Here is a 57,671-nt window from a genome sequence, read left to right as displayed (position 1 = left end):
GCTGCTCTACCAACTGAGCTAACGGCCCAAACAAAGTACTTTCATATGTTAGCACTGAGAAAATAAAAAAGCAAGAATAAACTTAAAAAAATTCACCAAAAGCGCTTCAATTATCTAGTTTTTGAAACTATGTTGTATAATTACCATAATTTTGATAAACTACCCTTAAAGGGAGTGTGTTCAATGGAAGATACAAAGCTCAGAACCTGGGCAGAAGGCTTAAAAGATTTACGACTGCCTCGCTGGGAAGAGTTACCCGAACTAGAGCTATACATGGATCAAGTAATCACCCTTGTTGACCGTTATTTATCCCCTTTGATAGAAGATGACAAGCATCAGCTTCTATCCAGTGCTATGGTCAATAATTATGTTAAACATAAATTAGTTCCACCACCTGTGAAGAAGAGATATAACCGTAATCATTTGGCCTATTTGATTGCTATTACGCTGCTGAAGCAAGTTTTTGCGATTCCTGATATCAATGAATTGATTCGGATGCAGTTGGCGATCAATGAACCAAAGGACGCGTACAATAGTTTTTGTACCGTGCAAGAAGAAGCACTGCTGCAACTGGCAAAAATAGTTTTAGGTGAAGAAATCGAATTTAACAGCTACAAAAAAGATTTCTACTATTTAGCAATGGAAAGTGCGATAGCTTCTTTTACACAAAAAATGTTAACTGAGAAAATCATTCAATTGGAGAAAGAGAAAGAAGGCGAAACGGATGAGTGAAAAAATAGCAATCCTAGTTGATTCTGGGACAGACGTCCCAAAGGAAGTAGTGGACAGCGGCCCTTTTTTTATGGTGCCATTGCGTATTATTTTTAGTGATAAAGAATATAGAGATGGGATCGATATTAGCTCCGATACTATTTTTCCTTTAATCAAGAAAGAGTTGCCAAGCACTTCTTTACCAGATGGCGAATTGATCCATCAGGTTTTTGATGAGATCAAAGAACAAGGCTATACACATGTGATTATTGTGACGATTTCAAGCGGGTTAAGCGGAACTTACAATGCGCTGCGCGTACTCGGCGAGCATTACGAAGGGTTAACTTTCCAATCGATTGATACGAAAAATGTGGGGATCGGAGCTGGGATTCTAGCTATTTACGCTGGCGATTTGGTGAAACAAGGCAAATCCTTCTCAGAAGTGATTGAAGAAGTAGAAAGCAAAATCCCCTACACAAAAATCTTTTTTAATGTAGACACGTTGGAGTATTTACAAAAGGGCGGACGTATTGGTTTGGTCTCTTCTTTATTGGGGAGTGCCTTGAAGTTAAAACCGATCATCTCTTGTAATTCTGAAGGCATCTACTATACAGTTGCCAAGGTTCGTGGACTAAACAAGAGTATCGATAAGACTTTACAGCTAGTAAAGGACCATGTTGGCAACCACAAGCGTTTTAATTTGGCTGTAACACACGCCGACGCATTGGAAACTGCGGAAAAAATCCGATTACGGCTACAAGAGATGTTTCCGACTGCTGAAAATATCTATTTTGGAAAAGTTTCTCCTGCATTATCCGTTCATACTGGACCAGGTTCCTTAGGCGTGGTTTGTCAAGTATTGGATTAGTGACAAAGTCGCTTTACTGCTTTCGTTTATTTCATTAAAAGCAATAAAAAAATATTTAAAACAGAAGAAATCAAATTACCGAGAAGGAGATGAGCAAATGCTTGTCTCTTTTTTATTATTGAATTAAATTCTTCTATTTTTTCTTAAGTAATCGTTGTAAAAAATCGTCATCTGTTTGAAAAGATGAAACAGTATTGAAATTATTGTATAATGGTAGGGCGTACATACAATCTTATAAAGGTATGAGGTGACTCTTAGTGAAAAAAATTCTAGTAGTTGACGATGAAAAGCCGATTTCGGACATCGTAAAATTCAATTTAACCAAAGAGGGCTATGAAGTCTTCACTGCATATGATGGTGAAGAAGCCTTAGAAAAAGTCGAAGAGGTCAATCCAGATTTGATTTTATTAGATTTAATGTTGCCAAAAAAAGACGGTTTAGAAGTGGCTCGTGAAGTACGCAAGACCCATGAAATGCCGATCATTATGGTTACGGCGAAGGATTCTGAGATCGATAAAGTATTGGGCTTAGAATTAGGAGCGGACGATTATGTGACTAAACCATTTTCTAATCGTGAATTAGTTGCCCGCGTAAAGGCAAATTTACGTCGAGGTGGACAAGCGCCCAAAGAAGAAGAAAATACGACACAAAGTGATTTAACGATCGGAGATTTGACGATTCATCCAGATGCTTACATGGTAACCAAGCACGGAGATACGATCGAACTAACGCATCGTGAGTTTGAATTGCTGCACTATCTGGCAAAACATATCGGACAAGTGATGACACGGGAGCATTTACTGCAAACCGTTTGGGGATACGATTATTTTGGCGATGTGCGAACAGTGGATGTGACTGTCCGTCGTTTACGTGAAAAAATCGAGGATAACCCCAGTCATCCTACCTATTTAGTAACAAGACGTGGCGTAGGGTATTACCTACGTAACCCTGAACAGGAGTAAGTATGGAAAAGAGAATCCGTTTTTACCGATCGGTCAATTTCAAGATTGCGTTTTCGTTTATCTTGATTTTACTGATTTCGATCGAGATCATCGGTGCTTACTTTATTCGGGGACTTGAAAAATCAACAATCGATAGTTTTACCAAGGATATGAATCAGCGGGTCTCTTTGTTAAGTACGACCCTCGGAGCCACCATGTCAGAAGATGCCGGCAATGAGGCAGATCAGCTTCAGCGAATCCTTGAAAATAATGGAACGGCTGACAATATCACTGAGATGTGGGTGGTAGACGATAAAGGGATCGTCATCGCTACAAATGACGTGGGTCAGAAAGATTCGATCATCGGAAAGAAAAATGAATACAGCGACATCGATGATTTTTCAATGAAGCAATATGTAACACTAGATGATAATAATAGACGGGTATATATCAATGTCCAACCCATTCAGTCCCCGACCGGCGATTCGGCTGTGATCGGGGCTCTTTATGTTAAAAGTGACATTGAGCAAAAATATACCGAAATCAGCAACACAGCTTTGATTTTCTTTACTGCCTCCTTGATCGCGGGATTGATCTCGATCATTGTCGCGTTATTGGTGGCACGATCGATCACAAAGCCTATTAAAGAAATGCAAAAGCAAGCAGTTCGTATTGCGCAAGGAGACTATTCTGAGAAGGTCGATGTTCAAGGGCATGACGAGTTGAGTCAACTTGCAGAAACATTCAATAAATTATCTGACCGTATTGAAGATGCTCAGGATACGATGGAAGCTGAAAGAAATCGTTTGGACAGCGTGTTGACGCACATGACTGACGGGGTTATAGCAACAGACCGCCGAGGAAAAGTCATCACGATCAATGAAATGGCCTTGTCTTTGCTTAATACAACGAATGAACAGGCGATTGGTCAGTCGATTTTGACTCTGCTTGATTTAGAGGAAGAGTACACGCTGCGTAAATTGCTGGAAACGCCAGAAGAGATTTTAATCAATCGTTCAAAATCTGATTCAGAAGAAGATCGTATGACGCTACGATCAGATTTTGCTATGATTCGTCGTGAATCTGGCTTTATCAGTGGATTAGTAGTTGTTATCCATGACGTAACAGAACAAGAAAAGACGGCTGAAGAGCGTCGTCAGTTTGTTTCCAATGTGTCACACGAGTTGCGTACGCCGTTGACAAGTGTCCGCAGCTATTTAGAAGCGTTAGAAGAAGGTGCTTGGGAAGACAAAGCAGTAGCTCCAGACTTTATTCACGTGACTTTGGGCGAGACCGATCGAATGATTCGAATGATCAATGATTTATTGAATCTTTCTCGAATGGATTCAGGTGCGCAGCAAATGGACCTTGAACTTGTCAATTTCAATGAACTAGTGGACTATATTTTGGATCGCTTTGACATGATGGTGAACAGCCAAGAAAAAACGTATCGGATCATTCGTGAGTTTACCGAACGTGATTTATGGGTAGAAATCGATACGGATAAAATCATGCAGGTGATTGATAATATCATGAACAATGCCATCAAGTATTCACCTGACGGCGGAAAGATCGAAGTTCACTTGATGGAGACTCATAACAATGTTGTCTTAAGTATCTCTGATGAAGGACTAGGAATTCCTAAGAAGGATCTGGAAAAAGTCTTCGAACGCTTTTATCGCGTCGATAAGGCTCGTGCCCGTCAACAAGGCGGAACAGGACTTGGGCTAGCCATTTCTAAAGAAGTCATGAAGGCGCATCAAGGACAAATCTGGGTTGAGAGTGTCGAAGGAAAAGGCTCGACCTTCTATATTTCTTTACCATATGAACCCTATGAGGAGGATATTTGGGAATGAAATTATCAGAAAAAATCATTCGTGTCGCACTTATGGCTCTGATTTTTCTGAGCCTCATCTTAACCTATGCCATTTGGCTTAGTCCTACCTCAAAGATATCCGATGTCACTACAAGCAAGCAGGCAGTGAAGAGCGATCAGAACTACACAAAGGCAACAGACGCTTTTCTGCCGATTCGCGGGACATGGAATTTGTCGAATGGGAAGTTTCAAACAAGCAGCGAAAATCTGCTGGCTACCACACAGGCGCGCTTAACAGAAAGTACCTATGGTCAGTTGCAAGAAATAGCCCATGGAGAAGACATTGAAAGTTACTACAATTTATCCAACGGGATTGAAATGAATTATGAAGGCGAGTTTTCTTTGGCTGAATATATCAAGGTTTTTGATATGCCGGTCAATTTGAATTCAATGAAAGATTCGGATAAAATCATGTTTTCAAAGATTCAGATTGATTTTTCCAAAAAGAAGATTCGCTTTCTGAACTATAATAAGGACATCGTGTATGAAGCGACGATTTCCGCGGATTTTTCTGGTTTGGAGACCATTTACGAAAAAAATCAAGGACGCTATTTGCCAATGGCTGAGGGAAATCCTTTGGTTCCTCGTCTGTCACGCACAAAAGATCGTGTTCGGCTTAAAAAATACAGTTATATTTTAACGACCCAATCGTATTCACTTTTTCGAAATGCATTTTTCCAAAACCCCGATCAAGCAAAAGGGGAGGAAGAAGAAAGCGGCTCTCGTTCATTTGTCAGCGGCCATGAAGAGCTTATAATGGATGAACAGAAGCGTTTGGTGACCTTTAATGGTGAGCTGCCATCCGATTTAGCGAAGGAAAGTATGTACAGCCAAAGTTTTAATTACGTAAGCCGGTTGGGAACTTCTGTTGGAAATCTACGGTATTTTGATCATCATGACGGACAAATCAATTATCGAATATTTGTCGAAGGGTACCCGATCTTCAGTCAATCTTCTAAAGGAAAGATGACTGTCAAAATTCAGCACGCGCCTAATACACCCACACCGCAAGTCAAAATCGAGACGAGTATGGACACGGTCCAAGTACCGATACCTTCTGATGAAGAAGTTGAGCTGCCAAGCACGCTGGAGGTAGAAAACAGTCTAGCTGCGGCAGGAATCGAACTTGATAAGATCCAAAGTTTTATCATTGGCTATACTTGGCAGGATATTGATGGTGTAAATAAATTAGTTGCCTTAACGCCAGAATGGTTTGTTAAATATGAGGACGCTTGGTACTCCGCTAACCAGCTGATGCAAGGAAATCTAGAAACGGAGGCGAGCTAATTGGATTTTAGAAAAATCGAATGGATCTTTTTTCTCGTCTTCATCGGTCTGAATATATTTCTCTTCAGTATTTATTGGAATAATCAGCACGAACAAAGTTTAGTGACTAATTCAAATCAGCGGGAAGATATTGTGCAGCGCCTAGAAAATGATGATATAAAAATCAAAGATGAAGTTACTGACGACCACCAAGAGGGGTATTATTTGAGTGCTGAGCAGGATACGTTCGATTCACTAGTAAACGAAGGAACGAACGCACCAATCAATGGGAATTGGACCATTTCTACCCGAGTACTGACAAGTATCCCAAATGGAGAAATAAAATTTGATCTAAAAAAGGCGACGAGTAGTTTTAATCGTTTGATGAAGGAGTCCACTTTTATCACGAATGGCACAGAATATACGTACCTTCCTGATGTTTCTAAGAAAGATGAGGATTTAGGAAAAGTCGTCGGAGCGCAAACCTATGAAGGGATTCCTTTTATTGATGAAACGTCCCGCGTGACGTTAGACATCATGAAGGAGGATGACCAGGAGCGGGTCTCTAAATATACTCAAACCCGGTTGAAGGACATTGAGCCTTTGCGAGAAAAAATGTCGCTTTATTCCGAAAAAGAAATCTTGAACACGCTATATATCAACAATAATATTCCGAGCAAATCGACGATTACCAACATTTATTTAGGCTATTTCCGCACACTTGAAGTACGTGAGAAAAATGTGTATGTGCCTGTTTGGTTCGTCAAGATACGGACGTCAGATAAGACGACACAGATTGAAAAAGTCAACGCCCTGAATAATCAGGTGATCACGAATAATTTAGTTCCAAAGGTGGAAAATCCATAAAAAGGGTTGTATACTGAGGACAGTTTTAAAAGAGAGGACCAATTGCTCATGTTAGAAATGAATAACGCCTTCAATATCAGCATTTTAGCTAGCGGAAGTACAGGAAATTCTTTGTACTTAGAAAGTCCGCAAAAAAGAATTTTGGTCGATGCTGGGTTGAGCGGGAAAAAAATCACTTCGTTATTAGCAGAGGTCGATCGAAAACCTGAAGATTTAGATGCGATCTTAGTGACTCATGAACACCGAGATCATATCCATGGTGTCGGAGTTCTTGCAAGAAAATATAAATTACCTGTTTATGCAAATGAGAAAACGTGGGAAGCGATGTCTCCGCTGATCGGCAAGGTCGATGTTGAACAACAGCATATCTTCGAGATGGGGAAGGTGCTGACTTTCGGTGATTTGGATATCGAAAGTTTCGGTGTTTCTCACGATGCGGCAGCACCACAATTTTATCGCTTCTATAAAGATGGTCATTCATTTGTCATGTTGACAGATACAGGTTATGCCAGTGAACATGTCCGAGGGACGATTCGCGATGCAGACGCATACTTGGTCGAAAGCAATCATGATTTAGAGATGTTGCGTATGGGTGCCTATCCATGGAGTTTAAAACAACGAATCCTTGGCGATCGCGGCCACCTATCTAATGATGATGGCGCGCTAGTGATGACCGATATTCTTGGTGATCGTACAAAACGCATCTATTTAGGACATTTAAGTAGAGAGAACAATATGAAGGAACTCGCTCATATGACGATGGAAGAAACCTTGACGCGGTATGATCTAGGTGTAAACCATCAGTTCCAAATCTTTGATACTGATCCAGATAGCGCGACAGAATTGTTCGCAATCTAAAAAATGGCAAGCTTGCTTTTTGCAGGCTTGCCATTTTTTTATTAGCTATATACGCTAAAATGTTGGTTCAAGTGTCTTGGTTCGATCACTTCATCGATCAGAGCAATTGCATAATCTGCCATGCTGATCTCACTCTTACCTTGTGAGTTATTTTTTAGATGATCATCACTGATCTGATACTTTCCAGTCCGTAAACCATCAGGTACAAAATTTGCAGCCGGGCTTATATAGGTCCAGCTTAGCTGTTGGGTTGCTTTTAATTCTAGAAATGCTTGGTACATATTATAAGCAGTGGGATAATACACTGCCTTTGGATCAGAGACATCGATCATGCGTTGTATTTCATCAATAAATAAGGAAGAGGTTCCCCCTACAACGATCAAGCGTGTATCCGTTCCACGTAAAAGATCACTGAGATGTTTTAAAGATGTTTGATGCATCTCCTCTTGTCCGATCGGCGGGCGAAATGCGTCAATGACTACATCAAAAAAATCGACATCCTTTTTTGTAAGCTCGAAAAGGTCCTTGACCAAAATGGGCACATGTACCTTCAGATTTTCAGGATGACGGACAATGGCTGTAACAGCGAGCCCACGATCAAGCGCTTCTTCTAAAATCATAGAGCCGGCGTGTCCTGTTGCACCAATAATCGCTACCTTCATTAAAAAACCTCCTTAGAGTGATTGTACATTCAGTCTAAGGAGGTTTTTATAAAAAGGCAAAAGATTCGTTTCAGATTTAATTAGCATGTAGGGCAAGCTGGGTCAAAATAACGAGCAGATTCATCCCAACATGGGTAATCATAGAAGTCCAAATGCGTCCGCTATAGCGATACATTCCACAGAAAAGGAACCCTAAACCTGCATATAGCAGATAATGCCCATCGTTGTGAGCAAAGGCAAAAAGGACAGAGCTGAGAAGTGCCGGCAGGAAAAAGCCGAATCTCTTTTCTAGCGAACCAAAAATTGCACGACGGAAAACAAATTCTTCCATGATTGGGCCGGCGATAGTTGTCGCCAAGATAAAAATCATATTGTTCATGATCAGTTGAACGATATTTTGTGTATTCTGTGAAGCAATCGATTGTCCCAAGAAGCGCTGCTCAATTTTTAAAATGACCATTTGCAAGAGCAGGGAAGCAGGGACACCCAAAATACCAATTAAAATGGAGATCAGTACACTTTTTCGCGTACCTTCTAATCCGAAGATGTTTGATTTAAAACGATAAACAACCATTAAAGCTGCGCCAAGAAAATAAGCGAGCGTTGTTAACTGAATGAGTTGTGAAGAATTTGCTTGGAGTACGCGCTGGAAAATCAAAGGTGAAAACAGCACCAATCCATAAGTAAAAATCGTAATGAAACTATATTTTTTTTCGTTCATTGAACTTCCTTTCTAACCATTTATTGTTCCCAAGTATACCATAGTTCTCAAAAAACTTAGTGCAGGAAAAATCAAAAAAAGAAACGAAGGACTTGCAAAAAGAAACAAAAATGGTATGATAAGAATTGTGAGTTAGCACTCTTATCTATCGAGTGCTAACGACTTGAAAATTCATTACTAGTTGGAGGGATTTATCGTGTTAAAACCATTAGGTGATCGTGTCATTCTTGAAGTTACTCAAGAAGAAGAAAAAACAGTTGGAGGCCTAGTCTTAGCTTCTGCAGCAAAAGAAAAACCACAAACTGCTAAAGTCGTAGCTGTCGGTGAAGGCAATGTGCTGGAAAACGGTCAAAAGAGTCCAATGCCAGTAGCTGTTGGTGATATGGTAATGTTTGAAAAATATGCAGGTACAGAAGTAAAATATGACGGCAGTGAATTCTTGATTATCGCTGCAAAAGATATTATGGCAATCGTTGAATAAAAAATAATGAGGTGAAAGAATCATGGCAAAAGATATTAAATTTTCTGAAGATGCACGTGCAGCAATGCTTCGCGGAGTAGACAAATTAGCAGATACAGTAAAAGTAACATTAGGACCAAAAGGACGTAATGTCGTTTTAGAGAAATCTTACGGTTCTCCTTTGATTACAAATGATGGTGTGACTATCGCAAAAGACATCGAATTAGAAGATCATTTTGAAAACATGGGCGCAAAGCTTGTTTCTGAAGTCGCATCTAAAACGAACGACATCGCTGGTGACGGAACTACAACAGCAACAGTCCTTACACAAGCAATCGTTCGTGAAGGATTGAAGAACGTTACTGCAGGCGCAAATCCAATGGGCATTCGTCGCGGAATCGAATTAGCAACAAAAACAGCAGTTGAAGAATTGCACAGTATTTCTAAAGTCGTTGATTCAAAAGATGCAATTGCACAAGTTGCAGCTGTTTCTTCTGGCAGCGAAGAAGTCGGTAAACTAATTGCTGAGGCAATGGAAAAAGTTGGTAACGACGGCGTTATTACGATCGAAGAATCTAAAGGGATCGATACTGAGTTAGATGTCGTTGAAGGAATGCAATTCGATCGCGGCTACTTATCTCAATATATGGTAACAGACAACGATAAAATGGAAGCTTCTTTAGAAAATCCATACATCTTAATTACAGACAAGAAGATCTCTAACATCCAAGACATCTTGCCATTGTTAGAACAAGTCTTGCAACAATCTCGTTCATTATTGATTATTGCTGATGATGTAGACGGAGAAGCATTACCAACATTAGTCTTGAACAAGATTCGTGGAACATTCAATGTTGTAGCAGTAAAAGCTCCTGGTTTTGGCGATCGTCGTAAGGCAATGCTTGAAGATATCGCGATCTTAACGGGCGCTACAGTGATCACAGAAGATCTTGGTCTGGACTTGAAAGAAGCAACGATCGAAAACTTAGGGACTGCTGGTAAAGTCGTTGTCGACAAAGACAATACAACGATCGTTGAAGGTTCAGGCGACAAAGCAGCGTTAACAGATCGTGTTGAAATGATTAAACGTCAAATCGGCGAAACAACGTCTGACTTCGATCGTGAAAAATTGCAAGAACGCTTGGCTAAACTTGCTGGCGGAGTGGCCGTGGTTAAAGTTGGTGCGGCGACTGAAACAGAATTAAAAGAATTGAAATTACGTATCGAAGACGCGCTGAACTCTACTCGTGCGGCTGTTGAAGAAGGAATCGTTTCTGGTGGGGGTACAGCATTAGTGAACGTCATCAAGAAAGTTTCTGATTTAGATGCTGAGGGCGATGTAGCTACAGGGATCAAGATCGTCGTTCGTGCATTGGAAGAGCCTGTTCGTCAAATCGCTGAAAATGCTGGATTCGAAGGCTCAGTCGTTATTGATAAATTAAAAAATGCGGATCAAGGTACAGGATTCAACGCAGCATCTGGTGACTATGTAAATATGATCGATGCTGGTATCGTTGACCCAACAAAAGTAACGCGTTCAGCATTACAAAATGCGGCCTCTGTTTCAGCATTGTTATTAACAACAGAAGCAGTTGTTGCTGATAAACCTGTTGAAGGTGGAGCAGGCGCTGCACCAGCAATGGACCCATCAATGATGGGCGGCATGATGTAAGAAATGCTAAGATAGAAAGCACTCTAAAAGCCATCGGGAATTTTCCTGGTGGCTTTTTTTTGCGTATTCATAAACGAGAATGGGTGTCAAAAAATCATTAATCCACAAGGAAAGAACTCTGAAATTGCTTCCGGCGGTTGGCTCCTTCTGTCATTAAAAAAGAAGGCACTAATCGTAACAGAAATACATAAACAAAATCTATTGATTGTATGTAAATAAACTATTGGAATTTATTGATTAAATTTCTTACAATGAGCGTAAGAAGGAAGTGTACTTCCTTGTTCACAAATTATCAAAAGAATGTTTCAACGTAAATGGAGCAGCAGGCTAATGTATAGAAGAAATGAAAAAAATAATTTGGCACGCGTATGACAATTCATGTGAAGTTTGTTACATATCAAAAGAATTTGATGAATAAAGCGTTTATTTTGAAAGGAGAACCATATGTTAAGAAATTTATTTGATGAGATTCCGTTAGCATCCGGGACAAGTTTTAAGAATCGTTTGTTTATGTCGCCAATGACAACACAATCCGCTTTTTATGACGGAGAAATCACACAGCAAATTATTGATTATTATGCATTTCGTTCAGGCGATGCGGCTGCAATCATCGTTGAAAGTTGTTTTATTGAAGATAAAGGCCGAGGATTTCCTGGAGCTTTGGGTGTAGATACAGATAAAAAAGTTGCTGGTTTGACTGAATTGGCACAAGCGATCAAGTCAAAAGGCTCGAAAGCGATCATGCAAATTTATCATGCAGGTAGAATGGCGTGGCCTGAAATCAACGGCGGTGCAGTACCGATTTCAGCAAGTCCAGTGGCAGCATTGAGACCTAACGCACCTGTCCCTCGTGAAATGACAGAAGAACAGATTTTAGAAATGATTGCATTTTTCGGCGACGCGACACGTCGTGCGATTGAAGCAGGCTTTGACGGTGTGGAAATCCACGGTGCGAACACGTTTCTTTTGCAACAGTTTTTCTCTCCACATTCAAATCGTCGTGAGGACCAATGGGGCGGCAGCCGTGAGAAGCGGGCGAAATTTCCATTAGAAGTGATGAAAGAAGTTCAACGCGTTGCAAAAGAACAAGGCGCGGAAAACTTTATCGTCGGCTATCGTTTTTCTCCGGAAGAATTGGAAGAGCCAGGAATTCATTTTGACGATACGATGTATTTATTGAATACGCTTGCGGAATTACAGCCGGATTATTTCCACTTTTCAATGGGGGCTTATACACGTCCATCGATTGTTGATTCTGATGATCCAGAACCATTGATCACAAAATACTTAGCACAACGTTCTCCTGTATTGGCTCAAATCCCAATCATGGGTGTAGGATCGATCTTGCAACGTGCAGATGCTGAAGATGCTATGAAACTTGGCTATGATTTGCTGGCAGTTGGTAAAGGATTCTTGATCGAACCAAACTGGGTAAACATGATCAAGGAAGGGCAAGAAGTGATTGATTACGCACATGTGAGTGCGCAACGCAAATTGTTGATCCCAACACCATTGTGGGACTTCATGTCATATATGGTCATTGACCCAGAAGAAGAAAAACGCAAACATGAACGATTGAAAGAACTGCAAAAGGTGAAACTGACATTCAAGCCAGGGACCTATACAGTGGAAGCAAAGGGTCATAACAGCGAGCTTGCAATGAATGTGACATTCTCTGAAGAACGAATCGAAAAAATCGAAGCGGATCAAAGCAATGAGTCAGAAGGATTATCGGATCAAGTATTCATTCGTTTGCCGCAACAAATCATTGATGGTCAAACCCTGAATGTAGACGTGATCTCAGGGGCTTCTGCTTCTAGCCAAGGGCTGATTGACGGAGTTGCTGAAGCTGTCGAGATGGCAGGAGCCAGCTCTGAAGTATTAAAGGCACGTCCAAAACCAACCATTAAATGGTCTAAAGAAGTTGTTGAAGAAGAAGCAGATGTCGTGATCATTGGGTCAGGAGCTGCAGGGATCTCGGCAGCATTGCGAGCAGATCAAATGGGTCTTAAAACGATTGTAGTAGAAAAATTGAGTTTCGTAGGCGGCGCGATTTCAATCAGCGGCGGAAATCAAGTTGTTATGGGCTCTAAATTACAAGCAGCGGCAGGGGTCAGCGATGACACGGCTGAATGTATGGTGGAAGATTTCCTTGCAAACGGCAGCGGACTGAACGTACCAGAATTATTGACGACATTGGCCGAAAATGTTGGAGAGACGACAGACTGGGTCCATGAATACATGGGCGTTGAATACGATATGAAGAACGGTCTGCATACGCTTGCAGAATATCGGAAAAATCGTGAGTTGGCTTACGAAGATGGCGGTCATGGGTTTGCAGCAAGTGCAAGAAAAGCGTTGGAAAGAAGCAACGTGACGATCTATCTTCAAACAAAGGCTGAAAGCTTATTGACAGATGGAAACGGCAAAGTTACAGGTTTGACAGCGGTAGAGGATACGGGTAAACGCCATAATATTCATGCGCAAGCAGTGATCTTAACAACTGGCGGGTACGGAAACAATCCAAATCTGTTGAGTCAAGAGTTAAACAATATTTTGTTCTACGGAACGAAGTCATCTACGGGTGACGGCATTCTGATGACAACGACTCCAGAGCTAAATGCAGCAACACGTTTAATGGAATATGGGAAAATTTATCCGAATGGTGTAGAGGTTTCTCAAGGCTATGCTAAATCAACGATTGGCGGAAATATCGAAGTCTTGAAGCGTAATGGCCTACTAGTAAATACTTCAGGAAAACGTGTGATCAATGAGCGGGCTAGTAATAAAGAAATTTTGAAAGTACTTCTACAGCAAGATCCGCAAATGCTGTTCTTACTGATGGATGCTAAGCACTTTGAAATCTTTACAGAAGCTGTTGAAGAAGGCGGCATTACACGAGAAGATTTGGCACGCTGGATCGAAAACGAAGCAGAAGCACCGCAAATTTTCCAAGCAGCTACCTTAGAAGAATTGGCTGAAAAGGCAAATATGTCTCGTGAAAGTTTGGTCGATACTGTTGCCCGCTATAACGGATGGGTAGAGAAGCAAAAAGACGAAGACTTTGACCGTCAGCTAGAATTCCTGCAAGAAAAAGTTGGTGAAGGTCCTTATTACATGATCGAGCAAAAACCACGTTTTGCTACAACGATGGGTGGTTTGGTGGCAAACAGCGACCTGCAAGTCATGAATCGCAACAATCAAGCGATCGAAGGATTGTATGCAGCTGGAGAAGTAGTCGGTGGTGTAATGGGAAGCGACTCTCCATCAGGTGCGAACAACGCTTGGGCGTTAACTTCAGGAAAATTAGCGGCAGAAACTGTCCAAAAAACAGTTCAAGTAGAATCAATCGTACAATAAAAGTGATCCTGAGGCAGATGCCTCAGGATTTTTTTCTTTTCTAAAAAAATTTTTTTGATTGATTAAAAAACATTTGCTCCATATGTTAAAATAATGAATGAAGAAAAAGAAAACAGTCCATTCGACTAAATGATATAGAAAAGGGGCTTACTGAATGAAATTAATTGAGACACCTTTGAATAGCAATGTTAATTTAGAAACACTCTATCCAAATTTAACGGGTTACCTGTTTGAGCAGCGTCCGGCTATCAAGTTGCTTAAATTGTATGCCTACGACCGAACAAAAATTATTTATGCGGATCGCTTTGATACGATCGATTTATTATTGATCAATCGTCAGCGGAAAATCAGTCATCAAGAAGTCGATACGATCATCCATCGCTTATTGAAAGTTGATCGGAAAGATGTGACTGTCGATGTCGGGTATAAAAAACAAATGATGCAGGCTGGAATCCGACCTAAAGAAGGATACAAAGATATTATTGCTGTGGAATATAAAGTCTCAAAAGAAAAATAATCGTACCACGGGGAAGAGTGTAAAACTTTTCCCCGTGTTCCTTTCTAGGCATCGAAATTCAGTTCAATTGTAAGGAGGCTAGAATGCCGCCCCCAGAACTCTTGTGATATAATGAGTGAAATAGTTTAAATTACTAAAAACAAATGAGGAGCATGACTATGAAAAAGTTGTACGAAGATGACAGTTTGACACTTCATACGGACCTTTATCAAATCAATATGATGAAAACTTATTGGGAGACGGGTCGAGCGGATCTTCACGCCGTATTTGAGTGTTATTTCCGTAATATGCCTTTTGATAATGGCTATGTCATCTTTGCTGGTCTAGAACGACTTGTAAAATATTTGGAAGATTTGACGTTTAGTGAAAGTGACTTGGCATATTTAAGTGAAGTGGAACATTACCCGGCAGATTTTATCGATTATTTGCGAGATTTCAAATTTGCTTGTACCGTTCGTTCAGCGGTAGAAGGTGAATTGGTCTTTAATAATGAACCGATCATCCAGGTGGAAGGACCACTGCTGCAATGCCAATTGGTCGAAACGACACTGTTAAATATCGTAAACTTCCAAACCTTGATTGCAACCAAAGCGGCGCGCATCAAATCGGTTATTGGAGATGATCCCTTATTAGAATTTGGGACACGTCGTGCACAGGAATTAGATGCTGCTATATGGGGAACACGAGCGGCTTATATTGGTGGTGCTGATGCAACAAGCAATGTGCGTGCTGGAAAAATTTTTGGTATTCCAGATAGCGGCACGCATGCGCATTCATTGATCCAGTCTTACGGCAACGATTACGAAGGATTTAAAGCTTACGCAGAAACACATCGGGATTGTGTATTTTTAGTTGATACGTACGATACGATCCGATCCGGCGTGCCAAGTGCCATCCGAGTTGCACGAGAAATGGGCGATAAGATCAACTTTTTAGGTGTACGTATCGATAGCGGTGACATGGCCTATATTTCAAAACGTGTCCGCCAACAATTAGATGAAGCAGGATTTCCAGATGCGAAAATCTATGCATCGAATGATTTAGATGAAAGCACCATTCTCAACTTAAAAATGCAGCATGCGAAGATCGATGTATGGGGTGTCGGAACGAAGCTGATCACAGCTTATGATCAACCGGCTCTTGGTGCTGTCTTCAAATTAGTCTCGATTGAGAACAAAGAGGGAGAGATGATGGATACCATCAAACTTTCCAGCAATGCAGAAAAAGTCACGACGCCAGGGAAAAAGCAAGTGTGGCGGATCACGCGTAAATCTGATGGCAAATCAGAAGGGGATTATGTGACTTTATGGGATGAAGACCCGAGAGAAGAAAAGGAAATCTACATGTTCCATCCAGTCTATCCTTATATCAATAAAACAGTTAAAAACTTTGAAGCGCGTCCAGTCTTAAAAGACATTTTCGTAAAAGGAACGCGCGTCTATGAACTGCCTGATTTAGAAATTGTGAAGCAAACGGCTAAAGATAGTTTGGATTCCTTATGGGAAGAGTATAAACGTGACCTTAATCCACAAAAATATCCAGTCGATCTTTCAACAGAGTGCTGGAACCATAAAAACAAAATTATGGACCAAGTGCGTAAATCTATGGTAAAAACGGAAGAAGAAGATTAAAGGAGTGGAGTCGTCATGACGTTGCAAGAAGAGATCATTAAGGAATTAGGAACAAAACCATCGATTGATCCTCAAGAAGAAATTCGGAGAAGTATTGAATTTTTAAAAGCGTATTTGAAAAAGCACCCATTTTTGAAATCTTTTGTATTGGGAATCAGCGGTGGTCAAGATTCTTCATTGGCAGGTCGTTTGGCCCAGCTTGCAATGGAAGAAATGCGTGAAGAAACTGGGGATCAGGCCTACAAATTCTTTGCTGTTCGCTTGCCTTATGGCGCGCAAGCAGACGAAGCAGATGCAAAGAGAGCCTTAGCGTTTATAAAACCAGATGTAAGCTTAAGCGTGAATATCAAAGGAGCGGTAGATGCTGAAGTGGCGGCTTTAGAAGAAGCAGGAGTCGCTATCAGTGACTTCAATAAAGGAAACATCAAAGCACGTCAACGAATGATTACTCAGTATGCGATCGCAGGAGACAATCAAGGTGCCGTAATCGGAACAGATCATGCAGCGGAAAATATCACAGGTTTCTTCACGAAATTTGGCGATGGCGGTGCAGACATCTTGCCGTTGTTCCGTTTGAACAAGCGTCAAGGAAAAATGCTGCTGAAGGAATTGGGCGCAGATGAATCCTTGTACTTGAAGGTTCCAACAGCCGATCTAGAAGATGGCAAACCATTAATTGCGGATGAAGTCGCACTTGGAGTCACTTATGATGACATTGACGACTATTTGGAAGGTCGAGAAATTGAAGCGAGTGCTCAAGCAACGATCGAAAATTGGTGGAACAAAACGCAGCATAAACGTCATTTACCAATTACGGTCTTTGATGATTTCTGGAAATAATCGAAGGAATGATGCAGCCTAGTGGAGAACGTTCTTCACTGGGCTTTTTTTTGTTCCCCTCATTAAAAAGTTATTCTATGAATTTAGTTTAAGGAAGTTGTCGGCGTTCTTTACTTTGTTTCGTTTTCTCGCTAAACTATTTAAGGTATTGGTCGATTTTTATGAATCGCCGCTAATTGTTTTTTGAGAAGAAAAGTGTGCCGCAGAATGGCAGGCATTCTAACTAATTAGATAAAGCAAGGGATGAGATCTCGGAGAATTTTTAAGAAGTAGAGAGAACATCTTTACGAATGTATGAATGGGAGAGAGATATGCAAAAACTTCGAAAGCTTCCTTGGCGTCCAATTCTAGTCGGAATCGGTATCGTCGGGTTAATTATTGTTTCCAATCTTTTTTTTCAATTGACGCAAAATGATTTTTCCTTTGACTTAGCATTTAAATTTGCTTTTTCTTGGCACACGGAGAAATTCTTTTTAGGATGTTTTGTGCTGCTGGTTTTTTATGGCTGGATCAGCAGTTTGCTGGGTTCATTAAAAATGGGAAGTCTTTTTTATGCTCTGATCGTGATCGGTGTGGGAAGCGCCAATTTTTTAAAAATGAAGTATCGGATGGAACCAATCTATCCCGATGATCTGAAAATGATTGCTGAATTTGGAATGATTCGCGACATCGTTGGAATACCGGTGTTTATTCTCTTTTTACTACTTCTGGTGATTGGGTTGCTGTTAATCGTCTTTAGTGTAAAGAAGAGTTTGAAACTAAAGAAAAAGCAGCAATGGATTCGCTTGAGCATTTTTGTTTTGACGAGTGGTCTTTTGATTTATGCAGGCGGCTTTAATCAGCAGGGAAATGTCTTGCGAGAAGCCTATAATAAGACGGCGTTGTGGATTCCATACAGTCAGAAAATGAATTATTACAACACAGGATTTATGGGCGGTTTTCTATACAATTTGCCTGTCGATGCGATGGAGGAGCCCGCAAACTATTCTGCTGCTGCAGTCAAAAAAATCACGGAAGAGTATCAGCCAAAAAAGGAGAATGCATCCGAAGAAAAGCCGAATATCGTGTATGTGATGAGTGAAAGCTTCTCCGATCCAAGCCGATTGAAAGGGTTAGAGATCTATGGCGGTGATCCATTGCAGGCGTATCGTGAGGTGGCAGACACGACCTACAGCGGACAAATGCTCTCGCAAAATTACGGCGGCGGTACTGCGAATATCGAATTTGAAGCATTGACTGGATTTTCAATGGAGCTCTTCAATGCACAGATGACGACACCTTATACGATGCTGGTACCAGAATTCAAGTCATTTCCTTCATTAGTAGGGACATTAAAAGAGCGAGGTTATGAAACAACCGCGATCCATCCGTACAATACATCCATGTACAAAAGAAAAGACGTTTATAAAACATTCGGCTTCGATCAATTTCTCGACGAAAGCACGATGACGCATAAAGACAAAATCGAAAACAATCCCTATATTTCCGATAAGGCAGCGTATCAGGAAGTCTTCGATCAATTAGAAAAAAAGAATCAACCGCAATTCTTACACTTGGTGACGATGCAGACGCATATGCCGTATGAAAATAAATACGACGAACTGCCTTATCTTGTCAAAGGAGAAGACAGTATGGCTGTAAGAAGTTATTTGCAAGATGTCGCTTACAGCAGTGAAGCATTGAATGATTTTCTGACTAAGCTGGACAAATTGCCTGAACGGACATTGGTCGTCTTCTGGGGCGATCATTTGCCAGGAATTTATTCGGAGGAGATTCAAGAGAAGAATCAAGGACACCCATTACATGAGACTGAATTTCTCATGTACGACAACCGACATCAGTTGAACAACGAGCAGGTGACAACAAGTCCATTTTATTTTGCGGCAGATCTTTTTCAACAAGGGCGACTGCAAATGACTGGCTTTCAGCAGTTATTAGTAGAACTGCAAAACGAGCTGCCAGCATTTGAAAAAGGAATGTACTATCAAAGTGGGCAGTGGTTTAAAGAAGCTCGATTGAACAAGAAGCAAGAAAAATTATATCAGGATTATCAAATGATCCAATATGACATCACATCCGGAAATCAATACAGCTTAAAAGAAGCGTTCTTTGAATAAACCAAAGGGAGTTAAACCATGGGATTTAAAAAGAAAGACAATCAGAGTTATTACAATCCGGTTCGCCGTGCGATCTTAACGCATGGAATGATCGAACCAGGAGATCGAGTGGCGATCGGTATGAGTGGCGGAAAAGATAGCACGACGTTGCTTTATTTGTTGGATCGGATTCGCCGACAAAGAAGGTTGGGGTTTGATTTTGAGCTGGTACCGATCGCGCTTGATATGGGATTTGAAGGGTGTGACATTACGCCGATGCAGGCTTTCGTTGAACAGTTGGGGTATCCATTAGAAATTGTTCCGACAAACATTGCCAAAGTTGTTTTTGATATTCGGGAAGAAAAATCCCCCTGCTCCTTATGCGCAAAACTACGCCGAGGAATCTTATACAATCGAGCCCATGAATTGGGGTGTCAAAAAGTCGCGTTGGGGCATCATGTAGATGACGCGATCGAGACTTACTTCATGAACTTTTTGTTTCACGGAAGGATGAATAGTTTTGAGCCAAAAAGCTATCTATCGAAAACAAACGTAACGTTAATCCGTCCGATGATCTATTTGGAAGAAAAACAAATCATCCGCCTTGTGAAACGCGAAGAGCTGCCGGTTGTTTTTAATCCTTGTCCTGTGGATAAAAAAACAAAACGGGAAGAGATAAAGAACGTAGTGACCAACATGGCGAATCACTACCCAGATATTCGAGAAAAGTTTATAATGGGCATGGAACAAGGAACAGCTGAAGATTTTTGGAATAAAAGTCTCTAGTGGGAGCTCTTACAATCGATTATTTTAAAAGTAGTGATTGTATTCCCGCCTTTTCTCATGCTATAATTCGTTTTGTATTCATGAGGGAGTAACTAGCAGCGCAAGCTGTGGCAACGCCACCAGCAAGAAAAAGATATTTTTCTGGTGTTGTCTTAAATAGTGAGACTTATGTATGTGTCTTTCGCATACACAAGTCTATTTTTTTTACTTCCAAAAGGAACACTAATTTAAGGAGGAAAAAAATGTCCGAGGAGAAAAAACAACAACTGATAAATCCTTTTTATTCAGAAGAAAAAGAACAGGTTTTAGCAGAAGTTCAAACGACTGAAGAAGGGCTGACAACTGCGGAAGCAGAAAAACGCCTAAATGAGTATGGTTTGAATGAATTAGAAGAGGGCGAAAAGAAAAGTATGCTTGCTCGCTTCTTAGAACAATTTAAAGATTTGATGATTATCGTCCTATTGTTTGCGGCAGTCATCTCTGCGGTCGTTTCTCATGAAGTAGTGGATTCGATCATTATTTTAGCCGTTGTGATCATCAATGCAGTGATGGGTGTTGTACAAGAATCGAAGGCTGAACAAGCCATTGAGGCCTTGCGTGAAATGTCTACACCAAATGCCAATGTTTTACGTGATGGTCATATCCTTTCTGTGAAATCTACCGATCTTGTTCCCGGCGATATCGTAATGCTGGAGGCCGGTGATGTGGTCCCTGCGGACTTACGTTTGATCGAAGTCGCTTCATTAAAGATTGAAGAAGCTGCTTTAACAGGAGAGTCTGTTCCGGTAGAAAAAGAGTTGATCGTTATTGATGCTGGCGAAGTGGGCATCGGTGATCGTGTGAATATGGCGTATTCAAATAGTAACGTCACTTATGGCCGCGGAAAAGGCGTGGTCGTGAATACAGGAATGAATACCGAAGTTGGTAAGATTGCTGGAATGTTAGCACAAGCAGATGAAACAGAGACACCATTGAAAAACAACTTGAACCAATTGGGTAAATTCTTGACACTTGCTATTATTATTATTGCTGTCGTGATGTTTTTCGTAGGAACTGTCTTTAACGATACCTCGTGGGTCGATATGCTCTTGACCTCGATCTCATTAGCAGTTGCGGCTATTCCTGAAGGCTTGCCGGCGATCGTTACGATTATTCTTGCTTTAGGGACCCAAGTGATGGCTAAACGAAATTCTGTGATTCGTAAATTGCCTGCAGTAGAAACTTTAGGTTCAACAGATATTATTGCTTCTGATAAAACAGGGACTTTGACGTTAAATCAGATGACGGTTGAAAAGCTTTACGTCGACAACCATCAATACGATGCGAATGGCGAAGTACCTAGCGATAGTATGGCGATGAAAGTCATGAACTATGCGAACGATACAAAAATCGCGCAAGACGGCAGTTTGATTGGCGATCCAACAGAAACAGCGCTTGTGCAATTTGGATTGAATAATCACTTTGACGTACGTGAAAAAGTTGCTGCAGAACCTCGCGTGGGTGAGCTGCCTTTCGACTCAGATCGTAAGCTGATGAGCACACTGCATGAAGAGCAAGATGGAAAAATCTTAGTAGCTGTCAAAGGCGCTCCAGACGTCTTGCTTGATCGGACGACACATATTTTGTTAAACGATCAAGTGGTTCCTATGACAGAGAAAGAAAAACAAGATATTTTAGCGAATAATAAAGACATGGCGCAGCAAGCGCTGCGTGTATTGGGCATGGCTTACAAATATGTAGACCACGTTCCAGCAGAATTAGAAACGGAAGTCGTTGAAAACGAATTGGTCTTTGCTGGATTAGTCGGCATGATCGATCCAGAACGTGCCGAAGCGGCCGAAGCAGTACGTGTGGCTAAAGAAGCGGGCGTTCGTCCAATTATGATCACTGGTGACCACAAAGATACCGCAGAAGCGATTGCTGCTCGTTTGGGGATCATCGAAAAGGGCGATGATGCGTCTGTTTTAACCGGTGCGCAATTAAATGAACTTTCAGATGAAGAGTTTGCTCAGAAGGTAGAGCATTATTCAGTCTATGCCCGTGTGTCTCCAGAGCATAAAGTTCGGATCGTCAAAGCGTGGCAAAAAGAAGGAAAAGTAGTTGCCATGACAGGGGACGGTGTCAATGATGCGCCTGCCTTGAAGCAAGCGGATATCGGTATTGGTATGGGGATCACAGGGACAGAGGTTTCCAAAGGAGCTTCTGATATGGTTCTTGCGGATGACAACTTCGCGACGATCGTCGTTGCTGTGGAAGAAGGACGTAAAGTCTTCTCCAATATCCAAAAAGCGGTTCAATATTTATTGGCTGCAAACTTAGGAGAAGTATTGACGTTATTCATCGCTACTTTGCTTGCTTGGGATACCTTGCTGCCAATCCACTTATTATGGATCAACTTAGTAACAGATACTTTTCCTGCGATCGCTTTAGGAATGGAGCCTGCGGAAAAAGATTTGATGCAGCATAAACCACGGGGACGCAGTTCAAATCTGTTTTCTGGCGGCGTCTTCTCAAGTATTATTTATCAAGGGATCTTAGAAGCGAGTACCGTGTTGTTTGTTTACTGGTCAGCGATTCAATGGCCGGTTCATTCAAATTATGGAGAGATTCATTCGGACGCTTTGACGATGGCTTTTGCAACGTTAGGCTTAATGCAGCTATTCCACGCATTCAACGTGAAATCTGTGCATCAATCCTTGTTCAAAGTTGGTGCCTTCCGCAACAAGAGCTTTAACTGGGCAATCTTATTATCCTTTGTACTAATGATGGTCATCATCGTTGTGCCAGGGCTGAACGATGTCTTCCGGGTAGCCCATCTTGATTTGTATCAATGGGGAATCGTGATCGGTGCTTCCTTTGCGATTATTCCAATCGTTGAGATCGTGAAATTCTTCCAACGAAAAACGTTAAAAGAAAAATAGACCAAAAAACTTCGCATGGCGATCCTTATCCGATCTCCTGCGAAGTTTTTTTATTTAATCAGTGCATACATGTGCATGTCTTTTACTTCACCGTTTTTCACCGCGTTTTTCCGCAATGTTCCCTCGAATTGAAACCCGCATTTTTCCAGCAATCGACAAGAGGCTTTGTTGGTGGAAAAGGGTTCTGCAAAAATCCTCAGGATATCGGTTTCTTTGAAAATATACGCCGTAACAGCTGTCACGGCTCGCGTAGCAAAGCCCTTGCCCCAATCATTTTCGGAAAGATAATACCCAATTTCAGCCGTACGCCGATGGATATTTTCCGAGCGAAAAACACCGATACTGCCAATCACTCTATCCCCATCAACAATGGCGAAAGCAAATGTGTTCGACGAATCAGCACGCAACATAGATTCAATGAACGCTTGGGCATCTTTTTTAGTGTATGGAAAAGGCAGACCGTCTCGCAAGTTGTCATGAATGTTTTTATTAGACAAAACTTTTGCCAGCTCTTCGGCATCGTCTCTACGCCATTTTCGGATGATCGTATCCATAGAAAATCCTCCATTCGAAACAATTTCTTTAACCATAGCATCTCTTCCCATAGAAATGAAGCGGCTTTTAAGTTTTTCTGAACAGCTTTGCATAATGGCGAAAAATCGGTAAAATGAAGGTATCCAAAAAAGAAAGTGGGAATAAAGGAATGCGACCGAATACAGGATACTATGCAAGAGAGATCAATGAGATCGTTCAAAATACTGAAAAGATGGGTGAACGGTTACACCCAAGCTATGAAGAAATCCGTACTGCTTTAGATGAAAAGACGATCACTGAATTTGATCAAGAACACCTGTCAGAGATCCACGAGCTGTTCAAAGAGGGGACACAGTTCTACGAATTAAATTTAGAAAAAATCAGCATGTTGAAACCACCCGCAAAGGTGATCGGCAATCATAAGAAATTTGAACGCGCATTTATTCAATATGTCGAAGGCTGCCAAGAAATGACAGACAGCTTATTGCCGGAAGTAAATGAAGAAGCCTTCAATGCAGCAGAAAAAAAACAAGATGAAGCAACGGATAAAATTTATAAAACAATCCAAAAAATTACGAACCTGTTATTGAAATAGCGAACAATCCAAAAACATAAGAGAACAAAAGTTTTCTAATTTTATTATAACGTTATTTTAAATACAGATGGGGAAGATTCGGGTATTATTAATTCATAACCAATAACAACCTTTTCTTTTTCATTGCATTTAGGTAATACTCCTGTCTCTTATACACATCTAGATGTGTATAAGAGACAGAGATGGGGAAGATTCGGGTATTATTAATTCATAACCAATAACAACCTTTTCTTTTTCATTGCATTTAGGTAATACTCCTTTAGCACCGATTTGCCGATCGGTGCTTTTTTTTTGTCCTTTTTTAGTGTTGGTCGATCCAAATTTTTTATAATAAAAACCGACTGACGTTTAAGTGCACACTTAAGGTCAGCCGGATTGTTTAATTTTCGATATTTCTTACATAATTCTCGAAATAATCATTCAGATCGTTTTTAATTTTTTGATAGTCTTCTTCACTGTAGTCCTTCTCATCAAGACGCCCTTTAAAATTTGGCAAGTCCAAATCCTTTTTAAGCCGCTCGATGACTTCTTCTTTATTCATCAGCAATTCCCTCCACACTAACTGACACTGTCTATGAAATCAAAACACGTGAAACTCGTTTGAACTGAGCTAGGCTTCGAAATAGACACAAACCGCTTCTGGCGCATAGACGTCTTTTTGGATCATTGTCAATAGGCCGCTTTCGGCATCCCGACGATAAAGCGTCAGGTTGTCGCTGTTTTGATTCGCTGCAACGACATACGCGTTGTCAGGACTTAATGCGAAATCTCGTGGGAAATCGCCTTCTGTTGAGATGCTTTGTACGTTTTCGATATGTTGCCCATTTTCAGTGATCGCGAAAACGGCAATTGAATTATGACCGCGATTCGATGCGTACAAATAGCTCCCATCGTTAGAGATGCGAATCGCAGCACCGCCGTTTTCACCGTCAAAGTCTGCGGGCAAAGTGGAAACTTTTTGTTTTTGAGTGAAGCTGCCATCTGTCTGATCGTAGCTGAGGACGCTGACGGAACTGTCCAATTCACCAAATAAGTAGGCAGTTGTTTCATTCGGATGAAAAACTAAGTGACGAGGACCCGTCCCAGGTTCAGCGACATAGACCGCGACTTCTTCAACGGCACCGTTGTCAGCAACATCATAGGTGTAGACACGGTCAGTACCAAGGTCACATACGACTAAGCGTTGATCTGGCGCTAGGTCGGTATAATGAGTATGTGCATGGTCTTGATTTTTGTGAGGCCCTGTTGGTTCTTTATGTGCAAGGGATGCAGCCGCTTCAAGCGAGCCGTCTGATTGGATCTTGTACGTGTTCAGTTCCCCTTTATGATAATTTGCTCCGTAAACCAATTGACGCGCTTCATCAACAGCCACATAACATGGCGGAGCGCCTTCTTCTGTCACCGCATTCAAAAAATTGATTTGAGGGTCGTAGCTAGACACTCCGCCTTTTTCCTCACGGCTCGTAACGGCGTAAAGAACTTCTTCTTTACTTTTAGTAAGGTATGTTGGGCTTATTTCCGCTGTTACTAATTCTAGATTAGTTAACGTTTCAGTGTCGGTATTCAGATCGATTTGATAGATTCCTTGACTGATGCGTCGGGTGTAAGTGCCTAAAAGTATTTTTTGGATCATGAAAAAACCTCCTTCAGTGTACATCCATTTTAGCAAGTTTATTGTCACTTGGATAGCGCTAACTTTATGATATAATTGAAAAATAAACAAGAAAAGAGCGTGACGTATGACAGCAACTGAAATCACTCAAATTGGAAAAAATGCAGTTAATGATGAAAATATCTTGATTCTTTTCGGACAGACGATTACACCAGATTTAATGGATGTTTCGATCGTTCAGAAGAAAATCAGTGAGACACCCATTGATTTGAAAGAAGGCGGACAACTTATTTTTGGCGAGCAAAGCTACAAAATAAATGGTGTTGGACCGTTAGCCAATGAAAATCTTAATGAGATCGGACATGCGACTGTCTTTTTTCAAGAAGAGGTTGGCATGATCCCAAATGGGATTTATGTTACCCCAGAAAAACTTCCAGATTTGGAAGTAGGGATGAAAATTACATTTCAATAGGAGCGTGAGTGCGTGGATAAAAAGAAATTGACGCAAAAAACGTCTTGGTTTTGGAAATGGTTTTTGAACAGCCAAGTCGTAGTGGCATTGATCATCGTATTGTTGCTGCTGTTGATCACGTTGGTTTTTACAAAAGTATCGTATATTTTTGAGCCTGTCGGACAGTTTTTTGCCATCGTGGGTCTACCTATCGTGATCGCCGGAATTCTCTACTATTTAATGAATCCAGTAGTCAACTTTCTAGAGAAAAAGGGTGTTAAGCGAAGTATTGCGATTATTTTACTCTTTGTAGTTGTTGTGGCATTGATCATTTGGGGAATCGTCGTGATCATTCCGCAAATTCGTGAGCAGCTTAGTTCGATGCTGAAAAGCTTGCCGGGGTATTTCGATACGATCAGTGATAAGGCAAGTGAGATTTTTAAAGATCCATCCTTTGAACCCTTTCAACAGCATATCGACAATAGTTTGCAAAAATTACTAGAGTCGTTAACAGAAACAGCACAAAATATTTCTCGTGTGACGTTGCAGGGATTGGGAAGCGTCGTTTCAACCTTAGCGACTGTCGTGATCGCTTTGATCACAGCACCGATCATCTTGTTTTTCCTATTAAAAGACGGCGACCAGTTAGCACCGTATGTCCTTAAATTGTTGCCGACTAAAATGCGCAAACCGTCATTACGCGTGATGACTGAGATGAATTCACAACTGGCTTCATATATTCGCGGACAGTTGACTGTCGCTTTTGCGGTGGCAGTGATGTTTATTATCGGCTTCTCGCTAGTGGGGATGAACTACGCGATCACCTTAGGAATTCTAGCAGGTGTGTTGAATTTGATCCCCTATTTAGGATCGTTCTTAGCCATGGTCCCTGTAGTTTTCATTGCCTTAGTAACCGGCCCGATCATGCTGGTAAAAGTCATTATTGTCTTTACGATCGAACAGACGATCGAAGGACGGATCGTGTCACCATTGGTGCTGGGGAATCAATTAGAGATTCATCCTGTTACGATCATGTTCGTATTGCTGACAGCCGGAAAGATTTTCGGTATTGCGGGCGTCATTCTAGGGATTCCTTTTTACGCCGTCGCAAAAGTTATTGCGATCCATGTATTTGAATGGTACAAAGGTGTCTCAAACCTTTATGAAGAAGACGATACAACAAAAACACCTGTCGATGATTGATCGACAGGTGTTTTTACGTAAAGTATCAATTAAAACTGCGCAGCCAATGATTTGGCTTTTTCTTTTGCCGCATTCATGATCTCAGGTGCTTTTGATGGATCATAATCCGCACCCTCAATGTAAATGGAATCAAAATCAGTGATACCAATAAAATTCATCATTCCCTTAACGTATTGCGCTGAGAAATCTTGACCATTATATGTACCGCCACTTGATTGTATATGAACAGCTTTCTTATCAGTTATCAAACCGGTAGGACCTTCTGCAGTATACTTAAAGGTTTTACCTGCCACGTTGATCGTATCAAACCATGCTTTTAATCGTGTAGGAATGTTTAAATTCCACAAAGCGTTGGCGATAACGATTTTTTCACTAGCTAAAAATTGATCAGTAAATTCATTAAAGACACGAACTTTTTCTTGTTGAACATTACTTAATTCTGTAAAATCAGTTCCCTTTTGAAGCGATTTCCAAGCGGATAATAAGTCGCCGTCAATTTCTGGGATATCTGTATAATACAAATCTAACATGGTGAAAACATCTTCTGGATGACTTGCTTGATGTGCCTCGATGAAAGTTTCCAAAACACTTACAGTTTGAGAGTCTTCTGCGGACAACGGGTGAGCATTCACTACTAAAACATTTGCCAAAACTAACACTCCTTAAATTTAATTACAAACGAATCGTACACAATATATCGACAGCAGACAATTTTTCTGCTCGAAACGTTCAATAAAGATTTATTTAGCTTGCTACATAACGACGATAGGCAGATGTTCCGCCGATCACGTTTGCGACTTGGAATCCTTTGTTTCGTAAAAATTGCGCCATTGTTTTTGAACGGCCTCCGAATTCGGTAAAGAGGTAATACGTTTTACCTTTATCGAGCTGGCTTAAACGATTGGGCAACTGAGTCAATGGAATACGAGTGACCTTTGAATTTTCAAGTAAATCAAAGGAATCTACAAAATCAGGATCTCTCAAATCTAAAACATCTAAGGGTTCCTTTTCAGCAAGGGCCATAAATTCTTTTGTTGTTACTGAGTTATACATCTTTCTTCGACAACCTTTTCTTTCTTAATATTGATTCCAACTTTAATCTATTTGTTGTCTGATTACAAGTGTTCTTGCGGACTTTTTACTCCTTTTTCAGGAAAAATGAAGAAATCAATCAAAATATTTTCATATCCAGAAATTGTTGATAAAAATTTGGGATTTATTCAAAAAAAAGAGGGATTTGAAAAGAATTGGACATTTTTGGTCAAATAACAAAAGAGTCGTCGATTCAAAACAGATATCGCTTGCGTGAATCAGAGTGCATCGTTAAAATAGGAATGACGGAGGGAAGAAAACAATGGGAAATTTTCAATTAGGGAAACTTAATTTAAAAACGATCGCTATTCGTGTACGAGATCGTGATGCTATGATCCATTTTTATCGAGATATTATTGGACTGCATCTATTGCGTGAAGAAAACGAATTGGCGATTCTTGGATACAAAGATCCAGCAAGTGAACTGTTATGGTTAGAAGAGAGTCCTCGAGCAAATGAACACCGTGGGGAAATTAAAAAAATGCAGCGCGTGTCACTCGTGGTACCAAATATCGAAGAATTGGCGAACGTCTACTATCGAGCAGAAAAAGAGGAATATCCGATTAAATCTGCTTTACAGGCGGATGAAGAAAAAGGGCTGCTGTTTGAAGACCCTGAAGGAAATGAAATTGAGATTTTCTATGCGCCAAGTAAGGAACGTTCGACATCAGAGCCCGTTCAACTAGATTTTGAAAAGCTGCTGAAAAAGGCAACGAAGCGTGAAAAAATTCATGAGGCTTATTTTGACAAAATCCATTTGAATGTCAGCGACCTGAACAAGCAACAAGCTTTTTTAAAAAATATTCTAGGTCTGACTGTATACGATGAGAGCGAAGAAGAATTGCTGTTGAATCGTGGGGAATTTAACGTGGGGCTGACAAATGCGACAGGCGGGACGATCGATCTGCCGACGGATAAAGTCCTTGGCCTTGATTTTCTGCAATTCAAAGTTTCAAAAGAGAACTTATTAGAACTTATCCATCATTTAACGGAAGAACAATTAGAATTTTTCATCGACAAAAAAGAGTCCTTGATCACGATCTATGATGCAGCCGGCATCGAGTGGTGGTTCGTATTAAAATAGATATACATAACCGCGAGTAATCGCGGTTTTTTTGTTGTCTTCGATCTCACTCAAACCAGGAATAGCCATTTCTTTTGATTCAACGCGGAGGTGCTGAATGTAGAAACACATTCAAAAGTGCGTGTGTTTTGTTTTATGCTATACTTTTTAGAGAATATTTAAAAGGAGGGTTGCCAATGTATCCTGAGACACGTCATTTAATAGAAGAAAAAAGGCAAGCGGATGTTTTTCCTGGAGCTGTTTTTCAGTTTATCGAAAACGAGCTTGAGGAGTGTCACACACTCGGATCTGCACAGATTGAACCAACGGTGATTCCAATGCAGGAAGAGTTCCTTTTTGATGTGGCTTCGCTGACAAAAGTCGTTTGCACGACCACGGTCATGCTTAGGCTGAAAGAAGCAGGTAAAATTTCTTGGGATCAGCCCCTTCATGAGCTGCTGCCAGAGTTTCAAAATGGGACGATCACATTGAGACACTTGCTCACCCATACATCAGACATTCAAACGTACATTCCAAACCGGGATCAGTTAAACGCTGAGGAACTGCGTGCAGCCTATCTGACGTTGCAGCCGGGAGACAATCTTGGAAAAGCGGTGAAGTATACCGATGCAGGAACGATTTTGCTGGGGTTCTTGATCGAAGCTCTCTATCAAAAAAATGCGATCGAAGTGTTCAAGGAAGAAATTCTACGCCCTTTGAATATGTCGGACAGCTTGTTTTTACCACAGCCGCCGTACAATACGATTGTCCCTACACAAAAATTGTCAGACGGACGTATTTTAAAAGGATCGACCCACGACCCAAAGGCACGTGTTTTGGCAGAACATGCTGGAAACGCAGGGCTATTTACAAATCTGAAAGATTTAAGCAAATTTGCAAAAATGTATTTGAATCTTGGGCGTGTTAGCGATATGATTTATTTGCATGACAAGACAATCCAAGAACTGCTTCATGATCAGACGCCAACAGGAAACGGGGGGCGTTCCATCGGGTGGGACTTGAAACAGGGTTCGTTGGATCAGGCGCCTTTGCTTTTTCATACCGGCTACACCGGAACCTTTCTATTATTGGACGTCACAAAACGATCCGCGTTTCTCTTTCTGTCAAATCGTGTTCATACAGAAGATCATCGCGCCAGCTATGTTGCCCATCGTGATGAGATAATCACCTGTTATTTAAATGAACGAACAAGAGTGTATCAAAAATAAAGCTATAAAAAGGAGCAACTATCATGGAACCACTATTTTTAAAACCAGTTTTTCAAGAAAAAATTTGGGGAGGCGACCAATTACATACGGTCTTTGGGTTTGATATCCCTAACGACAAAATCGGGGAAGACTGGGCGATCAGCGGACATCCGCACGGCGTTAGTGTCGTAGAAAATGGCCCCTATAAAGGATGGAAGGTTAGTGACCTTTGGAGCGAACACCGCGAATTGTTTGGCAACGCAGAAGGCGATGTCTTTCCGCTACTTACAAAAATTTTAGATGCTGAAGATGACTTATCTGTCCAAGTGCATCCTGATGATAGCTACGGGTTGAAGCACGAGGGTGAATTAGGAAAAACAGAATGCTGGTACATTATCAATGCGAAACCAGGCTCAGAAATCGTTTATGGACATAATGCGAAAACCCGTGAAGAACTTGCAGAAATGATCAAAGAAGAACGTTGGGACGATCTTTTGCGCCGCGTACCAGTGAAACAAGGGGATTTCTTCTACGTACCAAGCGGAACGATCCATGCAATCGGAAAAGGCATCATGATTTTAGAAACACAGCAAAGTTCAGATACAACTTACCGTGTCTATGATTATGATCGTAAGGATGATCAAGGAAAGACCCGTGAATTGCACATCCAACAATCCATCGACGTAACGACAGTCCCTGCAATCAGTCCAGAATTGGAAATCACTGAAAGCAAAAAGGGACGCTCTTCTGTCATCACGTATTTAAAAACAGAGTTCTTCAATGTCTATGAATGGGATGTTGTTGGTGAGCTTTCACTTAAAAAAGAAGGCGACTACACGTTGGTCACAGTTATTGAAGGATATGGCAATCTGATCGCAGAGGGTCAAAGTTACGAAATGAAGCCTGGCACAAGCTGCATTTTACCAGCACAAATGACTGAATGGAAAGTAGAAGGCGAAATGAAGATCATCGCATCTACGCCTGGAACAAAATAAATAAATCAGCAAAAAAAGACCATCCGCTTCATGAGCGGGTGGTCTTCTTTGACGTTATGGCAATTCCGGCAGTTCTACCTCTTCGCCATATTTATTTTTAAGTGCGGTATGAAGCAGACGTACCGCCAATGTTTTATTTCGAGCTAAGATGGGGCCGTGGAAGTAAGAGCCATAAACATTTTTATAGATGACGCCTTCTCCTTGGTCTTCACCGTTGTTGCCGTTGCCTTTAACGATCGTACCAAGAGGGCGTTCTCCTTCGCCTAAAAATGTTCGACCATTGTGGTTTTCAAAGCCATAGTAGGTTTCCCCAAATTCTTCATTATGGATCTCAATGTCCCCGATGAAGCGATGATTATCTTGGCTTAGCGTGTAATGGTCCAGCGCACCGATACCATCGATTTTTTCACCATTTGCACCGATATAGTAATGTCCCAACAATTGGTAGCCGCCACAAATAGATAGAATGACACCATCGTTTTCGATATATTTAGTCAAGTCTTCCTTTTTATCTTGGATATCTTTTGAGACGATCACTTGCTCATAATCCTGTCCGCCGCCAATAAAAACGAAATCGTATTTATCGGGATCAAACGCTTGGTAAATACTGACGATCTCTGAATGGATCTCAATACCCATCTGTTTAGCATAATAGTTCAGCGTCAGGAGATTGCCGTTATCCCCGTAAGTATTTAACAAATTTCCGTATAAATGTGCTAAGTTCAATTCGTAGTTAGCCACGATCCATACCTCCATCAATGTAGCCTCTTTGAGCTAATTCTTTCCGTAACTGTAAAACAGCTGTGTAAGTCGCAAGGATATACACATGCTCCGTCGGCAATAGTTTGATCTTTTCAATGACATCCGTCAAGCTATCTGTCTCGGTTAGCTTCTCATCAGAAATCCCTGCAACACGTAAGCGCAGCGCCATATCTTCGTGACGGTCACCGCCAGCGATGACTGCCGGAATGTCCATTTCAGCAAAAGCCTCGTGGTTGCCGTCCCAGATCCAACTAATGTCGATACCATCTGCATAGTTGGCATTCAATAATGAAACTAGGGAGAAGGGGTAGGGTGCTAGTCCGATCATGTCGATGACTTGGTTCAAGCCGACCGGATTCTTCACTAAGACCAAGGTGCATTTTTTCCCCTCGATCTCAAATTCTTCTTGCCGTCCGAAGACCTTTTCATCATAGCCTAAGCCGCGTTTGATTTTCTCTTTGGAGACGCCATAATATTCTGCTACAGCGGTCGCTGCGAGAGCATTGTACACATTGTACATGCCACCAACTTCAATCTTGTACTCCTGACCGTCGATCACAAATTCTGACGATTGGTTGTCCATTGCCTTCATCTCAGTTAATTTGTAATCCAATGCTGGACGGTGGAAGCCGCAGTTTGGACAATAATATTTTCCAAGGTTGGCATAAGTGATCATTTTGTATTTCAAGATGTGCTGACATTTTGGACAAAGGAGTCCGTCCGTATTGTAGTGCGCTTCCTGATCTTCATCGGGTAAGTGATCGAAGCCGTAATATTTTCTTGGATTCACCGTTTCCAATGAATTGAAGATAGGCGAATCCCCATTGCATAAAATAGGTGCACTCGGTGATTTCGCAGCACCGTCTACAATAAGTTTATAGGTAGTATAAATTTCGCCGTAGCGGTCCATTTGATCGCGGAAGATATTTGTAAATAAGAATAGTTCAGGTTTGATGTATTCCGTAACCTTGCTCAAGCTGGCTTCATCAATTTCTAGAACGGCGATTTTCTTGTCGCCTTTTTTTCCTTTGGCATTTAAAAAGGTCGATACAATTCCTTGAACCATGTTGGCCCCCGTTGGATTCGTCAGCACATAATCAAACTCTTGCTTCAGAATATTAACGGTCAATGCCGTCGTCAACGTTTTCCCATTCGTTCCAGTGACTACGACCACCTTGTAATCCTTCACCAATGTATCTAAAATTTTCGGATCCATCTTTAAAGCCAATTGACCAGGATAACTTGATCCACCTTTAAAGAACGTTTTTAATACCCATTGGGCGGTCTTGCCGGCTGAAATCGCCAGATGACTTCGTAACCCCATTACACATCCTCCATGTCTGTAACAAATTTAATTCATCTTATCATATTTGAAAAAAAAGTTTAAACAGCTTTCCTTTTTCTTAATTTTTACCTATCAACTATTCATTATAAGCAACTGACGACCGTTTGTCTTTTATAAAAAGGAATCAAGCAGGCCGGACGGCTACCCATAAAAAAAGGCAGGAACAATCTTTGTTCCTAGCCAATAATAATCTTTTCTTCTGGAAATTCATAGCCTAAGTCTTGCGTTTCTTTTGGTACAAAAAGCATCAAGGTATAAAGCATACCTACACGACCGATGAACATCAAAATAGCGATCATGATTTTTCCGGTGCTTGAGAGGTCGTCGGTGATGCCTAATGACAAACCAGTTGTTCCAAAAGCAGAAGTCACTTCCACAATGATCGAGATCAGCGAGTGATCCTCTGTCGCAGTCAAAAATAAAATACTGAATAAGCACATGCCCGCTGAAAGCATAAAGACAACGACCGATTTTCGGACATCTTCTTGCGCGATTTTACGGCCAAAAATATTGATGTCGTTCTCATTTTTTAAGAAGGAATAGAGATACAATCCAATGATCGCGATCGTCGTCGTCCGTATCCCGCCTCCAACAGAACTGGGCGAACAGCCGATAAACATCAAAAGTGAGAAAATGATCAGCGTGGTATTTTGAAAAATCGTGAGATCATGAATCTGCAAACCCGCATTTCGGGTAGTCATTGAATAAAAGGACGAATTCAGCCATTGATCAAATAGGTTCATGCTTGCAAAACTGTGGTCCTTTTCTAATAACCAAATCGCGATCGTCCCGCCAATAAATAGGACAAAAAAAGCTAATAAGGCGATTTTTGAGAAAAGGCTGAAGCGAAACGGCAGTCGAGACTTGGATTTTTTATGATAGATCCAGCCATGAAAATCCATCAGTACAGGAAACCCGATGCCTCCGATAAAAATCAACACCATGATAGTCACGATGAAAAAGACATCGTGTGAAAAAGGAATGATCGAATCTCCAGTGACATCAAAACCAGAGTTGGTTACTGCTGAGATGGCCTGATAGAAACCGAAAAAGATAGCCTTGGAGAACGTACGGTAGTACCCCGCCAAGTAAAAATAAATGGAAAAAATTGTTCCAAAAAGAACTTCGATCACGAGCAGCATCGTAAACGTGACACGGATCAAATTTACGATCCCACTGAGGCGGGGTTGATTCATGTCGGTCATAATCAATTGGCGCTGCTTCAAGGGGATGCGTCGTTTAGAAACGATAAAAAAGAAGGTCGTGATCATCATGATCCCTAAACCACCGATATGAAAAAGCACCTCTAACATCAGCACGCCGTTGTCGTTGAATACGGAATTTATATTGAATGTCGTTAGACCGGTCACCGAAATCGTTGAGATCGCCATGAAGACCATGTCGAGAAACGGCACATGCGAGCCAGGTTCACGAAAAATCGGCAAATAAAATAAGACCAAAGAAAGAATCGTCATAGCTAAATAATAGAAGACGATGATTTGGATGGAAGAAAACCGATTATTGATTTTTTGCCAGTTTTTTTTGAGAAAATTTACGCGTCGATCGAAACTCATAACTACTCCTTCACTCGTCTAGTTTAAATTTTTAATCGTAGAGACAGTATAGCATGCTTCCAATAAAAAAACTCCCGCCGATTCGGCAGGAGTAAGGAAGCGTATTAAGCATCTTGAGCAGTTGCGGCAATGTCGATTTCTCGAATAGTAACTTCTTGCGGCATGTCGTAAATAAATTTGACACTTTCGGCCACATGGACGGGATTCAAAGTAATACCGCCCATGCTGTCTTTCCACGCTTCATAGTCTGTCAAGGCACCTTGATCCGTTACGTGTGTTAATAATTCCGTTTCAGCAGCACCAGGGGCAACTAAAGACACGCGGACATTTGAACCAGAAAGTTCTTCACGGATTGTTTCACTCAGTCCATGAACGCCAAATTTAGATGCTACATATGCGGCGTGATTGGTAAATGTTTTCTTGCCAGCAAGGGAAGACATGTTGATGACGGTTCCGTGTTTACGTTCCTTCATTCCTGGAAGAACGATCTGCATACCATTTAATACCCCCATAACATTCGTATTCATCATCGTTTGCCATTCAGCTGGGTCTTGGGTCAAGACATTGCCTAGCAGCATGACGCCGGCATTGTTGACTAATAAGTCTGTTGGACCGTAAACTTCTTCGGCTTTTTTGATACTGGCAGCAAAGGCTTTGTAGTCTGTCACGTCGACCTTTTCGATCATGACATTCTCAAAGTTTAATGGCAATGCCTCGATTTTTTCTACGCGACGTCCTAATAAAAGCAACGGGTGACCTGCTTGATTAAAAAGTTTAGCGATTTCTGCACCAAAGCCTGAGCTTGCTCCTGTAATTACGATTAATGGTTTTTCCATTTAAATTGCCTTCTTTCAAATTTATGATACACTTACTCTACTACCTGGAGTTAACTCCAAGTCAAGAAGGAAGTATGAAAAAATGAAAAAATTTTTGATCGGTGACATTACGCAGATGTATGGCATCTCCCAAGATACATTGAGATATTATGATAAGGCGGGCTTGCTGCCTTTTGTGAAGAAGAATCAGGCTGGCCGAAGAGAATTTACAGAAGATGATCTCGGCTACATCGAGGTGATTGATTGTCTGAAACGTTCCGGCATCCCTGTCAAAGAAATTGCAAAATTTATGGACTGGTGCGTCGAAGGGGATCCGACATTGCCGCAACGCTATACCTTCATGATCGAGCAGGAGGAAGCTCTGGAGAAAAAAATCTCTGATTTGCAGGCACAACTTGATTTTCTACGATGGAAAAAATGGTATTACCAGACAGCGAATGAAGCAGGAACAGAAAAAATCTTCTTTAAAGAAGGCACGCGTCAAGTCGATGATAAGTGGCATCAAAAATATTTGGAATCATCAAAAAAACCTGAATCTGTTTGAGATTCAGGTTTTCTCATTATTAGGTTAAATCAATACACCGATTGCCAAGAAGGCGAGGATCAACAAAATAATGATAACAAGTAATTTGGTGACAAATTTGATCCATTTATCAAATCCAACATTTACTACAGAGAGGGAAACCAAGATTAATCCAGTCGGTGCAATTAATCCAATCAGGCCTTGCCCCCAGTTGTAGGCATTGACGATCAACGCACGATCGATCCCTACGACATCCGCCAAAGGGGCCATGATCGGCATGGACAATACTGCTAAGCCGGAAGTGGATTGAATGAAAAATCCTAAGATGATATAAACAAAGAACATAAACCAAATGAAAATAACGTTGTTCATACCGCTGATAGCATTGCTGAAGAAGTTCATAATAGTGTCGCTGATAAAACTGTTTTCCATAACAATCCCAACAGATCTTGCCAAGCCGACAATCAATGCAACGCCCAGAAGATCCGCAGCGCCGCTGACAAAGCTGTTGACAAACTTTTTCTCTCCTAAGCCGGAAACAAAAGCTAAGATATAGGTTACCGCCAAGAAGACGACCGCAATCTCCGTAAAGTACCAGCCCAATTGTTGAACGCCGTAGATCATAACAACGAATCCTAAAGCAAAAACAATCAAAGAGAACTTTTGACGTTTCGTAAAGTCTGTATTTTTGTCTCGTTCTTGATTGCCTAAGAAGCGTGCGCGATCACTTTCTGCTTGGTCAGCCACAAGAGAAGCAGCAGGATTCAACCGAACTTTTTCAGCATAGCGAATCGTGTAAAGAATCGAGATCCCGACCGCCGTGACCCACATCAAGAGCCGTAACGGCATTCCATCAGTAAAGCTTATCCCGGCTGCGTTGGATGCAATAACGGTTGAAAAAGGATTGATCGTGGAGCTCATCGTTCCGATAGCGGTCCCCAGATAGATCGAGGCGACTGCTGTCAATGTATCGTAACCCGCCAGTAAGAAAATCGGAATCAAAATAGGGTAAAAGGCGATGGTTTCTTCGGCCAATCCAAAGGTTGTACCACCAATCGCGATCAAGGTCGTCACGATGACGATCAGCCATTTTTGTTTGCCTTTTAGTTTTTCTGATAAGCGCATCATTCCCGCATCCATCGCACCAGTCGCGTTTACGATGCCGATAACGCCACCTAAGATCAAAATAAAGATCATGATGTCGACACTTTCAGTGATTCCTTGAATCTGAGCTCTCAAAAATTGTGTGATCGTACCTGTTACGCCACGTGCAGGTTTTTTGATTTGCTCATAAGAATTAGGAATCGCGGCAGGACGATAAATGGTACCATCGCGAAACTTGCTAACATTGATTCGGATGTCGTATTTGTCGAGTGTCTTTTGCGTCGCCGGTTCCATGGTTGTCTTGTCGTGTGCGTCTGTGATGGCAAATTGGTCTTTTCCACTGTCATAACTTAACGTACTATACTTGCCTGAAGGGATAAAAAAGGTTAATGCTTGGACCATGATTAATACAATGATAATGACTGTGTAGGCAGAAGGGAAACTACGTCGCTTCTTTTCACCTGTTTGTTCCATGAGAAAGCCCCCTAAATAAAATATAAAAAATAAATACCAATAAAAGTATAGCATTCACTTCCTATATCACTAAAAGATAAGCTATGTCCAAAGGAAAAATAATCAAGGAGGGTGTTGTTTCTGAACGGATTTGAAAATTATTACTGTAAATAATCCGCCTTTTCCGCTATAATACGATAGGAACAAAAGGGAAAGGTGACAAAGAAATGGCCCAGCTTTTTTTTAAATACGGTGCGATGAACAGTGGAAAGACAATCGAGATTTTGAAAGTCGCCCATAATTATGAAGAACAAAATAAACCGGTGGTGTTAATGACTAGCGGTCTAGACACACGAGAAGGTGTTGGAAACATCTCCAGTCGGATCGGGTTGAGCCGTCCTGCGGTACCGATTTTTTCTGAGACCAATATTTTTGATTTTATCAAAAGTCTGGATTACAAACCTTATTGTATACTGATTGATGAATCACAATTTCTATCAAAGGAACATGTCGTACAATTGGCACAAGTCGTCGACGAATTAGACATTCCAGTGATGGCGTTCGGATTGAAAAATGATTTCCGAAATGAAATGTTTGAAGGGTCAAAGTATCTACTACTTTACGCGGATAAATTAGAGGAATTGAAGACGATTTGTTGGTTCTGTCATAAAAAAGCGACGATGAACCTGCATTATATCGATGGACGTCCTGTCTATGAAGGGGATCAAGTCCAGATTGGCGGCAATGAAGCGTACTATCCCGTTTGCCGTAAACATTATTTACATCCAGAAATTGAACATTCTGCTGAGTAACTTTTGAGTCACTTTGTCGAATACTAACGATAAAATAAATCTATTTATTAAGAAACAGGAGGAATTTAATCCATGTACGATCAACTGCAAGCCATTGAGGATCGTTATGAAGAGCTTGGCGAATTACTGAGTGACCCGGAAGTTATCAGTGATACCCAGCGTTTCATGCAACTGTCAAAAGAAGAAGCCAACACTCGCGATACAGTCGCGACGTACCGCCGTTACAAAAAAGTAGTGGAAGGTATCAGTGATGCGGAAGAATTATTAGGCGAAAATTTAGATGCAGAAATGGCTGAGATGGCCAAAGAAGAATTGTCTGATCTAAAGAATGAAAAAGAAGAATTAGAGGATGAAATCAAGATCCTTCTTTTACCAAAAGACCCGAACGACGATAAAAATATTATTATGGAGATTCGCGGAGCTGCCGGTGGTGACGAAGCGGCGTTGTTTGCGGGGGATCTATTTAATATGTATCAGAAATATGCCGAAAGCCAAGGCTGGAAGACGGAAGTCATGGAAGCTAACGTTACAGGGATCGGCGGATACAAAGAAGTGATCATGATGATCACTGGAGACAGCGTCTTCTCAAAATTAAAATACGAAAGCGGCGCACATCGTGTACAACGTGTACCTTCTACAGAGTCGCAAGGACGTATTCACACGTCGACGGCTACAGTGGTAGTCATGCCTGAAGCAGAAGAAGTAGAGATCGATATTGCGGATAAAGATATCCGAACAGATATCTATCATGCATCTGGTGCCGGTGGACAGCACGTCAATAAAACAGCTTCTGCTGTTCGTTTGACACACATTCCTACTGGGATCGTTGTTGCGATGCAGGATGAGCGCTCGCAAATCAAGAACCGTGAAAAGGCAATGAAAATCTTGCGCGCACGGGTCTATGACAAGATTTCTCAAGAAGCACAAAGCGAATATGATGCGAGTCGTAAATCTGCGGTTGGTACCGGAGATCGCTCAGAACGTATTCGTACGTACAACTTCCCGCAAAATCGCGTAACCGATCATCGTATCGGCTTAACGATCCAAAAGCTGGATCAAATCTTAGCTGGTAAAATGGATGAGATCATTGATGCTTTGATCATGTACGATCAAACCCAGAAACTGGAAGAGATGCAAAATGGTTAAAACGTATGTAGAAGTCCTGTCGGGGGCTTCTTCTTTTTTAGAAGCAGCGGGAAAAGAAGGGTACGCGATCGAATACCTCTTTCTTGCACGCAAAAATTGGGATAAGACACAGTGGCTGCTGCACATGCGAGAAGAAATTTCAGCAGAGGAAGAGTTGCTGATTGAAAAGGACATGGCGGACCTAATGAAGAATATCCCACCGCAATATCTACTGGGGTATGAATACTTCTTCGAGCATCGCTTTAAAGTAACAAAAGACACGTTGATCCCGCGTCCTGAAACGGAGGAGCTGGTTGCTTTGTGCTTGTCTATGAATGATCAACAGGGAAAAAAGGTGGTTGATATCGGTACAGGCACCGGTGCCATTGCAGTCAGTTTGAAATTGAATCGTCCGAAATGGCAAGTAACAGCGGTCGATATTTCAAAAGAAGCCTTGATAGTCGCTGAGGAAAATGCGGAAAGCCTTCAAACAGAGATCGTCTTCAAACAAAGCGATGTTTTATCAGCTATTACTGAGAAGCAAGATATCATCATCAGTAATCCTCCGTATATCAGTGAAGAGGAATGGGATCTGATGGATGAAAGTGTCCGTACGTATGAACCTAAAACGGCCCTCTTTGCGGAAAATAAAGGGTTGGCGATCTATCAAAAAATTGCTTTAGAGGGTCGCTCACTTTTGACCCCTGAAGGCATGATTTTCTTAGAAATCGGCTTTCAGCAAGGCCATGCTGTACAAGATATTTTTCAACAAGCATTCCCTGATAAAGCCGTGACGATTCATCAAGACATGTCCAAAAATGATCGAATGATCGTTGTCAGTTAAAAAAATTATTTTTAGCGAGGAAATTAATAAAAGAACACTGTTCTACCAATAGTTAATAGTAGGAAAAGTTATCAACATGGTTATACACACTTGACAATTCGGTTTTCCACAAGTCGGGGATAAATCGGACGAAAAAGTTTTTAAAATAGGAAATTCAAAAAAAGGAGCTGTGGAGAAGCTGTGGAAACAAAAATTTTTCAATCAGATCAAATAAGCGAAGCGGCAGAATTATTGCGTCAAGGAGAATTGGTGGCCTTTCCAACGGAAACGGTCTATGGACTAGGAGCTAACGCGCTTTTGCCAGAGTCTGTGAAACAGGTTTTCGCCGTCAAAGGACGACCGAGTGATAACCCGCTGATCGTTCATGTTGCAGACTTTTCTATGACAAAAGAATTTGTGGAAAGCTATCACCCTCTTACTGAAAAAATCATAAAAAATTTTTGGCCAGGCCCATTAACAGTGATCTTCTCTATTAAAAAGGAGCGGTTAAGTCCCGTTGTAACGGGTGGCTTATCCACAGCAGCTTTTAGAATGCCAGATAATAAAAAAACATTATCTTTAATTGAAAAAACAGGTGCGCCTTTAGTTGGACCTAGTGCGAATACTTCCGGTAAGCCAAGCCCAACAACAGCTATGCACGTGTACCATGATCTGAAGGGGAAAATTGCTGGGATCTTAGACGATGGCGCAACACAGATTGGTGTAGAGTCGACAGTTTTAGATTTGAGTGGCGAGGTCCCAACGATTTTACGTCCAGGGGCTGTAACGAAAGAAACGCTTGAAGAAGTTCTAGAAATTGAGGTGCCGTTGGATAAGCATTTAGTCAAAGAGAGCGAAACACCAAAAGCACCTGGAATGAAATACAAACACTATTCACCGGATACACAAGTCTTGATGATCCAACCCGGAGACTGGGAAAAAGCTCTTGATTGGGCGGATAAGCAGGGGAAAAAGGTCGGGCTGCTTGCAACACCGAAAATCGTCGACAGCTATTTATCAGCGGATCGGTTCGTCTACACGGACAATACGATCGAAGCAGCGACACGCGGATTGTTTAGCGGGCTGCGTGCACTGGATGAGGGCAAAAAAGCGGATGTTATATTTGCAGAGGTCTTTCCTGAGGACCACCTAGGTCTGGCGTACATGAATCGATTGAAGAAAGCAGCGGCACAAAATTATTTTATAGAAAAGTAGACAAAAGATTCGATTATCCGTTGAATCTTTCGTATACTTAAAGCAGAAAATTGAAAGGTGGCGTTGGGATGGACTATAAAACACTAGATCCCGAACTATGGGGAGCAATTGAACAAGAAGCGGAGCGTCAAGAACAAAATATCGAGCTGATCGCTTCAGAAAATATCGTGTCAGAAGCAGTACGTTTGGCACAAGGAAGTGTCTTAACGAACAAATATGCGGAAGGGTATCCTGGACGTCGGTATTATGGCGGCTGTGAATTCGTTGATATCGTTGAAAATCTAGCGATCGATCGTGCGAAAGAATTATTCGATGCGAAATTCGCAAACGTGCAGGCACACTCTGGCTCACAAGCCAATCAAGCGGCATATTTCTCGTTGATCCAGCCTGGCGATACCGTTTTAGGGATGGATCTTTCAGCTGGAGGACATTTGACTCATGGTTCTCCTGTGAATGTCAGCGGAAAGTTGTATCATTTTGTCAGCTATGGCGTAGATCCTCATACAGAGACGATCGACTATGAAGTCGTTCGTATTTTAGCGCGGAAACATCAGCCTAAATTAATTGTAGCAGGCGCCAGCGCATACAGTCGGACGATTGACTTTGCCCGCTTCCGTGAAATCGCGGATGAAGTCGGTGCAAAATTAATGGTGGACATGGCACATATTGCGGGTCTAGTAGCAACTGGTCTACATCCTAATCCTGTCCCTTATGCAGATGTCGTTACATCAACAACACATAAAACATTACGTGGTCCTCGTGGTGGACTGATCTTGACCAACGACGCGGACTTAGCGAAGAAAATCAATAGTGCGGTTTTCCCAGGCTTGCAAGGCGGACCATTGGAACACGTGATTGCGGCAAAAGCTGTAGCCTTCAAGGAAGCTTTAGCACCTGAGTTTAAAGGATACAGTGAACAAGTCTTGCAGAATGCACAGGCGATGGTCAAAGTGTTCAATCAAGCTACGGAAACACGGGTCATTTCTGGAGCCAGCGACAATCATCTATTGTTGATCGAAGTGACCGGCTTCGATATTACTGGGCGTGAAGCGGAAGAGTTATTGGACACTGTGCATATCACTGTAAACAAAAACTCGATTCCATTTGAATCAAAGAGCTTTAAAGAAACGAGTGGGATTCGCATTGGAACACCCGCAATCACAAGTCGTGGATTCAAAGAGGACGACGCGAAAAAAGTGGCTGAGTTGATCGTAGAAACATTGCGTTCAAAAGGCGATGAAGAAAAATTGGCCGAGATTCGCAAGGAAGTATTAGAATTAACAGATTCTCATCCAATTCAAGCAGATTAAGACTAGTTTTCTGATGGCAGTTATCTTATAATAGGAGAAATGCAGAATATAAAGGAGCAATTTATTATGGGAAAATTTCAAGTAATTGATCATCCACTGATTCAACACAAATTAACGATCATTCGTGATAAAAATTGTGGAACAAAAGTTTTCCGTGAAGTGGTCAATGAAATCGCAATGTTGATGGCTTATGAAGTCTCTCGCGACATGCCTTTAGAAGATATTGAAATTGAGACACCAATCACGTTATCTACACAAAAAACCTTGTCTGGTAAGAAAGTGGCAATCGTGCCGATCTTACGTGCAGGTATCGGCATGGTAGATGGTATTTTAGAATTGATCCCAGCTGCAAAAGTTGGACATATCGGCATGTTCCGTGACGAAGAAACATTAGAACCACACGAATATTTCTTCAAAATGCCTGAAGACATCGACAGCCGTCAATTATTCATCGTTGACCCAATGCTGGCTACAGGCGGCTCTGCGATCATGTCTATCGATTCATTGAAAAAACGCGGCGCTTCAAATATGAAATTTGTTTGTTTAGTAGCTGCTCCAGAGGGCGTTAAAGCGTTACAAGAAGCACACCCAGATGTTGACATCTATACAGCCGCATTAGACGAACAGTTGAACGAACAAGGCTACATCGTTCCAGGTCTAGGCGATGCTGGCGACCGGTTATTCGGTACAAAATAATAAAAAAAGAAGCGAACCGCTCGAGCGGTTCGCTTTTTGCTTGAAAAACCTAAATTTTTTCCATTTGTTTATAATTGACAACGACGACACCATTCGATTGATTGATTAGTTCCTCATTGCCTTTTTTCTCATCAATCTCAACGACTGCTGCGTTTTTCAATTGTTTAGTGACGATCCCAGTCTGAGACCGACCGCGAATAGTGAACAGGACGTGTGTCTTTACAGGGAATTTTTTCCCTTCTTCGGAAGGATCAACGTGTGCCTCTATTTTGCCAAATGTAGCCATCTGATTCGAACGCCTCCTTTTTCATACTAGGGTGTTCATTGGATCGAACATCCTGTCATGAGCATCTTGAATGATTGTCTAGCGTTCCCGCAGTGTCTAGTTTGATGTTTAACCATCACTGGGGAGTAGAACGACCATCCGTTGTAACACACTTAATTTTAGCATATTTTCAACTTTTTTTCATGTAATCGCTTTTTGAGAAGAATCTTACTTTACTTTTTGGCAGAAGTTTCTTATAATTTCTCTTGTACGAATCGCCAGCTTAGCTCAGTTGGTAGAGCAACGCACTCGTAACGCGTAGGTCGTAGGTTCGAATCCTATAGCTGGCACTACGATGAAAGCCGTCATATCAAGGACTATCCTTCGATGATGACGGCTTTTTCCTATAGTGTGAATGTACTTGTAAGTAAAATATTATTTGAATAAGCATCTATAGAATAGATAGTCCTACTGTTGAGGGAGAAGAATGAAAAAAATCTATGTGTTCCATCTAAGTATTGCCGTGTATATTTTGTTCATGCACTTTACACAAGAAACATTTTCTTTTATGGGCTTGAATGTTTTTCTCGCATGGCTGCCGATCCTTTTTGCGCAGTTCTTTTTAACAATGAAAAACAAGTGGCGCGGTCTTTTTTTACCCTTATGGTTATTGTTTTTTCCGAATATTCCTTACTTACTGACAGATTTGTTTCACTTTGCCGGACTGGGCATCTATCAGTCAGGTGGACACTTTTTAAATGATACTAGTGGTTGGTGGGCGTATCTTTTATTATTGCTGCCTGCGTTAGTGATGGTTTTTACTGGTATGGCTCAGGTGTTTCACTTATTTGCTGCATTGAAGCTGCAAATGAAACAAAAAATAGGTTGTTTGGTTCTGCTGTCCTTTTTATCTAGTATCGCGGTATATATTGGGCGTTTTGAGCGTGTCCACTCGATCGAATTAATCATGCATCCAATCACTGTTTTGAAATTGTTGGTTGGAAATTGGGATTCTGGAAAATGCCAATTTGTCTTGATGTTCAGTATTTTACAGTTGGGTGTGTGGGGATTGATCTATTTTCTCCGGAGGGACGCACAAGAAGAATAAAGATTTTACAAAGTCAGCGATGCCCGCTTTTCTTTGGGAAGAGAAGCGTCTATAATAAAGCGAGTATACTGGTGGAAAAGAGATGAACGATGGATAGATTAAGAAAGAATAATGATGACAGTCGGATTGATTACGGCGTCATTTTGCCTGTTTTTATATTATGTTTGATCGGGTTGCTTTCCTTATATGTAGCCTTGACTCATGATCCGAGAGATCCAAATGTTTTTCGCGGGCTTGCCATGCAATCTATTTGGTACGTGGTAGGGGCTCTAGCAATTGTTATTATTATACATTTTGATGCAAAGCTTTTATGGCGCTTGACGCCCTTTTTATATGTGATTGGATTGGCGGTCATGTTGGCACTGTTGAGATTTTATGATCCGACACTTGCGGCTTCGACAGGTTCAAAAAACTGGTTCAAGTTTGGTACGTTGACGTTTCAGCCTTCCGAATTAATGAAGATCGCATATATATTGATGCTGGCACTGATTATTACGAAACACAATGTATCGAACAAAATACATACTTTAAAAACAGATGCATTGTTGATCGTTAAAATGATTTTGGTGACGATCCCGGTCTTTGGCTTAGTATTGGCACAAAAGGATTTCGGTACGATGCTGGTCTTCCTTGCCATTTTTTCAGGTATGTTTTTAATGTCTGGTATCTCATGGTTGATTTTAGTGCCGACGCTTATTTTAGCCGTCGTTTTAGGCGGGACGTTGATCTTTTTTGTTACGACGGATTCAGGTCGTGAATTACTGACTCGTATTGGCTTTAAAAATTACCAATTTGCTCGGATCGATTCTTGGTTGGACCCTTTTCATGATCCGCAAGGAAAAAGTTTCCAACTGGCTCATGCATTAATGGCCATCGGTTCTGGTGGGATTTTCGGAACGGGTTACAATGTCAGCAACGTGTATGTGCCTGTGCGTGAATCTGATATGATCTTCACAGTGATCGGAGAGAATTTTGGTTTCATTGGCGGGGCTTTTGTGATTTTAGTGTATTTTGTTTTGATTTATCGTATGATTCGACTATGCTTTGACATGAATAATGAATTCTACGCGTATATTGCGTCAGGAATCGTTATGATGATGCTCTTCCATGTCTTTGAAAATATTGGTGCGAACATTGGTTTGCTGCCATTGACGGGTATCCCGCTTCCTTTTATCAGCCAAGGGGGATCATCTATCTTAGGGAATATGATTGGTATTGGGCTGATTTTATCGATGCGTTATCAAAGCGCGAACAAGCAACCTATGAGGAGGACACGCCGTGCTTAAATTTTATTGGTATCCAAAATGTTCTACCTGTCGTAAAGCGAAAGCTTGGCTAGATCAAGCCGGCGTCGCTTACGAAACGATCGATCTGGTGCAAGACACACCCTCAGCTGCCAGCTTTGAGAAATGGCTGTCCAGCAGCGAATTGCCTATCCGCAGATTCTTTAATACTAGCGGCATGAAATACCGTGAATTGGGGTTAAAGGATAAGATGGATGAGCTGTCGGTGGAAGAAGCCAGTGAATTACTAGCAAGTGACGGGATGCTGGTGAAGCGCCCATTACTGATCAACAAGGATCAATTTTTGTTGAATGGATTTAAAGAAGCAACTTACGAAAGGACGTTCTAAATAAATGACTTACTTGAAAAAAAATGATGGTTTATGGATCTTGCACAACGACAAAGATTATTGCATGGGTCTAACAGCTGAAATGGCGGAGACATTAGGTGACGTGACATTCATTTCACTGCCGAAAATCGGACAAGCTGTCAAAGCTGGTGAACCGTTAGTTGAGATTGAAGCAGAAAAGGCAGTACAAGAATTCAAAAGCCCATTGACGGGTGTAGTGTCTTCTATCAGTGAAAAAGTGAGCGCTGATCCTGCAGCTTTAAATGGCAAAGAAGAACTGGATGCTTGGATTCTTTCCTTACGGGAAGTTGAAGTCAGCGAGTTTGAAAACTTATAAAGAAATTTTTCATTTGATGTTTGACAGGATAAAATCTGCCTGATATAATCCTTTCATACACATGAGAAAGCGATGAAAAGAAAAGTACATCTGATTAAAGTACAAAGAGAGCTCCGGTATGCTGAAAAGGGGTTGCAGTAATGAGATGGAAAATGGTCTTTGAGCAGGATGGACGAAGCGTGTGCCAAGTCTATCACGGGAGTGCCCGTTACAGCACCTCAGTATACGCGTATAGCAAGTACTGGTAGAGGTTGTGATCGTAAGGTCAGAACAAATATTAGGTGGTAACACGGAAGTCAAAGCTTTCGTCCTAAATGTACATTTGTACATTTTTAGGGCGGAAGTTTTTTTGTCTGTTCTGCTTTTCGCAGTATACATTGTTAGCCTCAACGTTATAAAAAATCGAGGCGATCAAAAGTGTCGAGCGCTTTAGTGGAATCGTATGCGTAGCGAGAATCAGATTCATTTTTCGTGGTTTTCGAAAAATGATTACTATTCATCCGAGATAGCTGTCTGTTCTGCTTTTCGCAGTAACTCAAAATTGGACTAACAAAATGAAATCTTGAAGCTTTATAAGGATAAGCGTGCTTTAGTTGGATGATATGCGTAACGAGAATAGAATTATTTTTCCCGCATTTGGAAAAATAAATTCATTACAACGAGGTAGCTGTCAAACTGCTTCATCAAAATTGACGCAGATTAGTCCAATGACAAGCGAAATGAAAAATAGTTACATATCTGAACTAGCTGTAAGCTAATCAGTTATCGAGAAAGGAAGTAAGAATCATGGCGTTGATTGAGTTAAATCAAGTAGGAAAAAGTTTTGCCGGTAAAAAAGGACCGATCCACGCAGTCGATGGGATCAATTTAGCGATCGAAGAAAAGGATGTCTATGGTATTGTCGGTTATTCAGGTGCTGGAAAGAGCACATTGGTTCGATTATTAAATGGATTGGAAGCACCAACGGCGGGGCAAGTTTTAGTCAATGGTGAGGATGTCGCAGCATTGCAGGGTTCAGCATTACGAACCTTTCGGAAAAAGGTTGGAATGATCTTTCAGCATTTCAATTTATTGTGGTCGCGGACAGTGATCGAAAATATCCAATTGCCGCTAGAATTGGCGGGTGTTTCAAAAGAGCAGCGTCGTAAAAAGGCGGAAGAGTTACTTAATCTGGTCGGACTCGACGGCAGAGGCGATGCGTATCCCTCTCAATTATCCGGCGGACAAAAACAGCGGGTCGGTATCGCCAGAGCCTTAGCAAATGATCCAGATATCCTGCTTTGTGACGAAGCAACCAGCGCACTAGACCCTCAGACGACAGAAGAGGTTTTAGAGCTATTAGCCAATATCAATAAGAAACTAGGGCTGACGATCGTGTTGATCACGCATGAAATGAACGTGATCCGTAAAATCTGCAACAAGGTAGCGGTGATGGAATTAGGAAAAATCGTAGAGGAAGGCTCGGTTCGCGAAGTTTTCCGCCACCCGCAACAGGACGTAACGAAAATTTTCGTTCAGCAGGATCTTGAACCAAAAGCAGATCCATCGGAATTACTAAAAGAATTTATCAAGGAAAATCCAACGGGTACTTTGGCAACATTGCATTTCTTAGAAAATAATGCCAATGAGCCTGTGGTGTCTCAAGCCATTCGTAAATTTCCAATTAACATCAGTATAGTTTATGGAAATATCGAACGTGCGACAGGAAGTTCTTTTGGAACACTGACGGTTCAATTTGCGGGTGACGCAGACAGTATCACAGAGGCTATCTCCTTTATTGAAAGTCAGCAAGTTGGAGTGGAGGTGCTGCATCGTGGATAAAAGTTTTTCAGAAACGTATTTAAATTTTCAACAGGTTTCTTGGGATACCTTAAAGGAAGCAATCAATGACACCTTGTTCATGACAGTTATATCCATGCTGATCGTATTTGTTCTAGGTCTGTTATTGGGCTTGCTGCTTTACTCCTTAGGGAGAAAGCATTCTGCGGCTCGCAGTATTTTATATAGTTTGGTCTCGATTCTCAGCAATATTTTCCGGTCAACGCCCTTCATGATTTTGATGGTATTGATCATTCCATTTACGAAAGCGTTAGTGGGCACGATGCTGGGGGCAAAAGCAGCAATTCCAGCACTTGTATTATCCGCAGCACCGTTTTATGCGCGATTGGTCGAGATTGCGTTTCGTGAGGTTGATTCTGGTGTCTTAGAAGCAGCCGATGCAATGGGAGCCAGCTATTTTCAAACGATCTACAAAGTGCTGATCCCTGAAAGCTTGCCTGCATTGATCTCAGGTCTGACAGTGACATCTGTATCGATGATTGGTTTTACAGCGATGGCTGGGGCCATTGGTGCAGGAGGATTAGGTGCGCTGGCATGGCAAGAAGGGTATCAACGAGGCAATTATACCGTGACACTGGTAGCGACAGTGATCATTTTGATCATCGTCTTTATCGTTCAAGGAATCGGTGACTTCTTAACTAAACGGACGGACAAGCGTTAACACAGAATAGCTATTATTCTTAAAAATAAAACAATACTACTTAGGAGGAACTACCAATGAAAAAGAAAATTTTAGGTTTTGCAGCAGTAGGGTTATTAACGATCGGATTAGCAGCTTGTGGAAATAACAACTCTGCTTCTTCTGACAGCAGCAGTAAAGAAAAAAGCGATACATTAGTTGTAGGGGCATCTCCTACACCGCACGCAGAAATTTTAGAACACGTAAAACCATTGCTTGAAAAAGAGGGCATCAAATTAGAAGTCAAAAAATTTGATGATTATGTACTGCCAAACAAAGCATTAGCAGATAAAGACATTGACGCGAACTATTTCCAACATAAGCCATTCTTTGAAAAGGCTGTGAAGGAAAATGATTACAAATTCACCGATGCCGGTGCGATCCACATCGAACCAATGGGCTTGTACTCTAAGAAAATCAAAGACATCAAGGATCTAAAAGAAGGCGCAACGGTGATCACGTCCAGCTCTGAATCAGACTGGGGCCGGATCATTACGATCTTGCAGGATGCTGGTTTAGTGAAAGTGAAGGACGGCGTTGATTTAGAAACAGCAACGTTTGATGATATTGCTGAAAATCCTAAAAAATTGAAATTCGATCATTCAATTGATCCAGCTTTGTTGGCGACGACCTACAGCAATGACGAAGGCGACCTAGTAGCGATCAATGCGAACTTTGCTTACGGTGCGGGCTTGAATCCAGTCAAAGATGCCGTATTGCTTGAAAAAGATACGTCACCTTATGCGAATATCTTAGCAGTGCGCACAGAAGACAAGGACGACCCTCGTATTCAAAAATTAGTCAAAGTCTTACATGAGAAAGACGTGCAAGATTGGATCTTAGAAAAATGGGACGGTTCTGTAAAACCCGTCGATAAATAAGTTTAACGCTCTTTCTTCAAGGACCACGCCGGTCAATCGGGCGTGGTCTTTTTTGTTTGTCTCGAGACAGAGAATACTAGAGGTGAGACGGGCGCGGCGGTCAGAAAAAACTCTGTTTTACAGACTGTGAGCTGTTACACTGAATATAAGAAGATACAGAGAGGACGTGGAGAAAATGAATGCAGCAGGAAGCTGTTTGTGTGGTAAAGTAAACATCGTTATTCCTGAAATAGCAGAAGAAATCACGGTTTGTCATTGTCATATGTGTCAAAAATTTTTTGGAGGCCCGTTTTTGTCGTTGCCGGGAATCTTGCCTGAAGCCTTTGTGATGCAGGGCGAGACAAAGATCCGACGTTTTATGTCTTCAGAGTGGGCGGAACGAGGCTCATGCAAGGTATGCGGCAGCAGCTTGTTCTACCACAGTTTGGCGGATGATACGTATTATTTTCCAGCAGGGCTGTTCGAGGCATTGGATCACGCCATGCTGAAGGAAGAAATCTTTTACGATCAGAAGCCGGCGTTCTTCCATTATCAAGAGTCGACAGAAAAATTAACAGAAGCAGCCTTTATGGAACGACTTTTTGATGATTCAGAGTAGAAGGAGTCCACGAAGCAATTTTATAATTATTCTAAATAAAGGGTCGTTTTTAGGAAGAAACTTGGTGAATCGGTTTGTATTCCATTCTCATTTAGATTAAAATATGTGAGAACGAGAAAAAAATTTTGGAGGTACTTTCATGTCAGTTTTAGAAATCAAAGACTTGCACGTTGCCATTGAGGATAAAGAAATCTTAAAAGGTGTAAACCTTGTAATGAAAACAGGGGAGATCCACGCGATCATGGGTCCGAATGGGACAGGGAAATCCACGCTGTCAGCAGCGATCATGGGGAACCCAAACTATGAAGTGACGAAGGGCGAGGTCCTTTTCGATGGCAAAAATATCTTGGACTTGGAAGTCGATGAGCGTGCGCGCTTAGGATTGTTCTTAGCGATGCAATACCCAAGTGAAATTCCAGGGATCAGTAATGCCGAATTCATGCGGGCAGCGATGAATGCTCGTCGTGAAGAAGAGGACAAAATCTCTGTGATGCAGTTCTTGAAAAAATTGGATAAAAAAATGGAATTGTTGAACATGCCAGAAGAAATGGCGGAACGCTATTTGAATGAAGGCTTCTCTGGTGGAGAAAAGAAACGCAACGAAATTTTACAATTATTAATGATCGAACCAACCTTTGCGATTCTAGATGAAATCGACTCAGGGTTAGATATCGATGCCTTGAAAGTGGTTGCTAAAGGGATCAATGAAATGCGCGGAGATACCTTTGGTGCTTTGATCATTACCCATTACCAACGTCTATTGAATTACATCGTACCAGATGTGGTGCATATCATGATGGATGGTCGAGTAGTCTTGACCGGAGATGCAGACTTAGCGAAACGCTTGGAAGCTGAAGGCTACGCAGGGATCTCTGCTGAATTAGGTATTGATTACAAAGAAGAAGTTTAGGAGGGCAAGATAGATGAAAAAATGGACAGAATATCTTGAGGCCGTCAAAGCTTTCTCAGCCGAATGGGCCGAACCTCAATGGATGACTGATTTGCGGGTCAATGCGTTAAACAAGATCGACGAATTGCCTTTGCCTGTCATTGAAAAGGTAAAATTCGCTCGTTGGAACCTATACAATGTAAAGCCTGAACATCAAGAAGCAACGGGAACGATCCCAAGCTTTGATCAAATGAAAGACAATCCGATGATTGTACAAGCAGGTGAAACCACTGTCTTCGAACAGATTTCACCAAAATTGGCGGATCAAGGTGTGATCTTCACGGACTTAGTGACTGCGATGCAGGAGCATCCTGAGCTAGTCCAAGAATATTATATGCAAAAGGCTGTACCAGTAGAAGAAAATTCACTGACGGCTCTTCATGCAGCCTTCATGAACAACGGTGTCTTCTTATATGTGCCGAAGAATGTCGTGATCGAAGAACCGATCGAAAGTTTATTCTTGCACAACGGTGACGACGATGCTCACTTCTTCAAGCATGTCTTGATCGTGGCTGGAGACAACAGTGAATTCTCTTATTTAGAACGCTTTGAATCTCAAGGCGATGCAGCGAAGAAGCTTTCAGGAAATGTAGTCGTCGAAGTCATCACCAAACCAGGCGCGCGAGTGAAATTCTCAGCAGTGGATTCGATGGGGGCAAATATCGCGACTTACATGAACCGACGCGGCTATCTGATGCGTGATTCGATGATCGACTGGGCAATCGGTATCATGAATGACGGCAATGTGATCGCAGACTTTGACTCAGATTTAGTGGGTGAAGGCTCTCATGCGGAAGTGAAGATCGTTGCGATCAGCGATGGTAAGCAAATCCAAGGAATCGACACGCGTGTAACGAATAAAGTCCCTCATACGATCGGGCACATTTTGCAGCACGGCGTTATCTTAGAAAAATCAACCTTGACCTTTAATGGGATCGGGCATATTTTAAAAGGCGCAAAAGGCGCGGATGCCCAACAAGAAAGTCGTGTATTGATGCTTTCTGAAAAATCACGGGGCGACGCCAACCCTATTTTATTGATCGACGAAAATGAAGTCACTGCCGGACACGCGGCCAGTGTTGGTCGTGTCGACCCAGATGAACTCTTCTATTTAATGAGTCGTGGGCTTGAAAAAGCGGCGGCGGAACGTTTAGTTATCCGTGGATTCTTAGGACCTGTAATCACTGCTATTCCTGTCAAAGCCACTCAAGAGCAATTGATCGCGACGATCGAAGGGAAGTTGAGCAAATAATGAGGGAGTTTTCTACTATTAGAAAAGATTTTCCGATTCTTTTCCAAGAAGTAAATGATGAACCACTTGTTTATTTAGACAACGCGGCCACTACACAAAAGCCGATACAAGTCTTGGATGTATTACGTCATTATTATGAACATGATAATGCCAATGTTCACCGTGGTGTGCATACGCTAGCCGAGCGGGCGACAAAAGATTATGAGGACAGTCGTGAAAAAGTCCGCGCCTTCATCAATGCCAAAGAAACAGCGGAAGTGCTGTTTACGCGGGGAACGACAACTGGCTTGAACTGGTTGGCCCGCAGCTATGGCGATGCTTTCCTTAAAGAAGGCGATGAGATCGTGATTTCTTATATGGAGCATCACTCCAATATCATTCCGTGGCAGCAATTAGCTGAACGCAAGGGAGCGACGTTGCGGTATGTGCCATTAACAGCGGAAGGCTTTCTTGATAGCGCTGCTGTAAAAGAGATCATCAACGAAAAAACGGCGATCGTCTCCTTGGCTTACGTGTCAAATGTTCTTGGCGTGATCAATCCAATCAAAGAATTAACGGAGTTGGCTCATGCAAACAACGCGGTAATGATCGTGGATGGCGCACAAGCAGCACCACATATGACCGTGGATGTCCAAGAGCTGGATGCAGATTTCTTTGCCTTTAGCGGGCATAAGATGTGCGGACCAACCGGAATCGGTGTATTATATGGCAAACGCCAGTGGTTAGAGCAAATGGAACCTGTGGAATTTGGCGGCGAGATGATCGATTTCGTGAACCTTTACGAAAGCACATGGAAGGAATTGCCATGGAAATTTGAAGCAGGGACACCTAATATCGCTGGAGCGATCGCTTTAGGTGCGGCAATCGATTATTTGAACGAGATCGGGATGGAAAATATCCACCGCTACGAGCAGGAATTGGTTGCCTACGTGTTGCCGAAGCTCCAGGCAATCGGCGGTGTAACGGTCTATGGGCCGCAAGATCCAGAACAGCATACCGGCGTGATCGCTTTTAATCTGGAGGGGATTCATCCTCATGATGTAGCGACCGCTTTAGATATGGAAGGTGTCGCGGTACGTGCGGGACACCACTGTGCACAACCTTTAATGAACTATTTGAATCTGCCAGCTACGGCGCGGGCCAGCTTCTATTTCTACAATACAAAAGAAGATGCGGACCGTTTGATCGAAGCAATTCAGGCGACGAAGGAGTTTTTCAAAGATGGCGCTCTCTAAATTAGACAATTTATATCGTCAGGTGATCTTGGACCATTCCTCGCATCCCCATCACCGTGGAAAGTTGAGTGATTCGACGCGAACGATCGAGATGAACAATCCCACCTGCGGCGATGTGATCGAACTTGAATTGATCGTGAAAGACGACGTGATCACCGACATCGCATTTTCCGGCAGCGGCTGTTCGATCTCCACAGCCAGTGCTTCCATGATGACCGATGTTGTGATCGGCAAGCCTGTCTCAGAAGCAGAACATTTGGCCGTGATCTTTGCCCAAATGGTCCAAGGCAATGAGATTCCAGAAAAAGACGAAGAAGAGTTGGGCGATGCAGCGATGCTCAGCGGGGTCGCAAAATTCCCCGCCCGTATCAAATGCTCGACGCTAGCCTGGAAAGCACTAGGCAAGGCGCTGACCAGCGAACAAGGCAAAGCCCGAGAAGGACAATTTCATAAAGATTAGTAAGAATAGAAATACATTAAAACGAATAAGGAGCGGGAATACATGAGTGTACCTGAAATGCAAGAGGAATATCAATTTGGCTTCCACGATGACATCGAGCCCGTTTTTACAACAGGTGAAGGTCTCTCCGAAGAAGTTATTCGCGAAATCTCCCGCGCAAAAGGAGAACCAGAATGGATGTTGGATTTCCGTTTGAAATCGCTAGAAACATTCAGAAAATTAGAGATGCCCAATTATGGACCTGATCTGTCCGACTTGGATTACGATAAAATCAATTACTTCATCCGTTCAAGCGACAAACCAGCGCGCGATTGGGACGATGTGCCAGAAGAAATCAAAACCACGTTTGAACGTTTAGGGATTCCTGAAGCGGAACGTGCCTACTTGGCTGGTGCCTCTGCCCAATACGAATCAGAAGTGGTATATCACAACATGAAAGACGAGTTCACCAAATTAGGGATCGTCTTCACCGATACCGATTCAGCCTTGAAGGAGTATCCTGAATTATTCAAGGAATATTTTGGGACATTGGTTCCTCCATCAGACAACAAACTGGCGGCGCTAAACTCAGCGGCTTGGTCAGGCGGTACGTTCATCTATGTACCAAAAGGTGTGAAGACGGATATTCCGATCCAGTCGTACTTCCGAATCAACTCCGCGAATACCGGACAGTTTGAACGGACCTTGATCATCGTGGACGAAGGCGCAAGCATCAACTATGTTGAAGGCTGTACAGCGCCAACCTACTCTTCTGACAGCCTGCATGCCGCAGTCGTCGAAGTGTTCGTTAAAAAAGACGGCTATTGCCGTTACACGACGATTCAAAACTGGTCGAACAACGTTTACAGCTTGGAAACCAAGCGTGGACAAGCTCAAGAAAATGCGACCATGGAATGGGTCGACGGCAACTTAGGCTCAAAAGTAACCATGAAATACCCAAGTGTGTATATGGAAGGCAATGGCGCTCGCGGAACGATGCTGTCGATCGCTGTAGCCGGAAAAAATATCGTGCTGGATAATGGTGCCCGTATGATTCACAACGCACCAAACACTTCAAGTACGATCGTTTCAAAATCCATCGCGAAAGATGGCGGTGCAGTAGACTATCGCGGAACCGTCCGCTTCGGTCGAAACAGTGCCGGCTCATTCAGCCACATCGAATGCGATACGATCATCATGGACGACCGCTCAAGCTCAGATACGATTCCGTACAATGAAATCTTGAATGGGAATGTTTCTTTGGAACACGAAGCGAAGGTATCAAAAATTTCCGAAGAACAATTGTACTATCTGATGAGTCGCGGAATTTCAGAACAAGAAGCGACTGAAATGATCGTTATGGGATTTGTGGAACCATTTACGAAGGAATTACCAATGGAATACGCTGTAGAGTTGAACCGTCTGATTCAGTATGAGATGGAAGGGTCTGTGGGGTAATACTTGTTTATAAGCTAGAAACCTTGATATATGGGGTTTCTAGCTTTTTTTGTTTATATGTTTTCTTTTGTTACACCGGAATTTACACCGTCTGGAAACCAATATAATTAGCGAATTTCTTACCTATATCCTCAACCATAGGAGGTTTTACTTGAGCATAGATATCAATTGGATTTTATTCGTTTTTGCGTATCATCAATATTAATTATAGTAATCAGTAGTAATTAAATTTAGAGCCTCTTACTAGCTGATAAGTGAAAATAATTAACTCATTGATCTACAAAAATTTTGAGTTAATATCATTTATTTATAGATAAAACTTATTTTGTTAATTTGATCATTTTGAAGCGATTTTTTGTGTATAATTGATAGAAAAGAAGAAGAAGGTAATTGTTAGTGAAATCGGAAAAACAGCTATGTAATTTTGTGTATGGCAGTAAAGAATGTATTGATAGTCAGGATCCTATCAATGTGGGTACAACAGCTAAGATTAACTTCTTAGAAGAATATTCAAAGGCTTGGTACAACAAAGTTCTATCATACATACCTAAATTCGGACCTCCTGCTAGTGGAGTAGTGTTTATAGATTGTATGTCTAATTCAGGAGTTTATAAG

The 57,671-nt window shown here is 41.7% G+C and carries 56 protein-coding genes, 2 tRNA genes and 1 other annotated feature (1 of these 59 cut by a window edge); of the genes, 44 read left to right on the top strand and 14 right to left on the bottom strand.

Translation table 11 applies throughout. The features are described from left to right. Positions 1-28, bottom strand: a tRNA-Lys gene (locus A5868_RS11360); it reaches 45 nt to the left of the window's first position. 155 nt (positions 29-183) lie between these two features. On the opposite strand from A5868_RS11360, the gene A5868_RS11355 reads away from it, so the two are divergent. The 7 genes from A5868_RS11355 (at position 184) to A5868_RS11325 (ending at position 7,387) form a co-directional block, all read left to right on the top strand. Then, a complete protein-coding gene (locus A5868_RS11355) occupies positions 184-732 on the top strand; it encodes a DUF1836 domain-containing protein (RefSeq protein WP_010780065.1) in 549 nt (182 codons plus the stop codon). Next, positions 725-1,579, top strand: coding sequence for a DegV family protein (locus tag A5868_RS11350; protein WP_086303432.1), 855 nt, complete (start codon positions 725-727; stop codon positions 1,577-1,579). Before A5868_RS11355 ends, A5868_RS11350 begins: the two co-directional genes overlap by 8 nt. Positions 1,580-1,836: 257 nt before the next feature. After that, positions 1,837-2,541 (top strand): response regulator YycF, encoded by a 705-nt coding sequence (gene yycF, locus A5868_RS11345; protein WP_010780067.1) that lies wholly within the window; start codon positions 1,837-1,839, stop codon positions 2,539-2,541. A gap of 2 nt (positions 2,542-2,543) precedes the next feature. Continuing rightward, a complete protein-coding gene (walK, locus tag A5868_RS11340) occupies positions 2,544-4,376 on the top strand; it encodes a cell wall metabolism sensor histidine kinase WalK (RefSeq protein ID WP_010780068.1) in 1,833 nt (610 codons plus the stop codon). Next, a complete protein-coding gene (locus A5868_RS11335) occupies positions 4,373-5,683 on the top strand; it encodes a YycH family regulatory protein (RefSeq protein ID WP_086303433.1) in 1,311 nt (436 codons plus the stop codon). Before walK ends, A5868_RS11335 begins: the two co-directional genes overlap by 4 nt. Then, positions 5,684-6,529 (top strand): two-component system regulatory protein YycI, encoded by an 846-nt coding sequence (locus tag A5868_RS11330; protein ID WP_010780070.1) that lies wholly within the window; start codon positions 5,684-5,686, stop codon positions 6,527-6,529. Positions 6,530-6,577: 48 nt separating this feature from the next. Further along, a complete protein-coding gene (locus tag A5868_RS11325) occupies positions 6,578-7,387 on the top strand; it encodes an MBL fold metallo-hydrolase (protein WP_010780071.1) in 810 nt (269 codons plus the stop codon). Positions 7,388-7,428: 41 nt separating this feature from the next. On the opposite strand, the gene A5868_RS11320 is transcribed toward A5868_RS11325, so the two are convergent. Both A5868_RS11320 and A5868_RS11315 read right to left on the bottom strand, forming a co-directional pair. After that, the gene (locus tag A5868_RS11320) at positions 7,429-8,049 is read right to left on the bottom strand and encodes an NAD(P)-dependent oxidoreductase (protein ID WP_086303434.1); all 621 of its coding nucleotides are present in this window, start codon (positions 8,047-8,049) and stop codon (positions 7,429-7,431) included. 76 nt (positions 8,050-8,125) lie between these two features. Then, a complete protein-coding gene (locus A5868_RS11315; protein ID WP_086303435.1) occupies positions 8,126-8,770 on the bottom strand; it encodes a CPBP family intramembrane glutamic endopeptidase in 645 nt (214 codons plus the stop codon). Between the two features lie 196 nt (positions 8,771-8,966). Between A5868_RS11315 and groES the strand changes: the two genes are divergently transcribed. The 9 genes from groES to A5868_RS11270 all read left to right on the top strand — a co-directional run bounded on the left by groES (position 8,967) and on the right by A5868_RS11270 (position 23,053). Then, entirely contained in the window at positions 8,967-9,251 is a 285-nt protein-coding gene (gene groES / locus A5868_RS11310; protein ID WP_010780074.1) for a co-chaperone GroES, read from the top strand. Between the two features lie 22 nt (positions 9,252-9,273). Continuing rightward, the gene (gene groL / locus A5868_RS11305) at positions 9,274-10,902 is read left to right on the top strand and encodes a chaperonin GroEL (RefSeq protein ID WP_010780075.1); all 1,629 of its coding nucleotides are present in this window, start codon (positions 9,274-9,276) and stop codon (positions 10,900-10,902) included. A gap of 444 nt (positions 10,903-11,346) precedes the next feature. After that, complete coding sequence (locus A5868_RS11300; protein WP_086306461.1) at positions 11,347-14,262, top strand: NADH-dependent flavin oxidoreductase; 2,916 nt, start codon at positions 11,347-11,349, stop codon at positions 14,260-14,262. Positions 14,263-14,416: 154 nt separating this feature from the next. Continuing rightward, complete coding sequence (locus A5868_RS11295) at positions 14,417-14,779, top strand: DUF1827 family protein (protein ID WP_010780130.1); 363 nt, start codon at positions 14,417-14,419, stop codon at positions 14,777-14,779. Positions 14,780-14,937: 158 nt separating this feature from the next. Then, on the top strand, positions 14,938-16,410 hold the full coding sequence (locus A5868_RS11290; RefSeq protein ID WP_010780131.1) for a nicotinate phosphoribosyltransferase: 1,473 nt from the start codon (positions 14,938-14,940) through the stop codon (positions 16,408-16,410). Positions 16,411-16,425: 15 nt separating this feature from the next. Then, a complete protein-coding gene (gene nadE, locus A5868_RS11285) occupies positions 16,426-17,250 on the top strand; it encodes an ammonia-dependent NAD(+) synthetase (RefSeq protein ID WP_086303436.1) in 825 nt (274 codons plus the stop codon). A gap of 311 nt (positions 17,251-17,561) precedes the next feature. Continuing rightward, positions 17,562-19,367, top strand: a complete 1,806-nt coding sequence (locus A5868_RS11280) for an LTA synthase family protein (protein WP_086303437.1) — start codon at positions 17,562-17,564, stop codon at positions 19,365-19,367. Positions 19,368-19,385: 18 nt separating this feature from the next. Then, positions 19,386-20,132, top strand: a complete 747-nt coding sequence (locus tag A5868_RS11275; RefSeq protein ID WP_086303438.1) for a tRNA 2-thiocytidine biosynthesis TtcA family protein — start codon at positions 19,386-19,388, stop codon at positions 20,130-20,132. A 242-nt stretch (positions 20,133-20,374) separates the two neighbouring features. Beyond that, positions 20,375-23,053, top strand: a complete 2,679-nt coding sequence (locus A5868_RS11270) for a cation-translocating P-type ATPase (RefSeq protein WP_010780135.1) — start codon at positions 20,375-20,377, stop codon at positions 23,051-23,053. Positions 23,054-23,103: 50 nt separating this feature from the next. Here the strand turns inward: A5868_RS11270 and A5868_RS11265 are convergent, their stop codons facing one another. After that, a complete protein-coding gene (locus A5868_RS11265; protein ID WP_086303439.1) occupies positions 23,104-23,607 on the bottom strand; it encodes a GNAT family N-acetyltransferase in 504 nt (167 codons plus the stop codon). 149 nt (positions 23,608-23,756) lie between these two features. Between A5868_RS11265 and A5868_RS11260 the strand changes: the two genes are divergently transcribed. Continuing rightward, positions 23,757-24,182 carry a hypothetical protein gene (locus A5868_RS11260; protein WP_010780137.1) on the top strand — a complete coding sequence of 142 codons (426 nt, stop codon included), beginning with the start codon at positions 23,757-23,759 and terminating at the stop codon, positions 24,180-24,182. A gap of 379 nt (positions 24,183-24,561) precedes the next feature. Here A5868_RS11260 and A5868_RS19035 read toward each other — a convergent pair whose 3' ends face one another. Next, a complete protein-coding gene (locus A5868_RS19035) occupies positions 24,562-24,723 on the bottom strand; it encodes a hypothetical protein (RefSeq protein WP_086303440.1) in 162 nt (53 codons plus the stop codon). Between the two features lie 69 nt (positions 24,724-24,792). After that, on the bottom strand, positions 24,793-25,815 hold the full coding sequence (locus A5868_RS11250; protein ID WP_086303441.1) for a lactonase family protein: 1,023 nt from the start codon (positions 25,813-25,815) through the stop codon (positions 24,793-24,795). A 106-nt stretch (positions 25,816-25,921) separates the two neighbouring features. On the opposite strand from A5868_RS11250, the gene A5868_RS11245 reads away from it, so the two are divergent. Then, positions 25,922-26,266: a PTS glucitol/sorbitol transporter subunit IIA gene (locus tag A5868_RS11245; RefSeq protein WP_086303442.1), complete on the top strand. Its 345-nt coding sequence runs from the start codon at positions 25,922-25,924 to the stop codon at positions 26,264-26,266. Positions 26,267-26,278: 12 nt separating this feature from the next. Then, positions 26,279-27,448 (top strand): AI-2E family transporter, encoded by a 1,170-nt coding sequence (locus tag A5868_RS11240; RefSeq protein ID WP_086303443.1) that lies wholly within the window; start codon positions 26,279-26,281, stop codon positions 27,446-27,448. A 29-nt stretch (positions 27,449-27,477) separates the two neighbouring features. On the opposite strand, the gene A5868_RS11235 is transcribed toward A5868_RS11240, so the two are convergent. Continuing rightward, positions 27,478-28,098: an NAD(P)H-dependent oxidoreductase gene (locus A5868_RS11235; RefSeq protein ID WP_010780142.1), complete on the bottom strand. Its 621-nt coding sequence runs from the start codon at positions 28,096-28,098 to the stop codon at positions 27,478-27,480. A 94-nt stretch (positions 28,099-28,192) separates the two neighbouring features. After that, positions 28,193-28,501 carry a rhodanese-like domain-containing protein gene (locus A5868_RS11230; RefSeq protein WP_010780143.1) on the bottom strand — a complete coding sequence of 103 codons (309 nt, stop codon included), beginning with the start codon at positions 28,499-28,501 and terminating at the stop codon, positions 28,193-28,195. Positions 28,502-28,802: 301 nt separating this feature from the next. Between A5868_RS11230 and A5868_RS11225 the strand changes: the two genes are divergently transcribed. From A5868_RS11225 to manA, 3 genes are all read left to right on the top strand, one after another. Continuing rightward, complete coding sequence (locus A5868_RS11225) at positions 28,803-29,624, top strand: VOC family protein (protein WP_010780144.1); 822 nt, start codon at positions 28,803-28,805, stop codon at positions 29,622-29,624. A 176-nt stretch (positions 29,625-29,800) separates the two neighbouring features. Further along, on the top strand, positions 29,801-30,832 hold the full coding sequence (locus tag A5868_RS11220; protein WP_086303444.1) for a serine hydrolase domain-containing protein: 1,032 nt from the start codon (positions 29,801-29,803) through the stop codon (positions 30,830-30,832). Between the two features lie 23 nt (positions 30,833-30,855). Further along, on the top strand, positions 30,856-31,806 hold the full coding sequence (gene manA / locus A5868_RS11215; protein ID WP_086303445.1) for a mannose-6-phosphate isomerase, class I: 951 nt from the start codon (positions 30,856-30,858) through the stop codon (positions 31,804-31,806). Between the two features lie 54 nt (positions 31,807-31,860). Here the strand turns inward: manA and A5868_RS11210 are convergent, their stop codons facing one another. The 4 genes from A5868_RS11210 to A5868_RS11195 form a co-directional block, all read right to left on the bottom strand. Beyond that, complete coding sequence (locus tag A5868_RS11210; protein WP_044926545.1) at positions 31,861-32,547, bottom strand: type 1 glutamine amidotransferase; 687 nt, start codon at positions 32,545-32,547, stop codon at positions 31,861-31,863. Then, positions 32,540-33,892 (bottom strand): Mur ligase family protein, encoded by a 1,353-nt coding sequence (locus A5868_RS11205; RefSeq protein ID WP_086303446.1) that lies wholly within the window; start codon positions 33,890-33,892, stop codon positions 32,540-32,542. The genes A5868_RS11210 and A5868_RS11205 overlap by 8 nt, the downstream gene beginning before the upstream one ends. Before the next feature lie 197 nt (positions 33,893-34,089). Continuing rightward, complete coding sequence (locus A5868_RS11200) at positions 34,090-35,487, bottom strand: TrkH family potassium uptake protein (RefSeq protein WP_086303447.1); 1,398 nt, start codon at positions 35,485-35,487, stop codon at positions 34,090-34,092. Positions 35,488-35,591: 104 nt separating this feature from the next. Beyond that, positions 35,592-36,323, bottom strand: coding sequence for an SDR family oxidoreductase (locus A5868_RS11195; protein ID WP_010780150.1), 732 nt, complete (start codon positions 36,321-36,323; stop codon positions 35,592-35,594). 82 nt (positions 36,324-36,405) lie between these two features. Here A5868_RS11195 and A5868_RS11190 point away from each other — a divergent pair, with 82 nt between their 5' ends. Next, positions 36,406-36,867, top strand: coding sequence for a MerR family transcriptional regulator (locus A5868_RS11190; protein WP_010780151.1), 462 nt, complete (start codon positions 36,406-36,408; stop codon positions 36,865-36,867). Positions 36,868-36,891: 24 nt separating this feature from the next. Here the strand turns inward: A5868_RS11190 and A5868_RS11185 are convergent, their stop codons facing one another. After that, on the bottom strand, positions 36,892-38,424 hold the full coding sequence (locus tag A5868_RS11185; RefSeq protein WP_086303448.1) for a YfcC family protein: 1,533 nt from the start codon (positions 38,422-38,424) through the stop codon (positions 36,892-36,894). 206 nt (positions 38,425-38,630) lie between these two features. Here A5868_RS11185 and A5868_RS11180 point away from each other — a divergent pair, with 206 nt between their 5' ends. From A5868_RS11180 to upp, 6 genes are all read left to right on the top strand, one after another. Next, positions 38,631-39,215: a thymidine kinase gene (locus A5868_RS11180; protein ID WP_010780153.1), complete on the top strand. Its 585-nt coding sequence runs from the start codon at positions 38,631-38,633 to the stop codon at positions 39,213-39,215. Between the two features lie 72 nt (positions 39,216-39,287). Then, a complete protein-coding gene (gene prfA, locus A5868_RS11175; protein ID WP_010780154.1) occupies positions 39,288-40,361 on the top strand; it encodes a peptide chain release factor 1 in 1,074 nt (357 codons plus the stop codon). Then, on the top strand, positions 40,354-41,184 hold the full coding sequence (gene prmC, locus A5868_RS11170; protein ID WP_086303449.1) for a peptide chain release factor N(5)-glutamine methyltransferase: 831 nt from the start codon (positions 40,354-40,356) through the stop codon (positions 41,182-41,184). The genes prfA and prmC overlap by 8 nt, the downstream gene beginning before the upstream one ends. Positions 41,185-41,364: 180 nt before the next feature. Beyond that, on the top strand, positions 41,365-42,378 hold the full coding sequence (locus A5868_RS11165) for an L-threonylcarbamoyladenylate synthase (RefSeq protein ID WP_086303450.1): 1,014 nt from the start codon (positions 41,365-41,367) through the stop codon (positions 42,376-42,378). A 68-nt stretch (positions 42,379-42,446) separates the two neighbouring features. Beyond that, the gene (gene glyA / locus A5868_RS11160; RefSeq protein WP_086303451.1) at positions 42,447-43,688 is read left to right on the top strand and encodes a serine hydroxymethyltransferase; all 1,242 of its coding nucleotides are present in this window, start codon (positions 42,447-42,449) and stop codon (positions 43,686-43,688) included. Positions 43,689-43,754: 66 nt separating this feature from the next. Next, complete coding sequence (upp, locus tag A5868_RS11155; RefSeq protein ID WP_010780158.1) at positions 43,755-44,384, top strand: uracil phosphoribosyltransferase; 630 nt, start codon at positions 43,755-43,757, stop codon at positions 44,382-44,384. Between the two features lie 49 nt (positions 44,385-44,433). On the opposite strand, the gene A5868_RS11150 is transcribed toward upp, so the two are convergent. After that, positions 44,434-44,670 carry a hypothetical protein gene (locus A5868_RS11150; protein WP_010780159.1) on the bottom strand — a complete coding sequence of 79 codons (237 nt, stop codon included), beginning with the start codon at positions 44,668-44,670 and terminating at the stop codon, positions 44,434-44,436. 256 nt (positions 44,671-44,926) lie between these two features. On the opposite strand from A5868_RS11150, the gene A5868_RS11145 reads away from it, so the two are divergent. The 15 genes from A5868_RS11145 to A5868_RS19230 form a co-directional block, all read left to right on the top strand. Next, positions 44,927-44,999: transfer RNA gene (locus A5868_RS11145), tRNA-Thr, on the top strand. Between the two features lie 137 nt (positions 45,000-45,136). Next, positions 45,137-45,757: a DUF1361 domain-containing protein gene (locus A5868_RS11140; protein WP_086303452.1), complete on the top strand. Its 621-nt coding sequence runs from the start codon at positions 45,137-45,139 to the stop codon at positions 45,755-45,757. A gap of 89 nt (positions 45,758-45,846) precedes the next feature. Continuing rightward, positions 45,847-47,043: an FtsW/RodA/SpoVE family cell cycle protein gene (locus A5868_RS11135; RefSeq protein ID WP_086303453.1), complete on the top strand. Its 1,197-nt coding sequence runs from the start codon at positions 45,847-45,849 to the stop codon at positions 47,041-47,043. Next, positions 47,036-47,389 (top strand): arsenate reductase family protein, encoded by a 354-nt coding sequence (locus A5868_RS11130; RefSeq protein WP_010780162.1) that lies wholly within the window; start codon positions 47,036-47,038, stop codon positions 47,387-47,389. The genes A5868_RS11135 and A5868_RS11130 overlap by 8 nt, the downstream gene beginning before the upstream one ends. Before the next feature lie 4 nt (positions 47,390-47,393). Then, the gene (locus tag A5868_RS11125; protein WP_010780163.1) at positions 47,394-47,726 is read left to right on the top strand and encodes a glycine cleavage system protein H; all 333 of its coding nucleotides are present in this window, start codon (positions 47,394-47,396) and stop codon (positions 47,724-47,726) included. A 63-nt stretch (positions 47,727-47,789) separates the two neighbouring features. Continuing rightward, positions 47,790-48,042: a binding site (T-box leader), on the top strand. A gap of 470 nt (positions 48,043-48,512) precedes the next feature. Then, complete coding sequence (locus tag A5868_RS11120; RefSeq protein ID WP_086303454.1) at positions 48,513-49,547, top strand: methionine ABC transporter ATP-binding protein; 1,035 nt, start codon at positions 48,513-48,515, stop codon at positions 49,545-49,547. Then, positions 49,540-50,226, top strand: a complete 687-nt coding sequence (locus A5868_RS11115) for a methionine ABC transporter permease (protein WP_086303455.1) — start codon at positions 49,540-49,542, stop codon at positions 50,224-50,226. Before A5868_RS11120 ends, A5868_RS11115 begins: the two co-directional genes overlap by 8 nt. 56 nt (positions 50,227-50,282) lie before the next feature. Beyond that, complete coding sequence (locus tag A5868_RS11110; protein WP_010780166.1) at positions 50,283-51,125, top strand: MetQ/NlpA family ABC transporter substrate-binding protein; 843 nt, start codon at positions 50,283-50,285, stop codon at positions 51,123-51,125. Between the two features lie 175 nt (positions 51,126-51,300). Continuing rightward, on the top strand, positions 51,301-51,723 hold the full coding sequence (locus A5868_RS11105) for a GFA family protein (RefSeq protein WP_086303456.1): 423 nt from the start codon (positions 51,301-51,303) through the stop codon (positions 51,721-51,723). Between the two features lie 139 nt (positions 51,724-51,862). After that, a complete protein-coding gene (gene sufC, locus A5868_RS11100; protein WP_010780168.1) occupies positions 51,863-52,633 on the top strand; it encodes a Fe-S cluster assembly ATPase SufC in 771 nt (256 codons plus the stop codon). A gap of 13 nt (positions 52,634-52,646) precedes the next feature. Next, a complete protein-coding gene (sufD, locus tag A5868_RS11095) occupies positions 52,647-53,924 on the top strand; it encodes a Fe-S cluster assembly protein SufD (protein ID WP_086303457.1) in 1,278 nt (425 codons plus the stop codon). Beyond that, entirely contained in the window at positions 53,924-55,159 is a 1,236-nt protein-coding gene (locus A5868_RS11090) for a cysteine desulfurase (protein WP_086303458.1), read from the top strand. Before sufD ends, A5868_RS11090 begins: the two co-directional genes overlap by 1 nt. Then, positions 55,146-55,619, top strand: a complete 474-nt coding sequence (sufU, locus tag A5868_RS11085) for a Fe-S cluster assembly sulfur transfer protein SufU (protein ID WP_010780171.1) — start codon at positions 55,146-55,148, stop codon at positions 55,617-55,619. The genes A5868_RS11090 and sufU overlap by 14 nt, the downstream gene beginning before the upstream one ends. A 42-nt stretch (positions 55,620-55,661) precedes the next feature. Beyond that, on the top strand, positions 55,662-57,056 hold the full coding sequence (sufB, locus tag A5868_RS11080; RefSeq protein ID WP_010780172.1) for a Fe-S cluster assembly protein SufB: 1,395 nt from the start codon (positions 55,662-55,664) through the stop codon (positions 57,054-57,056). Between the two features lie 396 nt (positions 57,057-57,452). Continuing rightward, positions 57,453-57,671, top strand: a 219-nt coding sequence (locus A5868_RS19230; RefSeq protein WP_217867358.1) for a hypothetical protein, incomplete at its 3' end; no start/stop codon positions are given.

This window comes from Enterococcus sp. 12F9_DIV0723 (assembly GCF_002174375.1).
Taxonomy (GTDB): Bacteria; Bacillota; Bacilli; order Lactobacillales; family Enterococcaceae; genus Enterococcus_A; species Enterococcus_A gilvus.
This window is presented reverse-complemented; position numbering and strand designations above follow the sequence as displayed.

Coding starts and splice junctions, on each gene's coding strand:
- A5868_RS11355 (WP_010780065.1), top strand. CDS start 184: ATGGAAGATACAAAGCTCAGAACCTGGGCAGAAGGCTTAAAAGATTTA.
- A5868_RS11350 (WP_086303432.1), top strand. CDS start 725: ATGAGTGAAAAAATAGCAATCCTAGTTGATTCTGGGACAGACGTCCCA.
- walK (WP_010780068.1), top strand. CDS start 2,544: ATGGAAAAGAGAATCCGTTTTTACCGATCGGTCAATTTCAAGATTGCG.
- A5868_RS11335 (WP_086303433.1), top strand. CDS start 4,373: ATGAAATTATCAGAAAAAATCATTCGTGTCGCACTTATGGCTCTGATT.
- A5868_RS11325 (WP_010780071.1), top strand. CDS start 6,578: ATGTTAGAAATGAATAACGCCTTCAATATCAGCATTTTAGCTAGCGGA.
- A5868_RS11320 (WP_086303434.1), bottom strand. CDS start 8,049: ATGAAGGTAGCGATTATTGGTGCAACAGGACACGCCGGCTCTATGATT.
- A5868_RS11315 (WP_086303435.1), bottom strand. CDS start 8,770: ATGAACGAAAAAAAATATAGTTTCATTACGATTTTTACTTATGGATTG.
- groL (WP_010780075.1), top strand. CDS start 9,274: ATGGCAAAAGATATTAAATTTTCTGAAGATGCACGTGCAGCAATGCTT.
- A5868_RS11300 (WP_086306461.1), top strand. CDS start 11,347: ATGTTAAGAAATTTATTTGATGAGATTCCGTTAGCATCCGGGACAAGT.
- A5868_RS11295 (WP_010780130.1), top strand. CDS start 14,417: ATGAAATTAATTGAGACACCTTTGAATAGCAATGTTAATTTAGAAACA.
- A5868_RS11290 (WP_010780131.1), top strand. CDS start 14,938: ATGAAAAAGTTGTACGAAGATGACAGTTTGACACTTCATACGGACCTT.
- nadE (WP_086303436.1), top strand. CDS start 16,426: ATGACGTTGCAAGAAGAGATCATTAAGGAATTAGGAACAAAACCATCG.
- A5868_RS11280 (WP_086303437.1), top strand. CDS start 17,562: ATGCAAAAACTTCGAAAGCTTCCTTGGCGTCCAATTCTAGTCGGAATC.
- A5868_RS11275 (WP_086303438.1), top strand. CDS start 19,386: ATGGGATTTAAAAAGAAAGACAATCAGAGTTATTACAATCCGGTTCGC.
- A5868_RS11270 (WP_010780135.1), top strand. CDS start 20,375: ATGTCCGAGGAGAAAAAACAACAACTGATAAATCCTTTTTATTCAGAA.
- A5868_RS11265 (WP_086303439.1), bottom strand. CDS start 23,607: ATGGATACGATCATCCGAAAATGGCGTAGAGACGATGCCGAAGAGCTG.
- A5868_RS11260 (WP_010780137.1), top strand. CDS start 23,757: ATGCGACCGAATACAGGATACTATGCAAGAGAGATCAATGAGATCGTT.
- A5868_RS19035 (WP_086303440.1), bottom strand. CDS start 24,723: ATGAATAAAGAAGAAGTCATCGAGCGGCTTAAAAAGGATTTGGACTTG.
- A5868_RS11250 (WP_086303441.1), bottom strand. CDS start 25,815: ATGATCCAAAAAATACTTTTAGGCACTTACACCCGACGCATCAGTCAA.
- A5868_RS11245 (WP_086303442.1), top strand. CDS start 25,922: ATGACAGCAACTGAAATCACTCAAATTGGAAAAAATGCAGTTAATGAT.
- A5868_RS11230 (WP_010780143.1), bottom strand. CDS start 28,501: ATGTATAACTCAGTAACAACAAAAGAATTTATGGCCCTTGCTGAAAAG.
- A5868_RS11225 (WP_010780144.1), top strand. CDS start 28,803: ATGGGAAATTTTCAATTAGGGAAACTTAATTTAAAAACGATCGCTATT.
- A5868_RS11220 (WP_086303444.1), top strand. CDS start 29,801: ATGTATCCTGAGACACGTCATTTAATAGAAGAAAAAAGGCAAGCGGAT.
- manA (WP_086303445.1), top strand. CDS start 30,856: ATGGAACCACTATTTTTAAAACCAGTTTTTCAAGAAAAAATTTGGGGA.
- A5868_RS11205 (WP_086303446.1), bottom strand. CDS start 33,892: ATGGGGTTACGAAGTCATCTGGCGATTTCAGCCGGCAAGACCGCCCAA.
- A5868_RS11200 (WP_086303447.1), bottom strand. CDS start 35,487: ATGAGTTTCGATCGACGCGTAAATTTTCTCAAAAAAAACTGGCAAAAA.
- A5868_RS11195 (WP_010780150.1), bottom strand. CDS start 36,323: ATGGAAAAACCATTAATCGTAATTACAGGAGCAAGCTCAGGCTTTGGT.
- A5868_RS11190 (WP_010780151.1), top strand. CDS start 36,406: ATGAAAAAATTTTTGATCGGTGACATTACGCAGATGTATGGCATCTCC.
- A5868_RS11185 (WP_086303448.1), bottom strand. CDS start 38,424: ATGGAACAAACAGGTGAAAAGAAGCGACGTAGTTTCCCTTCTGCCTAC.
- A5868_RS11180 (WP_010780153.1), top strand. CDS start 38,631: ATGGCCCAGCTTTTTTTTAAATACGGTGCGATGAACAGTGGAAAGACA.
- prfA (WP_010780154.1), top strand. CDS start 39,288: ATGTACGATCAACTGCAAGCCATTGAGGATCGTTATGAAGAGCTTGGC.
- prmC (WP_086303449.1), top strand. CDS start 40,354: ATGGTTAAAACGTATGTAGAAGTCCTGTCGGGGGCTTCTTCTTTTTTA.
- glyA (WP_086303451.1), top strand. CDS start 42,447: ATGGACTATAAAACACTAGATCCCGAACTATGGGGAGCAATTGAACAA.
- upp (WP_010780158.1), top strand. CDS start 43,755: ATGGGAAAATTTCAAGTAATTGATCATCCACTGATTCAACACAAATTA.
- A5868_RS11150 (WP_010780159.1), bottom strand. CDS start 44,670: ATGGCTACATTTGGCAAAATAGAGGCACACGTTGATCCTTCCGAAGAA.
- A5868_RS11140 (WP_086303452.1), top strand. CDS start 45,137: ATGAAAAAAATCTATGTGTTCCATCTAAGTATTGCCGTGTATATTTTG.
- A5868_RS11135 (WP_086303453.1), top strand. CDS start 45,847: ATGGATAGATTAAGAAAGAATAATGATGACAGTCGGATTGATTACGGC.
- A5868_RS11125 (WP_010780163.1), top strand. CDS start 47,394: ATGACTTACTTGAAAAAAAATGATGGTTTATGGATCTTGCACAACGAC.
- A5868_RS11120 (WP_086303454.1), top strand. CDS start 48,513: ATGGCGTTGATTGAGTTAAATCAAGTAGGAAAAAGTTTTGCCGGTAAA.
- A5868_RS11110 (WP_010780166.1), top strand. CDS start 50,283: ATGAAAAAGAAAATTTTAGGTTTTGCAGCAGTAGGGTTATTAACGATC.
- A5868_RS11105 (WP_086303456.1), top strand. CDS start 51,301: ATGAATGCAGCAGGAAGCTGTTTGTGTGGTAAAGTAAACATCGTTATT.
- sufC (WP_010780168.1), top strand. CDS start 51,863: ATGTCAGTTTTAGAAATCAAAGACTTGCACGTTGCCATTGAGGATAAA.
- sufD (WP_086303457.1), top strand. CDS start 52,647: ATGAAAAAATGGACAGAATATCTTGAGGCCGTCAAAGCTTTCTCAGCC.
- A5868_RS11090 (WP_086303458.1), top strand. CDS start 53,924: ATGAGGGAGTTTTCTACTATTAGAAAAGATTTTCCGATTCTTTTCCAA.
- sufU (WP_010780171.1), top strand. CDS start 55,146: ATGGCGCTCTCTAAATTAGACAATTTATATCGTCAGGTGATCTTGGAC.
- sufB (WP_010780172.1), top strand. CDS start 55,662: ATGAGTGTACCTGAAATGCAAGAGGAATATCAATTTGGCTTCCACGAT.